54 protein-coding genes (2 of these 54 only partly in view) are annotated in these 55852 nt (G+C 66.4%); 26 read left to right on the top strand and 28 right to left on the bottom strand.

Going from position 1 to position 55852, the window contains the following annotated elements:
* From fliM to M2319_RS13310, 4 genes are all read left to right on the top strand, one after another.
* A protein-coding gene (gene fliM / locus M2319_RS13295) for a flagellar motor switch protein FliM (RefSeq protein ID WP_264601950.1) crosses the window boundary here: on the top strand, positions 1–1077 show its 3' portion. Its footprint begins 141 nt before the window's first position; the window shows 1077 of its 1218 coding nt (coding positions 142–1218); its start codon lies off the left edge, out of view; the stop codon is at positions 1075–1077.
* The gene (locus tag M2319_RS13300) at positions 1074–1520 is read left to right on the top strand and encodes a DUF6468 domain-containing protein (protein WP_264601951.1); all 447 of its coding nucleotides are present in this window, start codon (positions 1074–1076) and stop codon (positions 1518–1520) included. The genes fliM and M2319_RS13300 overlap by 4 nt, the downstream gene beginning before the upstream one ends.
* Positions 1517–2293 carry a MotE family protein gene (locus M2319_RS13305; protein WP_264601952.1) on the top strand — a complete coding sequence of 259 codons (777 nt, stop codon included), beginning with the start codon at positions 1517–1519 and terminating at the stop codon, positions 2291–2293. Before M2319_RS13300 ends, M2319_RS13305 begins: the two co-directional genes overlap by 4 nt.
* Before the next feature lie 176 nt (positions 2294–2469).
* Positions 2470–5907, top strand: a complete 3438-nt coding sequence (locus M2319_RS13310; RefSeq protein ID WP_264601953.1) for a tetratricopeptide repeat protein — start codon at positions 2470–2472, stop codon at positions 5905–5907.
* A 168-nt stretch (positions 5908–6075) separates the two neighbouring features.
* Here the strand turns inward: M2319_RS13310 and fliP are convergent, their stop codons facing one another.
* Entirely contained in the window at positions 6076–6768 is a 693-nt protein-coding gene (gene fliP / locus M2319_RS13315; protein ID WP_264602144.1) for a flagellar type III secretion system pore protein FliP, read from the bottom strand.
* A 65-nt stretch (positions 6769–6833) separates the two neighbouring features.
* On the bottom strand, positions 6834–8642 hold the full coding sequence (locus M2319_RS13320; RefSeq protein ID WP_264601954.1) for a flagellar biosynthetic protein FliO: 1809 nt from the start codon (positions 8640–8642) through the stop codon (positions 6834–6836).
* A gap of 248 nt (positions 8643–8890) precedes the next feature.
* On the opposite strand from M2319_RS13320, the gene flgB reads away from it, so the two are divergent.
* The 7 genes from flgB (at position 8891) to cckA (ending at position 15000) form a co-directional block, all read left to right on the top strand.
* Positions 8891–9286, top strand: a complete 396-nt coding sequence (flgB, locus tag M2319_RS13325; protein WP_264601955.1) for a flagellar basal body rod protein FlgB — start codon at positions 8891–8893, stop codon at positions 9284–9286.
* Positions 9287–9319: 33 nt separating this feature from the next.
* Positions 9320–9730, top strand: a complete 411-nt coding sequence (flgC, locus tag M2319_RS13330; RefSeq protein ID WP_264601956.1) for a flagellar basal body rod protein FlgC — start codon at positions 9320–9322, stop codon at positions 9728–9730.
* Positions 9731–9779: 49 nt separating this feature from the next.
* On the top strand, positions 9780–10100 hold the full coding sequence (locus tag M2319_RS13335; protein ID WP_264601957.1) for a flagellar hook-basal body complex protein FliE: 321 nt from the start codon (positions 9780–9782) through the stop codon (positions 10098–10100).
* 30 nt (positions 10101–10130) lie between these two features.
* Complete coding sequence (gene fliQ / locus M2319_RS13340) at positions 10131–10394, top strand: flagellar biosynthesis protein FliQ (RefSeq protein ID WP_264601958.1); 264 nt, start codon at positions 10131–10133, stop codon at positions 10392–10394.
* A gap of 7 nt (positions 10395–10401) precedes the next feature.
* Positions 10402–11166, top strand: a complete 765-nt coding sequence (gene fliR, locus M2319_RS13345; protein ID WP_264601959.1) for a flagellar biosynthetic protein FliR — start codon at positions 10402–10404, stop codon at positions 11164–11166.
* 9 nt (positions 11167–11175) lie between these two features.
* Complete coding sequence (gene flhB, locus M2319_RS13350; protein WP_264601960.1) at positions 11176–12255, top strand: flagellar biosynthesis protein FlhB; 1080 nt, start codon at positions 11176–11178, stop codon at positions 12253–12255.
* A 171-nt stretch (positions 12256–12426) separates the two neighbouring features.
* Positions 12427–15000 carry a cell cycle histidine kinase CckA gene (cckA, locus tag M2319_RS13355; protein ID WP_264601961.1) on the top strand — a complete coding sequence of 858 codons (2574 nt, stop codon included), beginning with the start codon at positions 12427–12429 and terminating at the stop codon, positions 14998–15000.
* 7 nt (positions 15001–15007) lie between these two features.
* Here cckA and M2319_RS13360 read toward each other — a convergent pair whose 3' ends face one another.
* Positions 15008–15409 carry a winged helix-turn-helix transcriptional regulator gene (locus tag M2319_RS13360; protein ID WP_264601962.1) on the bottom strand — a complete coding sequence of 134 codons (402 nt, stop codon included), beginning with the start codon at positions 15407–15409 and terminating at the stop codon, positions 15008–15010.
* A 109-nt stretch (positions 15410–15518) separates the two neighbouring features.
* Here M2319_RS13360 and M2319_RS13365 point away from each other — a divergent pair, with 109 nt between their 5' ends.
* From M2319_RS13365 to M2319_RS13375, 3 genes are all read left to right on the top strand, one after another.
* Positions 15519–16373, top strand: coding sequence for an SDR family oxidoreductase (locus tag M2319_RS13365; RefSeq protein WP_264601963.1), 855 nt, complete (start codon positions 15519–15521; stop codon positions 16371–16373).
* A gap of 129 nt (positions 16374–16502) precedes the next feature.
* A complete protein-coding gene (locus M2319_RS13370) occupies positions 16503–16871 on the top strand; it encodes a type II toxin-antitoxin system RelE/ParE family toxin (protein ID WP_319801784.1) in 369 nt (122 codons plus the stop codon).
* Positions 16871–17212, top strand: coding sequence for a helix-turn-helix domain-containing protein (locus M2319_RS13375; RefSeq protein WP_264601965.1), 342 nt, complete (start codon positions 16871–16873; stop codon positions 17210–17212). The genes M2319_RS13370 and M2319_RS13375 overlap by 1 nt, the downstream gene beginning before the upstream one ends.
* A 19-nt stretch (positions 17213–17231) precedes the next feature.
* Here the strand turns inward: M2319_RS13375 and M2319_RS13380 are convergent, their stop codons facing one another.
* The 3 genes from M2319_RS13380 to M2319_RS13390 are packed head-to-tail and all read right to left on the bottom strand — an operon-like array spanning position 17232 to position 20832.
* Entirely contained in the window at positions 17232–18644 is a 1413-nt protein-coding gene (locus tag M2319_RS13380) for a coiled-coil domain-containing protein (RefSeq protein ID WP_264601966.1), read from the bottom strand.
* A 13-nt stretch (positions 18645–18657) separates the two neighbouring features.
* On the bottom strand, positions 18658–19596 hold the full coding sequence (locus M2319_RS13385) for a DUF6384 family protein (protein WP_264601967.1): 939 nt from the start codon (positions 19594–19596) through the stop codon (positions 18658–18660).
* A gap of 54 nt (positions 19597–19650) precedes the next feature.
* Positions 19651–20832: a cell surface protein gene (locus tag M2319_RS13390; protein WP_264601968.1), complete on the bottom strand. Its 1182-nt coding sequence runs from the start codon at positions 20830–20832 to the stop codon at positions 19651–19653.
* Between the two features lie 443 nt (positions 20833–21275).
* Between M2319_RS13390 and recA the strand changes: the two genes are divergently transcribed.
* The 3 genes from recA to M2319_RS13405 all read left to right on the top strand — a co-directional run bounded on the left by recA (position 21276) and on the right by M2319_RS13405 (position 26680).
* Positions 21276–22355 carry a recombinase RecA gene (recA, locus tag M2319_RS13395; RefSeq protein WP_264601969.1) on the top strand — a complete coding sequence of 360 codons (1080 nt, stop codon included), beginning with the start codon at positions 21276–21278 and terminating at the stop codon, positions 22353–22355.
* Between the two features lie 259 nt (positions 22356–22614).
* The gene (alaS, locus tag M2319_RS13400; RefSeq protein ID WP_264601970.1) at positions 22615–25272 is read left to right on the top strand and encodes an alanine--tRNA ligase; all 2658 of its coding nucleotides are present in this window, start codon (positions 22615–22617) and stop codon (positions 25270–25272) included.
* Positions 25273–25453: 181 nt separating this feature from the next.
* The gene (locus tag M2319_RS13405; RefSeq protein ID WP_264601971.1) at positions 25454–26680 is read left to right on the top strand and encodes a cyclic nucleotide-gated ion channel; all 1227 of its coding nucleotides are present in this window, start codon (positions 25454–25456) and stop codon (positions 26678–26680) included.
* Between the two features lie 79 nt (positions 26681–26759).
* Here the strand turns inward: M2319_RS13405 and M2319_RS13410 are convergent, their stop codons facing one another.
* On the bottom strand, positions 26760–27971 hold the full coding sequence (locus M2319_RS13410; protein ID WP_264601972.1) for an NADP-dependent isocitrate dehydrogenase: 1212 nt from the start codon (positions 27969–27971) through the stop codon (positions 26760–26762).
* A 212-nt stretch (positions 27972–28183) separates the two neighbouring features.
* Positions 28184–28753, bottom strand: a complete 570-nt coding sequence (locus M2319_RS13415; RefSeq protein ID WP_264601973.1) for an HdeD family acid-resistance protein — start codon at positions 28751–28753, stop codon at positions 28184–28186.
* 268 nt (positions 28754–29021) lie between these two features.
* Here M2319_RS13415 and M2319_RS13420 point away from each other — a divergent pair, with 268 nt between their 5' ends.
* Together M2319_RS13420 and murI are read left to right on the top strand one after the other, a co-directional pair.
* Positions 29022–29852 carry an RNA methyltransferase gene (locus M2319_RS13420; protein WP_264601974.1) on the top strand — a complete coding sequence of 277 codons (831 nt, stop codon included), beginning with the start codon at positions 29022–29024 and terminating at the stop codon, positions 29850–29852.
* On the top strand, positions 29849–30649 hold the full coding sequence (gene murI / locus M2319_RS13425; RefSeq protein WP_264601975.1) for a glutamate racemase: 801 nt from the start codon (positions 29849–29851) through the stop codon (positions 30647–30649). Before M2319_RS13420 ends, murI begins: the two co-directional genes overlap by 4 nt.
* Here murI and M2319_RS13430 read toward each other — a convergent pair.
* Entirely contained in the window at positions 30589–32496 is a 1908-nt protein-coding gene (locus M2319_RS13430) for an EAL domain-containing protein (RefSeq protein ID WP_264601976.1), read from the bottom strand. The two genes, murI and M2319_RS13430, sit on opposite strands and share 61 nt — an antisense overlap.
* A 422-nt stretch (positions 32497–32918) precedes the next feature.
* Here M2319_RS13430 and rpsD point away from each other — a divergent pair, with 422 nt between their 5' ends.
* Positions 32919–33536 (top strand): 30S ribosomal protein S4, encoded by a 618-nt coding sequence (gene rpsD, locus M2319_RS13435; protein WP_264601977.1) that lies wholly within the window; start codon positions 32919–32921, stop codon positions 33534–33536.
* 157 nt (positions 33537–33693) lie between these two features.
* Here the strand turns inward: rpsD and grxD are convergent, their stop codons facing one another.
* The 4 genes from grxD to purL form a co-directional block, all read right to left on the bottom strand.
* Positions 33694–34035 (bottom strand): Grx4 family monothiol glutaredoxin, encoded by a 342-nt coding sequence (gene grxD / locus M2319_RS13440; RefSeq protein ID WP_264601978.1) that lies wholly within the window; start codon positions 34033–34035, stop codon positions 33694–33696.
* 115 nt (positions 34036–34150) lie between these two features.
* Complete coding sequence (locus M2319_RS13445) at positions 34151–34579, bottom strand: VOC family protein (RefSeq protein ID WP_264601979.1); 429 nt, start codon at positions 34577–34579, stop codon at positions 34151–34153.
* 32 nt (positions 34580–34611) lie between these two features.
* Positions 34612–34845 carry a BolA family protein gene (locus tag M2319_RS13450; RefSeq protein ID WP_264601980.1) on the bottom strand — a complete coding sequence of 78 codons (234 nt, stop codon included), beginning with the start codon at positions 34843–34845 and terminating at the stop codon, positions 34612–34614.
* A gap of 44 nt (positions 34846–34889) precedes the next feature.
* Complete coding sequence (gene purL, locus M2319_RS13455; protein ID WP_264601981.1) at positions 34890–37088, bottom strand: phosphoribosylformylglycinamidine synthase subunit PurL; 2199 nt, start codon at positions 37086–37088, stop codon at positions 34890–34892.
* A gap of 218 nt (positions 37089–37306) precedes the next feature.
* On the opposite strand from purL, the gene M2319_RS13460 reads away from it, so the two are divergent.
* Entirely contained in the window at positions 37307–39592 is a 2286-nt protein-coding gene (locus M2319_RS13460) for a mechanosensitive ion channel family protein (RefSeq protein ID WP_264601982.1), read from the top strand.
* A gap of 13 nt (positions 39593–39605) precedes the next feature.
* Here M2319_RS13460 and M2319_RS13465 read toward each other — a convergent pair whose 3' ends face one another.
* The 3 genes from M2319_RS13465 to M2319_RS13475 all read right to left on the bottom strand — a co-directional run bounded on the left by M2319_RS13465 (position 39606) and on the right by M2319_RS13475 (position 42688).
* The gene (locus M2319_RS13465) at positions 39606–41117 is read right to left on the bottom strand and encodes a diguanylate cyclase domain-containing protein (RefSeq protein ID WP_264601983.1); all 1512 of its coding nucleotides are present in this window, start codon (positions 41115–41117) and stop codon (positions 39606–39608) included.
* A gap of 106 nt (positions 41118–41223) precedes the next feature.
* Entirely contained in the window at positions 41224–41916 is a 693-nt protein-coding gene (gene purQ, locus M2319_RS13470) for a phosphoribosylformylglycinamidine synthase subunit PurQ (RefSeq protein WP_264601984.1), read from the bottom strand.
* A 31-nt stretch (positions 41917–41947) separates the two neighbouring features.
* Entirely contained in the window at positions 41948–42688 is a 741-nt protein-coding gene (locus tag M2319_RS13475; RefSeq protein WP_264601985.1) for a DUF4336 domain-containing protein, read from the bottom strand.
* A gap of 155 nt (positions 42689–42843) precedes the next feature.
* Between M2319_RS13475 and M2319_RS13480 the strand changes: the two genes are divergently transcribed.
* Complete coding sequence (locus tag M2319_RS13480) at positions 42844–44184, top strand: DUF3592 domain-containing protein (RefSeq protein WP_264601986.1); 1341 nt, start codon at positions 42844–42846, stop codon at positions 44182–44184.
* Entirely contained in the window at positions 44181–45230 is a 1050-nt protein-coding gene (locus M2319_RS13485; protein ID WP_264601987.1) for a DUF3592 domain-containing protein, read from the top strand. Before M2319_RS13480 ends, M2319_RS13485 begins: the two co-directional genes overlap by 4 nt.
* A gap of 16 nt (positions 45231–45246) precedes the next feature.
* On the opposite strand, the gene M2319_RS13490 is transcribed toward M2319_RS13485, so the two are convergent.
* From M2319_RS13490 to purC, 3 genes are read right to left on the bottom strand one after another with little or no spacing between them, the layout of a single operon-like run.
* A complete protein-coding gene (locus M2319_RS13490) occupies positions 45247–45384 on the bottom strand; it encodes a phosphoribosylformylglycinamidine synthase-associated small membrane protein (RefSeq protein ID WP_264601988.1) in 138 nt (45 codons plus the stop codon).
* Positions 45385–45405: 21 nt separating this feature from the next.
* Entirely contained in the window at positions 45406–45645 is a 240-nt protein-coding gene (gene purS, locus M2319_RS13495; protein ID WP_264601989.1) for a phosphoribosylformylglycinamidine synthase subunit PurS, read from the bottom strand.
* A 50-nt stretch (positions 45646–45695) separates the two neighbouring features.
* Positions 45696–46460, bottom strand: a complete 765-nt coding sequence (gene purC / locus M2319_RS13500; RefSeq protein ID WP_111433760.1) for a phosphoribosylaminoimidazolesuccinocarboxamide synthase — start codon at positions 46458–46460, stop codon at positions 45696–45698.
* Positions 46461–46784: 324 nt separating this feature from the next.
* Between purC and M2319_RS13505 the strand changes: the two genes are divergently transcribed.
* The 3 genes from M2319_RS13505 to M2319_RS13515 all read left to right on the top strand — a co-directional run bounded on the left by M2319_RS13505 (position 46785) and on the right by M2319_RS13515 (position 48374).
* The gene (locus M2319_RS13505; protein ID WP_264601990.1) at positions 46785–47108 is read left to right on the top strand and encodes a DUF1476 domain-containing protein; all 324 of its coding nucleotides are present in this window, start codon (positions 46785–46787) and stop codon (positions 47106–47108) included.
* Positions 47109–47245: 137 nt separating this feature from the next.
* Entirely contained in the window at positions 47246–48022 is a 777-nt protein-coding gene (locus M2319_RS13510; RefSeq protein WP_264601991.1) for an HpcH/HpaI aldolase family protein, read from the top strand.
* Between the two features lie 136 nt (positions 48023–48158).
* Positions 48159–48374: a hypothetical protein gene (locus M2319_RS13515; RefSeq protein ID WP_264601992.1), complete on the top strand. Its 216-nt coding sequence runs from the start codon at positions 48159–48161 to the stop codon at positions 48372–48374.
* 184 nt (positions 48375–48558) lie between these two features.
* Here the strand turns inward: M2319_RS13515 and M2319_RS13520 are convergent, their stop codons facing one another.
* The 9 genes from M2319_RS13520 to M2319_RS13560 all read right to left on the bottom strand — a co-directional run.
* Complete coding sequence (locus M2319_RS13520) at positions 48559–49119, bottom strand: RBBP9/YdeN family alpha/beta hydrolase (protein ID WP_264601993.1); 561 nt, start codon at positions 49117–49119, stop codon at positions 48559–48561.
* A 204-nt stretch (positions 49120–49323) separates the two neighbouring features.
* Positions 49324–49506, bottom strand: a complete 183-nt coding sequence (locus tag M2319_RS13525) for a hypothetical protein (protein WP_264601994.1) — start codon at positions 49504–49506, stop codon at positions 49324–49326.
* A 74-nt stretch (positions 49507–49580) separates the two neighbouring features.
* Positions 49581–50888, bottom strand: coding sequence for an adenylosuccinate lyase (purB, locus tag M2319_RS13530; protein ID WP_264601995.1), 1308 nt, complete (start codon positions 50886–50888; stop codon positions 49581–49583).
* A 179-nt stretch (positions 50889–51067) separates the two neighbouring features.
* Positions 51068–51634, bottom strand: a complete 567-nt coding sequence (locus M2319_RS13535) for a hypothetical protein (RefSeq protein WP_264601996.1) — start codon at positions 51632–51634, stop codon at positions 51068–51070.
* Between the two features lie 57 nt (positions 51635–51691).
* Positions 51692–52588, bottom strand: coding sequence for a DUF2259 domain-containing protein (locus M2319_RS13540; RefSeq protein ID WP_264601997.1), 897 nt, complete (start codon positions 52586–52588; stop codon positions 51692–51694).
* 102 nt (positions 52589–52690) lie between these two features.
* Positions 52691–53698, bottom strand: a complete 1008-nt coding sequence (locus M2319_RS13545) for a P1 family peptidase (RefSeq protein WP_264601998.1) — start codon at positions 53696–53698, stop codon at positions 52691–52693.
* 86 nt (positions 53699–53784) lie between these two features.
* Entirely contained in the window at positions 53785–55329 is a 1545-nt protein-coding gene (locus M2319_RS13550) for a hypothetical protein (RefSeq protein WP_264601999.1), read from the bottom strand.
* Positions 55330–55365: 36 nt separating this feature from the next.
* A complete protein-coding gene (locus M2319_RS13555) occupies positions 55366–55692 on the bottom strand; it encodes a hypothetical protein (RefSeq protein WP_264602000.1) in 327 nt (108 codons plus the stop codon).
* Positions 55634–55852, bottom strand: partial view of a radical SAM/SPASM domain-containing protein gene (locus M2319_RS13560; RefSeq protein ID WP_264602001.1) — the end only. 1149 nt of this gene lie beyond the right edge of the window; 219 of the gene's 1368 nt are visible here — the last part of the coding sequence; its start codon lies off the right edge, out of view — the gene reads right to left on this strand; the stop codon is at positions 55634–55636. The genes M2319_RS13555 and M2319_RS13560 overlap by 59 nt, the downstream gene beginning before the upstream one ends.

The raw sequence follows: 55852 nt of genomic DNA on the forward strand, positions 1-55852 counted from the left end.
GATATGGCCGCGCACTGGGCGGCGATCATCGACGAGAGCGATGCCGACGTCGAGAACTCCAAGCGCGGCGCCGACCGGGTCCTCAACCAGGAAGAGATCGACAACCTCCTCGGCTTCAACATCGAGGGCCAGATCGCCGGCGAGCAGAGCGGCATCCGGGCGCTGATCAACTCAGCAATGGTCAGCTACGAACGGCTGCCGATGCTGGAAATCGTCTTCGACCGGCTGGTCCGGCTGTCGACGACGAGCCTCAGGAACTTCACCTCCGACAACGTCGAGGTGTCGCTGGATTCGATCCGCTCCGTGCGCTTCGGCGAATACCTCAACTCGATCCCGCTGCCGGCGATCCTGGCCGTCTTCAAGGCCGAGGAATGGGACAATTTCGGCCTCGTCACCGTGGAGTCGAGCCTCATCTACTCGATGATCGACGTGCTGCTCGGCGGCGGGCGCGGCGTTCCGGCGATCCGCGTCGAGGGCCGGCCCTACACGACCATCGAGACCAACCTCGTCCGGAGGATGATCGAGATCGTGCTGGAGGACGCCGAGCAGGCGTTCCAGCCGCTGTCGGAGGTCACCCTCAATCTCGAACGGCTTGAGACCAATCCGCGCTTTGCCGCCATCGCCCGGCCGGCCAATGCCGCGATCCTGGTCGAATTCCGCATCGACATGGAAGACCGCGGCGGCCGGGTCGAAATCCTGCTGCCCTACGCCACGATCGAGCCGATCCGCGAACTGCTCCTGCAGATGTTCATGGGCGAGCGGTTCGGCCGCGACCCGATCTGGGAAGGGCACCTGGCGACCGAGATCAACGCCGCGGAGGTCTCTGTCGACGCGGTGCTGTTCGAGCGCGAACTGCCGATCTCGCAGATCATGGACCTCAATGTCGGCGAGACCCTGATCTTCGATGTCGGGCCCGACGACCCGGTGACCATCAAGTGCGGCGACATCAACCTGTCGGAAGGATGGATGGGACGGGTCGACGACTGGATTTCTGTACGCGTCGCACGCGGGTTGCGTAAACCGCGAACAACCATGGCGATCTTCGAGAACGCCATGCACGAGGAAACAGACAAATGAGCACGCTTTCCCTTGGATTCATCGTTGAAGGCTTCGTCACGCTGCTGCTCGTCCTGACCATCGGCTATTGCATCGTGCTCAACCGTCGCCTCAAGCGCCTGCACGCCGACGAGGAAGTGCTGAAGGCCACCATTTCGGAACTCTTGACCGCCACCGAGATCGCCGAACGGGCGATCCACGGGCTGAAGGAGACCGCCGGCGAATGCGACCGCACGCTGGTCCAGCGCCTTGCCGAGGCGGAGCGGGTGTCGGCCGAGATCGACAGCCGGCTGGTCGCCGGCGAAGCGGTGCTGAAGCGCATCTCGGAGATTGCCGAGGCCGCCGCCATGCCGGCCGACCGGACGGCGCCGAAGCCGCAGCGCCCGGATCTCCGGTCCCAGGCAAGCGCCGCTGCCGCGCGTCTTAAGCAGATGCGTGACGGGGCCGAGGAGCAGGCGGCGTGAACAACCTCCGCCTCTTGCCGATCGTCATCGTTGCTGGGGGAGCCCTGTGCTTCTTCAAGGTGATCGGCCTGGCGTTCGACGGCGGCTATCTTCTGGCGCCTATTCCCGAAGCCGTGGCACAGCAGCAGGATGCCGCCCCCGCTCCGATGGACGCAGGAACGGCCGAGGCCGCGCCGGCAGGCGAGGGCTCTGCGGAGACGGCGCCGGCCGAGGCCGCCGCCGAGCCCGCCCCGCCGCCGCCGCCGCTTCCGGCCGCGGCCAACCAGGCCCCGGTCCAGGGCCATGAGGTTAAGCTCGGCCAGGGCTCGCCCGCGGAGCGCGCGGTGCTGGAGCGCCTTGGCGAACGCCATGAGACGCTGAAGTCGCGCGAAGAGGATCTGAAGCTGCGCGAGCAGTTGCTGCGCGCCGCCGAAGAGCGCCTGGAGCAGCGCGTTACGGAGCTGAAAAAGCTGGAAAAGACGATCAGCACCGGTGTCCAGCAGAAGAAGGAAGAAAAGAACGCCAAGCTTGCCGATCTGGTCAAGATGTACGAGACCATGAAGCCGAAGGCAGCGGCGAAAATCTTCGACCGGCTCGATCTCCTCGTGCTGGTGCCGGTGGCCAAGCAGATGAAGCCGCAGAAGCTCGGCGACGTGATGGCGCGGATGACGCCGGAAGCGGCCGAAAAGCTGACGGTTGCGCTGGCGACCGACGAGATTACCAACTCCGTCCCGCAAAAGACGCGAACGCTGCCGAAAATCCAGGGCCGCAAGCCTGCGGCCTCCGGGTCTTGAGGCCGAAACCTTCCCTCGCGCCGGGCGCCGACAAGTAACGCGCTATTAAACGGGATTGTTTAGGCTCCGTTCGATCGGAGACCCAGGGAATGTTTTGGCGTTCGGCCTTGCGCCGTCAGGAACGAGACAACCCGGCCGCCCGGCGCGCTGTTGCTGTGCCCGGCGGACCGGTCGTTTTGCGCCTTTTTGCGGCCCTTTTCCTCGCCGTCCTGGCGCACTCCGTCGCCCTTGCCCAGGTGTTCGAAGAGGATGCGCGCGTCGACATCATCCGCGCCGATACCTATGGCCGGGTCATCGTCAGCTTCCCCGACCGCCAATTGCTGCCCAAGCTGAGGACCCGGATCACCAACGGCGTCTTCGTCGTTCTCTTTGCCGATCCGGCCAATGTGGACGTCAACCGGGTGCCGGTCGACCTGTCCGACTACGTCACGGTGGCCCGCACCGATCCGGACGGCAAGGGCCTGCGCTTTGCGCTCAACCAGGGCGTCAAGGTCAACACCATCGAGGCGGGCGAGAAGCTGTTCATCGATTTCCTGCCGCGCAACTGGCAGGGGATGCCGCCGAACCTGCCGCCGGAGGTCATCGCCGAGCTGGCGCGCCGGGCCGAGAGGGCCGCGCGCGAACTGAAGGCGGCCGAAGAGCTGCGCAAGGACCAGGCGAAGGGCGCGGAAATCACCGTCGAGGTCGGCGAGAACCCGACCTTCACCCGCTTCGTCTTCCGCTGGAACGTTCCGTTCACCAACTCCTTCGAGCACGAGGAGGATACGGTGACGCTGACCTTCGACCACGGAGCGGAGCCTGATCTTTCCGAGATCAGGGCGGTTCCGCCGGCCGAACTGAAGGACATCCGCGCAACGATCGAGGACGGCAAGCTGCAGATCAGCATGATGCTGGCGCCGAAGGTCGATGTGCGCGCCTTCCGCGACGAGGACGCCTATGTGGTCGATCTGACGCCGCTGGCGGCGGTCGTGGAAGACCCGGACGTCGCCAGGCTGAAGAAAGCCGCTTCCTCGGACCTCGTCCAGGAACGGCAGACCGACCTGCCGATCACCTCGGTCACCGGCCGCGACGTCGACGACGGCAAGGTGGTGGTCAATGACGACCAGCCCTCGCGCGGCAATCCGGAGGCGACCGGCGGCCAGGACCTCGGCAAGGCCGCCTTCGTCAGGGCCGAAGCCAACCGCATCGGCGATACGATCCGCCTGTCGTTCCCGTTCGACCGTCCAGTGGGCGCTGCCGTCTTTTCCCGCAACAAGAGCCTGTGGATGGTGTTCGATACCGCCGTGCCGGTCGATTCCCGGCCGATCCGCGCGGTGCTCGACAAGATGGCCGAAGCCATCGATATCCGCCGCGCCGGGTCGATGACGGTGATCCGCATCGACCTCGTCGACCAGAAGCTGACGACGATCGGCGCCGACGGCAGCACCTGGGTCGTCACCATCGGCGAGATGCTGCTGGAGCCCTCCAAGCCGCTGACGATCACAAGGGCGATCCAGACCAACGGCAATTCGGTGCTCAAGGTCGACCTGGAGAATTACGCCGAGATCCACCAGATCGACGATCCCGTTGTCGGCGATCGCATCCACGTGGTCACCGCCTACGGGCCGCCGCGCGGCCTCCTGAAGCCGCAGCGTTTTGCCGAGCTGGAGACGCTGCCCTCCGCCCAGGGCATCGCCGCGGTCGGCTATTCCGACGATTTCAGCGTCTTCGGCGAGACCCCCAACCGCATCGTCATGGGCCGGACCAGCAAGGGGCTGTCGCTGTCGAAGGCGGCGCGGATACGCGAGTTCGACCTCGGCCTTGCGGCGCCGGAGACCGGCGGGCGGCGGGTCGGCTTCATCGACCTGACCGACCAGGCGACGACGACGCCGGAATTCCACGATCACCTGGAACAGCTCCGCGAGGACCTGATCGAGGCCGACCCGAAGGAGCGCAGCCAGCTCCGGCGGCGCCTTGCCCGGTTCTACATCAACCAGGCAATGCCGTTCGAGGCGCTCGCCATGCTGAGGGCGATGGAGGCGGAAGACCTGGAACTGCAGACCGATTCCGCCCACCACATCATGCAGGCGGCGGCTGAGACGCTCGCCGGGCGGACCGACGAGGCGCTGGAAATCCTCGATCGCAAGGAATTCGAGACCAATCCCGACGCCGCGCTGTGGCGGACCATTGCGGCCGGCCAGAAGCGCGACTGGGCGGCGGCCCGGGCCGCGGCACCGATCGCGCGCGCGGCGATCGGCGACTACCCGCTCAATCTGCAGACCCGCTACAACCTCGCCGTCGCCGAAAGCGCCATCGAGTACAAGGACTATGGCGGCGCCGAAGCGGCGCTGGCCGAGATCGCCAGCGGCCCGGTGGGCCGGGACCTGATGGCCGAATACGACCTTTTGCGCGGGCGCATCGCCGATGCGGAGGGGCGCAGCGAGGAGGCCCTTGCGCGGTTCGACCGGGCGGCGGAGCTGAAATCCGGCCGGCCATCGATCGAGGCGGAATATATGGCGCTACGCCTCAGGCACCGCGACGGCCTGATGCCACCGGAAAAGATACTGGAAAGGCTGGACCAGCTTGCAACGCTCTGGCGGGGGGACGAAACGGAGCTGAAGGTGCTCCGTTTTTTGTCTCAGCTAAGGGTGGCGGAAGGGGACTACCGCAAGGCCTTCGAGGCGATGAAGAGCGCGGTCCATGCCGCGCCGAACGCCGATACGGCACGGCTGATCCACGAGGAAATGACGTCCGTCTTCGCCTCGCTGTTTCTTGAGGACAAGGCCGACGAGATGAAGCCGATCGATGCGCTCAGCCTCTACTACGATTTCCGCGAGATGACGCCGATCGGCCGGCAGGGCGACGAGATGGTGCGGCGGCTGGCGGCGCGGCTGGTCGATATCGACCTCCTGGACCAGGCGGCTTCGCTGCTGCAGCACCAGGTCGATCACCGCCTGAAGGGCGCGGCGCGGGCGCAGATCGCCGCCGACCTCGCCTCGGTCTACCTCAAGGCCGACAAGCCGGAGCGGGCGCTCGCCGTGCTCTCCAAGACCCGCCAGACCCATCTGCCGGTGCGCCTCGACCGCCAGCGCAAGCTGGTCGAGGCGCGCGCGATGTCGGAGACCGGCCGGGTCGACCGGGCGATCGACCTGATCCGCAACATGGATGGGGCCGATGTCGGGCGGCTGCGCGCCGATATCTACTGGAATGCGGAGCGCTGGCAGGATGCGGGCGAGTCGCTGGAACGGCTGCATGGCAGCCGCTGGTCCGACCCGCTGCCGCTGACCGACGAGGAGCGGGTCGACATCCTGAAGGCGGCGATCGCCTATTCGCGGGCCGACGACCAGATCGGCCTCGACCGGCTGAATTCCAAATATGTGAAGAAGATGTCGGACAGCTCGCACGCCCAGGCCTTCGCCATCGTCACCAAGCCGATCAATGCCCGCGGCGTCGACTTCCTCGACGTCGCCCGCCGCGTTGCCGCCACCGATTCCGCGGACGCCTTCCTGAAGGAATACCGCGAGCAGTATATGGAAGAGGCGATCGTCGGCGAGGATGGCCTGCCGCCGCCTGAGGCGCCGGCACCGGGTGCCGAAAACGCGCCTGCGGCCCCCGCCGAGACCGAAGCGGGTTAGTTTTCCAGATTTCCTTGCGTTCAGACGTCACGTAGGCTTTTCGGCGCATGGGCGCCGGCGCGCGTTCGCGCTTGCCAAACCCCTCCGCGCCGCGCGAATGGGTTTGGTAGGGAGGTCCGGTAGCGTCGCCGCACGTTTCGCCGGCTCTTGGGTCTTGGTCGCCCGGCGCTATGTGACGCCGAAGGACCGCACCAGGCTGCCCGTGACCAGATTCCAGCCGTCGACGAGCACGAAGAAGATCAGCTTGAACGGCAGCGAAATGACGATCGGCGGCAGCATCATCATGCCCATCGACATCAGCACCGAGGCGATGACGAGGTCGATGATCAGGAACGGCAGGTAGAGCAGGAAGCCGATCTCGAAGGCGCGGCGCAATTCCGAAATCATGAAGGCCGGCACCAGGACGCGCAGGCTGACGTCCTCGGGCGTTGCCGGCACCGGCTCGCCGGACAGCTCGATGAACAGGCCGAGGTCCTTTTCCCGCACATGCTGGCGCATGAAGGCGTGGAACGGCACGGAGGCGCGCTCGAAGGCCTGGTCGATCTCGATGGTGCCGTCGACCAGCGGCGCGATGCCGTCGTCATAGGCCTGCTGCAGCACCGGCATCATGACGAAGGCGGTGAGGAACAGCGCCAGGCTGATGACGACGGAGTTCGGCGGTGCCGTCTGCAGGCCGATGGCGGAGCGCAACAGCGACAGCACGACGACGATGCGGGTGAAGGACGTCACCATGACGAGGATCGACGGGGCCAGCGACAGCACCGTGATCAGGGCGATGAGCTGGACCGCGCGTCCGGTGACGCCGGTGCCGTCGCCGAAATTGATGGAGACGTTCTGGGCCCACGCCGCGTCGGCCATCATCGCGCCGCAGAAGACGCACGCCGCCAGACCTATGTGCCAAGCCGTCCTGAGGGCCGGCGTTCGGATCATTTATCGGAACTTCCGCTCAGCTCGCTGAGGAGTTTGGCCATCTCTTCTTCGATGCTGTCGTTCTCGCGCGACCGCTTGTCGTCCTTCCTGGCGTCTTCGCTGTCGATTTCGACCGTCGGCGCATCGTCGGGGCCGTCTTTCGCTTCCGGCTTGAAGTCGAACGCGACCTCCTTGTCCGGGCTCGTTCCGGTGTCCGCATCGTCGCCAGGGCGGACGGGGACCTCGACGGGGGCTACGTCGATCGGCTTGCCTTTCACGGTCTCGCCCGCTTCTTCGCCCGGGCCGCTCTCGGCAGCGGGCGCATCGGTGCTTTCAGCGGCCGGGCCGTCCGCCGGCTTGACCTCGTCGCCGGCAGCGCCGGAGACCGGCGTCTCATCCGTTGCTTCGGTTTCGGCGGCACCGACCTTTGCCGGCTCGGAGGCGGCGTCCGCCGGTGCTTCGTCCGGCCGCTCGTCGGCTTTTGCCTCCTCGTCGCCAGAGGTCTCGGCCGCGGCCGGTTCGGCGGAGGAGGGGGCCGGCGCGATGGCGTCCGGGGAAGCGGGTTCGATCCGGTCAGCCGCCTCCGGCACCGGCGCGTCGGCCTTTGCCTCGGGGGCTGGGGCCATGTCCGCTTCGGTCGCGGCGGTCTCCGGGGCGGGGGCCTCGGGTTCGTCGGCGGGCTTGCCGCCGCCCTTGCGCCCGGCAAGGCCGGCGGCCGCTGCGATCGCGGCGGAGATCGATCCGGCCGTCGAGGACGTTGCCTCGCGGCCGCGGGCAAAGATGTTTTCGCTGAGGCGCGAGGCGGGGCCGCGGCTCGGCCGCGTCAGGGGCGATGCGGGCTCAGACCGCTCTGCGCCCGAGGAGGCCGCCGCAGCAGGCCGCTCCGTGCCGGCAGGATTTCCCGCAATTTGGGGGGGCTTGCGCATGTCGCCGCGCTCGCGTGCGGCCGGCGATGGCGCGCGGGCGGGCTGGCCGGCAGCGGTTTCCGGCCTGGCGGGCCGGGCGGGCGTTTCGGCAGTCTGCTGGCGCTGTGCCTGACCTTGCGGCCCTTGCGGGCGCATCGGCCGGGGCTGGCCGGGCTGCTGCAGCGGCCGTCCGGCCTCGTCGACCGGCGGGCGCGGACGGGCGGCACCCGGGTGTTGCGGGCGCTGCCGGGGGCGCTGTCCGGCAGGGCCCGGGCGCTCGCGCATGCCGGCTGCCGCAGCAGTACGCGGCGGTTGCTGATGGGGCTGGGGAGCCCGCGGTTCGGCCTCGCTGGCCCGGGCTTCCGGTGACACCTCGGCTGCGGGCCGGCGCGGTGCCGCGGGCTCCGGCTCGTGGCTCTCCGCGTCGGGTACGGTCTCGGCCGGCGGCTCCGGCATCTCGTCGTCGGTGGCGGCGGCCGCGGCCACCGCGGCGGCGGCAACCGGTCCAACGGGGCCTTGCGCGGCCGCAGGCTGCGGCACGGCCGGGGCAACGGCCGGCTGGGGCATCGGCTGGGCAACGGCCGGGTAGGGCGCGCGCAGGCCCGGCGTCATCGATTGGCCGCGGACGATGTTCTGCTCCACCACCACGTCGCTCGGTCCGCCGACCAGCACCAGGTGCTCCACATTGTCCCGCCGCACCAGCACGAGCCGGCGCCGTGTGTCGATATGGGCCTGGTCCATGATCGCCAGCCGCGGCTGGCGCGTGCGCCCGCCCTGGCCGAAGCCGGTCCGGGTCAGGCGCCGCATGATCCACAGGAAGGCCGCAAGCAGGGCAAAGACGATCACGAAGGCGATCACGACCTGGATGCCGCGGGCCCATCCGGCGCTCATGCCGAAGGTCTCCATCAGCCAGTCACTCATGCGGTTCGGCCTCCCGAGGTAGCGAACGGTGCGCGCGCGAATCTCGCGCCGTTTCCGGCAAGGTTAACAGAAGCCGGCAAATGTTGCCGCATGGCCGTGTCCGTGCGGTTCAAACGCCGCAGGCAATGCCAGCAACCAAGCCGTTTCTTCCGGCAACATGGTTACCCGATCGTTAAGCGCGTTAACACCCCGTTAACCATGAAGCCGGCAAGATATGCCGGACCGTTCGATGCGCAAGGGGATTCACCGTGGCGTTCACCGATTTGCGGCTGTTCCAGGCGTTGCGGACGAAGATGCACTGGCACCAGGTGCGCCAGGGCGTCCTCGCCGAGAACATCGCCAATGCGGACACGCCCGACTTTGAGGGAAAGGACCTCAAGAAGGTCAGCTTCGACCGGGCGCTGGCCCAGACCCAGCCCGGCATCGGCGCGCGGCTGACCCATCCGATGCATATCCCCGTGTCGCCCGGCGATCCGCGGTTTTCGGAAAAGGACGACGAGTTCCAACTGACCCCGAACGGCAACGGCGTGACGCTGGAAGAGGAGATGATGAAGATCACCTCCAACCAGATGGACTACCAGACCGCAACGACGCTCTATTCGCGCGGCCTCGGCATCCTGAAGATGGCCGTGCGCAGCCGCTGACGGCGCCTTTGCGCCAGAAAGGACCGATCCGGCATGGATTTTCTGAAATCGATCATGGTCGCCGCCTCCGGCCTCAGGGCCCAGAACGGCCGCATGCGGGTGATCGCCGAAAACATCGCCAACGCCGATTCGACCGCGCGCACGCCGGAGGGCGACCCCTACCGGCGCAAGATCCCGACCTTCGTGACGAAGTTCGACCGCGAGCTCGATGCGGCGACGGTCAAGCTCGGCCGTGTCGCCGAGGACCGGTCGGATTTCAAGACCCGCTACGAGCCCGGCCATCCGGCGGCGGACGCCAACGGCTACGTCAAGATGCCGAACGTCAACACGCTGATCGAGACCGTCGACATGCGCCAGGCCCAGCGCAGCTACGAAGCCAATCTCAACGTGATCCGCTCGACGCGCACCATGCTGCAGCGGACCGTGGACATCCTCAGGGGCTGACGGCCGCTGACGGCCCGCCCTTTCGCCTTCGCCAGACGAGGACCGCACCATGACGACACCGTCGATTGCCGCCAACGCCTATAATGCCGCCCTCCGGCTGGCGAATCAGTCAAACTCGGGAAAGGTTGTCGATCCCAAGGAGGCGCTGGCGCGGCCGGATTTCGCCAACCTCGTCACCGACGCCGCAAAGGAGGTCGTCAGCGACGGCCGCGCCGCGGAAGGAAAGGCGGTCGACATGCTGCAGGGCAAGGCGAGCGTCGTCGACGTGGTCACTGCGGTGGCGGAGACCGAAGTGGCACTGGAGACCATGGTGTCGGTGCGCGACAAGGTGATCGCCGCCTATGAACAGATCATGCGGATGCCGATCTGACCGCGGCGCCGCCGCGAAGGGAGTAGGGCCATGACCGGCCTTGAAGTTCTCGACGTCGCCCGCGAGGGCATCTGGACGCTGATCAAGGTGGCCAGTCCGATGATGATCGTCGGGCTGGCCGTCGGCGTCGTCGTCGCCCTGTTCCAGGCGCTGACCCAAATCCAGGAAATGACGCTGGTCTTCGTGCCGAAGATCCTCGCCATCTTCTTTGCCATGATGGTCTCGCTGCCGTTCATCGGACAGGTGCTGTCGACCTATATGGCCCGGCTGACCGATCTCATCATCGCCGGGTAGGCCGGCCGTGACCGTCACCCTCCTGCCCTCCATCGCCGGCATCTTCATGCTGATGTTCGCCCGCTTCGGCACCATGCTGATGCTGATGCCGGCGCTCGGCGAGACGTCGATCTCCATGCAGGCCCGGCTCGGCTTTGCGGTGCTTTTGACGCTGGTGATGTATCCGGCCGCCGCGCCGCTCTATCCGGTCGGCCTCGACATCACCATCCCGCGCCTGATCGCGCTCGGCGGCGGGGAAATGCTGGTCGGCTTCACCATCGGCCTGTCGACGCGGCTGCTTCTGTCGGTGGCCACGGTCGCCGGCACGACGATCGCCAGCCAGAGCGGCCTTGCCTTCGCCCAGGCGGTGGATCCGGCGCAAGGGATCCAGGGCGCGCTGTTCGCCAACTTCATCGGCCTCCTCGGCACCACGCTGATCTTCGCCACCGACCTCCACCACGTGGCGATCGCCGGCATCCACGACAGCCTGACGCTGTTCCCGCCGGGCACCATCCCGCCGATCGGCGATGCCGCCCAGATGGTGCTGATGATCATCACCTCCTCGTTCCAGGTGGCGCTGCAGATCTCCGCGCCGTTCCTCGTCTTCGGCCTGGTCTTTTATTTCGGCCTAGGGCTGCTCAACCGCCTGATGCCGCAGATCCAGATCTTCTTCATCGCGATGCCGGCCAACATCCTCATCGGCCTCATCCTGATGTTCCTCCTGATCGGTGCGATCATGACCGCCTATGTCGGCCATATCGAAGCCGGCCTGACGCGCTTTCTCGTGAATTAGGAGCGCGCCGTGGCCGACGATACCGACCAGTCAGAAAAGACAGAAGAACCCACACAAAAACGGCTCGACGACGCCCTGAAGAAGGGCGACGTGGCCAAGAGCCAGGAGGTCTCGTCCTGGTTTGCCATGGCCGGCATCGCCATCGTCGTCGCCATGCTGTCGCCGCACATGGCCGGAGCCCTCGGCACGTCGCTGAAGGGCTATCTGGAACACGCCGGCACGATTCAGGTCGACGGCGGGTCGCTTGAGATCCTGTTCTGGCAATCGGGCGGGGCGTTCGCCGGTGCGCTGCTCCTGCCGATGGTTCTGCTTGCCGTGATCGCGGTCGCCGGCAGCCTGATCCAGCACCAGATGGTCTGGTCGCTGGAACCGATCAAGCCGAAGCTTTCCAAGATCTCGCCGGCGTCCGGCTTCAAGCGGCTGTTTTCGCGCGAGAGCCTCTTCAACTTCGCCAAGGGCGTGGTGAAGATCGGCATCGTCGCGACGCTGATGGTGATCGTCATCTATCCGGAGCGCGACCGGCTCGACACCATGATAACCGCCGACGTCAACGCGATCCTGGCGATCCTGCGCGAGTTGGTGCTGAAGCTGCTCGGCGCCATCATCGCCGCGATGACGGTGATCGCGGCCCTGGACTTCATGTGGCAGCGCCAGCGCTGGCACGAAAAGCAGAAGATGACGCTGCGCGAGATCAAGGACGAATACAAGCAGACCGAGGGCGATCCGGCCGTCAAGGCGAAGATCCGCCAGCTCCGCAACGAGCGCAGCCGGCGCCGGATGATGGCCAAGGTGCCCGAGGCGACCGTGGTCATCACCAACCCGACCCACTTTGCCGTGGCGCTGCAATACGAGCGCGGCATGAACGCGCCGCTCTGCGTGGCAAAGGGCACCGATGCCGTCGCCCTGAGGATCCGCGCGGTGGCCAAGGAACACGACGTGCCGACCATCGAGAATCCGCCGCTTGCCCGCACGCTCTATGCCGCCGTCGACATCGACGAGGAGATTCCGGAGGCGCAATACCGTGCAGTCGCGGAGGTCATCGGCTATATCATGCGTCAGAAGTCGTCCAAGGGGTGGCGGGCGACGTAACTGGAAACAAGGTTTGGGCGGGCCGGGGTCGGCCCGGGAATGCCCGACAAGGATCTTTCATCGATCCGGTAACGATCTGGGGACGGGGTTTTTGCGACGGCAATCTTCATTGCAATTGATGTTTGGCCGGGGAATGCTCTCCGGCACGCCTGAATCGCCTGCGGGAGACCCATGAGCCGTATCGACGCCGCGCCGTCCTCCAGGGAGCCGATCATCGACCGCAGCGAGCGGACGGGCAATATCGGCCTCCTGATCTTTCTTGCCGTGGCGCTGGTCACGGCGGCCGGGGCGTTCGCGTTCATGAGCCGCGAGCAGGCCGAGCCCTATGTGCTGGCGCTGCTTGGCGTGCTCGCCGTCATCGGCGTCTTCTCGCTCTTTGCCGGCGCCATCGGGCTCATCAAGTTCGCCGGCAAGAGCCAGAACCACGCGCTCGCCAAGGCGTTCCTCGATTCCATGAGCGAGGGCACCATCGTCGTCGATGCGGAGGGCCGGATCGTCTACGCCAACAAGTCCTATGCCGATCTCGTCGGTGCCGAGACCCCGCGTGACGTGCGCACCGTGGAGCGGGTGTTTTCCGGCGATCCAAGCGTTGCGGAGACGGTGTTCCGGCTGGCCCAGGCGGGCCGCGACGGGCGGCCGGCGAGCGAGGAGATCCGGCTCGGCCATTCGCTCGGCGACAGCGAGGGCGGGGCGCGCTGGTACCGCATCCGGGTGCGGCCGTTCCAGGTCGAGGGCGGCGGCAAGGCCGAGCGCAAGCTGACCGTCTGGCGGGTCGCCGACATCACCCGCGACCGCGACGAGCAGGAGAGTTCGTTCCAGGAACTGCAGCGGGCGATCGACTTCCTCGACCATGCTCCGGCCGGATTCTTTTCCGCCGATGCGGGCGGGCGGCTCCTCTACATCAACGCGACCCTTGCCGACTGGCTCGGCTACGACCTGGCCCAGTTCGACGTCGGCTCGATCATGCTCGCCGACATCGTCCAGGGCGACGGCACGGTGCTGTTCGATTCCATCTCCGGCGAGCCGGGCCAGACGGTGACGGAACTGATCGACCTCGACCTCGTCAAGCGCAACGGCCAGAGCCTGCCGGTCCGCCTGATGCACCGCGTCCCGTTCGGCGCGGAAGGAATGCGCGGCGAAAGCCGGACGCTGGTGCTCAACCGCTCGCCCGGCGAGGATATCTCCGAATCGCTCCGCGCCGCCGAGGTCCGCTTCACCCGGTTCTTCAACAACACGCCGATCGCCATCGCCTCGGTCGACCGTCAGGGCCGGATCGGGCGCACCAATGCGCCGTTCATGCGGCTCTTCGGCGAGGGCGCCAAGGCCGAGGCCGGCGCGCCGGCGCATCTCACCGACGTCGTCGCGGAGGAAAACCGCGAGCGGCTCGGCGCGGCGCTCGCCGCGGCCGGCGCCGGCAAGGGCGAGATCCCGCCCTTCGACGTCGCCCTTGAGGGCAACAAGAACCGCTTCGTCAGGTTCTATGTCTCCGCGGTGGAGGAGGGCGCCCACGATACGGAGGCTGACAGCGAGGCGGAGGCGGCGATCGTCTATGCTCTGGAGACGACCGAGCAGCGGGCGCTGGAGGCGCAATTCGCCCAGAGCCAGAAGATGCAGGCGATCGGCCAGCTCGCCGGCGGCGTCGCCCACGACTTCAACAACATGCTGACGGCGATCATCGGCTTTTCCGACCTCCTGCTCGCCAGCCACCGGCCGAGCGATCCGGCGTTCCAGGACATCATGAACATCAAGCAGAACGCCAACCGGGCCGCCGGCCTGGTGCGGCAACTGCTTGCCTTCTCGCGCCGCCAGACGCTCCGGCCCCAGGTGTTGGAGCTTGGCGAGGTGATGACCGACCTTTCCGTGCTGCTTGACCGGCTGCTCGGAGAAAAGGTCCAGCTCAAGGTCGTCCACGGCCGGGATCTGTGGCCGGTGATGGCAGACCTCAACCAGTTCGAACAGGTCATCATCAACCTTGCGGTCAACGCCCGCGACGCGATGGAGCAATCGGGCACGCTGACCATCCGCACGTCCAATGTCAGGCCGGAGGATACGGAGGCGTTCGATTTCCAGGGCCTGCCGGACGCCGAATTCGTGCGCATCGAGGTGATCGATACCGGCACCGGCATGCCGCCGGAGGTGATGGAGAAGATCTTCGAGCCGTTCTTCTCCACCAAGGAGGTCGGCAAAGGCACCGGCCTCGGGCTCTCCACCGTCTACGGCATCGTCAAGCAGACCGGCGGCTACGTCTATCCGGAATCGGAGGTCGGCAAGGGCACGACCTTCAACATCTTCCTGCCGCGCCATGTGGAGGCCGAGGTTCCGGCCGAGGTGAAGAAGGCGGCGGTGGCCGAGGCGCCGCAGCTCAACGACCTGACCGGCGATGCCACCATCCTCCTCGTCGAGGACGAGGAGGCGGTCCGCGCCTTTGCCGCAAGGGCGCTCGCCTCGCGCGGCTACACCGTCCACGAGGCGAGCTCCGGCAGCGAGGCGCTGGAGGTTCTGGACGGCGAGAATGGCGCGGTCGACCTCGTCGTCTCGGACGTGGTGATGCCGGAAATGGACGGCCCGTCGCTGCTCAAGGAACTGCGCAAGCGCCAGCCGGAGCTGAAGATCATCTTCGTGTCCGGCTATGCCGAGGACGCCTTTGCCAAGAACCTGCCGGAAAACGAGAAATTCGGCTTCCTTCCGAAGCCCTTCACACTGAAGCAGCTTGCGACGGCCGTGAAGGAAGCGCTCGGGCAATAGGCCCTTTTTACGACACCGCCGCTCGGGCCTGCGCGGCCTGCAGGTCGCTCAGATTGTCCTCGATCCAGTCGACCAGCGTCTCAACGCGGATCGCCGCCTCGCGGCCGAGCGGGGTGAGGCTGTACTCCACTCGGGGCGGTACCACCGGATAGGCGGTGCGGTCGACGAGGCCGTCGGTCTCAAGGGCGCGAAGCGTCTGCGCCAGCATCTTCTCGCTGACGCCCGACACCTTGCGGCGCAGTTCCGCAAAGCGATGGGTTCCCCCCGACAGCGCGACCAGCACCAGGACGCCCCAGCGGCTGGTGATGTGCTGCAGGATCTGGCGCGAGGGGCAGGCCTCGCTGAAGACGTCGCCCCGGGCCAGCCTTTCGGCGATGCCCGAGGCCGGCGGATGCGTGCGGTCGATCATGGCGCTTTCCAGAAATTCATACTAACCTTTTTGTATGTACTTTCAAAAAGTTTGCAAGGGCATATCTTCGGGGTCCTGACAGACAAACAGACAACAAGGATCGTCCACCATGATCGTCGTTACCGGAGCCTCGGGCCAGCTCGGCCGCCTCGTCATTGCCGAACTGCTGAAGAAAGTCCCGCCGCAGGAGATCGTCGCCGCGGTGCGCACGCCCGAAAAAGTATCCGACCTTGCCCAAAAGGGCGTTGCCGTGCGCGTCGCCGACTATGACCGGCCGGACACCCTCGCGACCGCTTTTGCGGGCGCCGACAAGGTCCTCCTGATCTCGGGAAGCGAGGTCGGCAAGCGGGCGCCGCAGCACCGGGCCGTCATCGCGGCCGCCAAGGCGGGCGGCGTCGGCCTTCTCGCCTATACCAGCCTGTTGCATGCCGATACCTCGCCGCTCGGCCTCGGTGTCGAACACCGGGAGACGGAGGCGGCGCTGGCGGCTTCCGGCGTGCCGCATGTCATCCTCCGGAACGGCTGGTACACGGAGAACTATGCCGCCTCGATCCCGCCTGCGCTCGCCCACGGCGTCTTCCTCGGCGCGGCCGGGGAGGGACGGATCGCGTCGGCCGCCCGCGCCGACTACGCCGCTGCTGCTGCGGCCGTTCTGACGAGCGACGGACACGCCGGAAAGGTCTATGAGCTGGCCGGCGACGATTCCTACACGCTGGCCGAGTTCACCGCCGCCATCGCGCGCCTCTCCGGCAAGGAGGTTGCCTACAACAATCTGCCGGAGGCCGATTTCAAGGCGGCGCTCCTTGGTGCCGGCCTGCCGGAGCCGGTCGCCGGCCTGCTGGCGGATTCCGACGCCGGCGCCGCCAAGGGCGCACTGTTCGACGACTCCGGAACGCTTTCCGGCCTCATCGGACGCCCGACGACGCCCTATCAAGAGGTGATCAAGACGGCGCTTGCCGGATAACCGGGCTTTCCGCGGCGGGCGGCGCCGGCCTTTCGGCCGGCACCGGCCCTGCCGTGACTTCGGCCTCATCGGGCACAATCGATTGACAAGTTATGAGTATTTACTCATATTCCTTGGATGAGCGACCGCGTGCGACCGCTGAAGGAGCTTCGCTGGGTCGGGTCCAGCTATGACGATTTCATGGCTTTTCCGGCGCCGGTGCACGACAGCATGGGTTACGGCCTGCACCGCGTTCAGGAAGGCAAGGTTCCGCGCCATTCCAAAAGGCTGAAGGGTCAATTGGGAGGCGCCGTAGAGATCATCGCCGACCATGATGGCGATACCTTTCGCGCCATCTACACGGTCAAGTTCGCGGACGTCGTTTACGTGCTCCACGCGTTCAAGAAGAAATCGAAGAGCGGCATCGCCACACCGAAGGCTGACATCGACCTTATCAGGCGGAGGTTGCGCGTGGCGCAGGAGCACTACCGGGAACACCCGGCCGAGGAGAGCGATTGATGACTGCCGAGAACGTGAAGACCGGAAGCCGAAACGTCTTTGCCGACATGCGGTATGCCGATGCCGGTGCCCACCAGATCAAGGCGCGGATCGTCAGCGAGCTTGAGGACATCGTGGCGTCCCGAAAGCTGACACAGAGTGCAGCCGGCAAGGTCCTCGGGATCAGCCAGCCGGAGGTGTCGCGGATGTTCAACGGCCATTTCCGGGAATATTCGATCGAGCGTCTGATGGGGTTCCTGACGCTGTTCAATCGCGATGTGGAAATCGTCGTGCGACGGCATCCGTCAGATGACGAGCTAGGAACCGTGACCTTTAAGACCATGCCGGAAGCGACCGCCTAAGCGCGTCTTTCCGCACCACTCAAAAACTGCCGCCGGTGGAAAATCCGTCGCCACCGCCGCCGCCGCCGCCGAAGTCGCCTCCGCCTCCGCCGCCCCAGGGGCCGCCGCCGCCGGGGATGCCGGGGAAGCCGCCGCCGATCGGGCCGCGGCGCGGCAGGTTCCGGTGGCCGCGCTCGATGCGGCTCCAGTAGTCGCGCCCGCTCATGCCGCCGCGCAGGAACTCGCCGAGCACCGAGCCGATGATGGCGTCGTCCGCGAAGTTGGAGCCGTAGTCGTCGTAGCGCCGGCGCCGGAAGTCCTGGGCGACCTCGGTGAGTTCGTCGCGGCGCCGGGAAATGCGGCGCAGATCCTTGCGCGCGGTCTCGATGACCATGTCGCAGTCGTGCATGTCGTCGTAGGTTTTCTCGATCCGCTCAAGAATGCGTTCGTCTTCCGGCGAGGGGGTCCGCTTGGCCTCCTTCCAGAGTCGGCGGGTATCGTCGTCCTTGAGCGACTCGCCGAGGGCCGCGACCGCCGAATTGAAGGTCTCGTCCTCGCCGGAGGCGACCTGCTGCTCCTCGGCGCGCAGGCGGTCGAGCTCACCGTTCAACTCGCCGAAGCGCTTGTCGAAGGCGTGGATCTCGGTGCGCAGCTTGGCCATCTGGACGTCGAGCCCGGCGCCGCCGACGCGCTCAAGGGCTTCCTTTTCCAGCGCCTTCAGCTTGGCCAGTTCGCCTTGCGCCTTTTCCTTCATCTTGTCGACGTGTTCGCGAAGGCGCTTGGGGATCTCCGTCAGCATGGCGTAGTTCGGCCGGGCATCCTGATAGCGGACGATCCCGGCGACCCAGGCATCGAGCATGCGGGCGATGTTGCCGGCCTTGTAGCGCGAGGTGCCGTAGCCGCGCTCCCACAGATACATGAACAGGGGGTCGGCCTCGTAGGGTGCGCCCTTTTCCTTGCGGTCGGCCTCCGCCGTCTCGGCCTTCCGCTCGGCCTCGGCGATCACCTTGGCGGCGGCCTCCACGATCGCGTGCTGCTTCTGCCAGGCCTCGTTGCCGGCAAGCGCGTTTTCGGCCTCGGCCGATGCCGCGTCGAGCTTTTCGCCGGCAGCTTCGAGTGCCTTGGTCCGGTCGGTGCGGAGTTGGGTCAACTTTTCCAGGTCCGCCTCGACCTTTTCGCGCCGCGCCGTGATCTCCGCGACGATCTCCTTGCGCTCTGCCAGCAATTGCCGGGCGCGCTTGGCCGAGGTGTCGAGCCGGCCGCGCAGGGCCTTCCCGGCGTGATCGTCGAGGCGGAAGCGGGCGAGATCCTGATAGGCGTCGGTCTGCTCGGCCTGGACGGCAGCGAGCCGTTCCGTCGCCGCCTGCAGGCGGCCCTTGACGTCGTTTTCCTCGCGCCGGAGGTCGGCAAGGGCCTGCTCGATCGATGACAAGGCGTTGCGGCCGCTGATCATATTTCTGGTCCCGCTACCACTTGGTTATCCGCCCGTCCTCGACCGCGACCGACCAGCGCGGCTCCAGAAAGCCCCGCTGCTTCACGCCGATGCGCGCCTCGTCGACGATGCCGTCGCGCTGCTTGTCGCGGGCGACCCGGTCGTAGACCGATTTCGGCACGCGCACGCCCCATTGCTCGACGGTTGTCGTCTTGCCGTCTTCCTCGCTCTTGACCGGTAGCGGCACCACAGCGCCGTTGCGGTCGATGGCTTCGACGATGAGGTAGTAGTTGCGGGCCTGCCGGTTGACGTCGGGGACGCGAAAGGCACCGGACGGCGTTCCCGGCCGCGAGACGATCATCACGTCATAGGCCTGGCGAAGCTGCGCCTGCAGGGCATTCAGGTCGGCGACGGCCTTGCGCGCGGCGGCTGCATTCTCCGCCTTGGCCGCGGCGAGGCCGTCATTGGCGATGACGGTGGCGCGCTCCACGGCCGCCGGGTCCTTGGCATCGCGGGAGATGGCGGCGAGGGTCGTCTCGATCTGACGCGGAATGCCCGTCGTCAGTTCGGCCGTCAACTCCGCGGCGGCCTGCTGCTGGGGCCGTTCCAGGAGGAAATACCAGCCGGCGACAGCCAGCACGAGGACGACGACGATGCCGCCGATCCATTTGGCGAAGGTTCCACGGCGGATGTAGAGGAGGGCGAGGGTGCGCGAGAAGCCGGCATCGGGCGGGGCATAGACGAAGCGCTCCTCGGCGAGCGCGGCAACGCCCTCGGCAAGGATCGCGTCCGGCACCTCGATGCCCTGGTTGCGATAGATTTCCCGCAGGCGCTCGACGAGCTGGTCTTCGCGGAGGTCCGCGGCAAGCTCGCGCGTCACCAGCCGGTTGCGATGGCGCAGCGTGTCGACCACGTCCATCGCCATCATCAGTTCGTCGAGCGGCTGGTCTTTCTTCTGCGCCGTATCGGACATCACCTCCCCCGGTCGGTCTTGGCGGGGCACCCGGCGGTGCCCCTGCCGTTCCTCTTAGCTGCGCTCGGCGAGGACCTGGTTGCCCTCGGCGGCAAGGCGCGCCAGCCGGCGCTTGCCGTCTTCCACCGCATCGCGGATTTCCGCGGAGTTCTTGGTGGAGAGGTCGCGCATCTCGTTGATGATCTCGCGCGAGCGGGTCTGGAAGTTGACGACGGAATCGACCAGCTTCTTGACCGCATCGGCGCGGATCGTCGGGCCGTAGCCGGCCTTGATCGCCTCTTCCTGGACGATGTCGCCGATCTCCGCCAGCGTCTCCAGGCTCTTGGAGACGCCCTCCTTCATCTCGTTCAGCGTCTCTGTCGCCTCGTGCAGGCCGAAGAGGCCGGTGAACGAGGCCTTCAGCGCCGTCAGCACCGTCTCGTTGGTGGAAAAGAACGATACGGACTGCTGGTAGACCCGCTCCTTGGCGCTGGTCGTCTGCATCAGCCGGGCCATCACCACTTCCGACGTGTTGTAGCCGATGGTCAGATTGTCGGAGAGGTCTTTGGCGATCTGGTAGCGGCCTTCCTCGGACTGCATTTCGCGCAGGCGCTCGTCGCGGGCCATTTCCAGGCGGGCCTTCTCCGCCGGCTTGTCGCCGGCATAGTCGGCAACGAGGGTGGAGGCGTCGCTGAGCCGCTGCTTGGCGGCTTCAAGCCGCTTTTCGGCCGTCTCCAGCACTTCGAGCGCCAGCACCTCGGCCTGCTTCAGGGCGCCGCGGAAGTCGCGGTAGGAATCGAGGATGACCTTCTCGCGCTTGATCTGGTCCTTGGTGTCGCGGGCGACGTCCAGATAGATCTCCTGGACCTTGTCGAAGCGGCTGGCGATGTCGCCGCGGGCGATCTTCATCCAGATGTTCTGGGCGCGCTCGAAGATGTCGATCTTGCCGTCGTCGAGCTGGTCGACCATCGACTTGGCATCATCGCGGATCGAGTTGAAGCCCTCGGTGATCTCCTCGTAGCGCTGGCCGATATTCATCGCCGAGATCTGCTCGCGGACAACCTCGTTGAAGACGGACTGCTGGTTGAGCGTGCGGTTGATGATGACGATGCGGTCGGGGTCGAGTTCGGAAATCTGTTCCAGGAGCGCGGTGACCGGCGTCTCCTCCGGCACGTTGTCGGGGAACACCCCCATGTCCCGGAGCGCGGTGGTCGCGCGGTCGAGATATTGCATCGGCTTCAAGGCCACGTCGCTCATCGTCTATTTCCCTCCTGAAACGCCGGCGTTCCGCCCGTCCCGGTCGCGGCAGAACGATAGCCGGTCGCCTTCCCTCATACCAGCGGAATGCTCTCCGGAACGGGGCATAAGTGGGGAGGAGGCCTGGGGAGCGCAAGGCGAAAATGGCGGCCGATCCGGCGAGGAGGGCGGGTATTTCTCAGTGGCCGCTGCGTTGGGCGGTGCCGCGCGCTTTCAGAATCGACACTGGCGAGGGATGACGCGCGAACGGAGCCGATTCCGGCCACCGCGCCGCCGCGCTGGCGCCCGACCGGCCCCAGAAATCCTCGGGACATTTTTAGAACATTCGGCATTTTCAATAAATATAACAGTGATTTAAAAGGCTCTTTCCACGACGGAACAAAACATGTACAATCGTTCCGATTTGAACCGGCGCGCGGGCCGTGAAATAAGGGATCAGAGTTATGGGTCAGGCAGCACTTCGCCTCGTAGAGGGTAAATCCATGGACAAGTCCAAGGCGCTGGACGCGGCGCTGACGCAGATCGAGCGGGCCTTCGGCAAGGGCTCGATCATGAAGCTCGGCCAGGGCCAGGTGGTCGAGACCGAGACCGTCTCGACCGGTTCGCTCGGGCTCGACATCGCGCTCGGCATTGGCGGCCTGCCGAAGGGCCGGGTGATCGAGATCTACGGGCCGGAATCCTCCGGCAAGACGACGCTGGCGCTGCAGACCATTGCCGAGGCCCAGAAGACGGCCGGCATCTGCGCCTTCGTCGACGCGGAGCACGCGCTCGACCCGATCTATGCCCGCAAGCTCGGCGTCAATCTCGACGAACTCCTGATCTCCCAGCCCGATACCGGCGAACAGGCGCTGGAAATCGCCGACACGCTGGTGCGCTCCGGCGCCGTCGACGTGCTGGTCATCGACTCGGTCGCCGCGCTGACGCCGCGCGCCGAACTGGAAGGCGAGATGGGCGAGTCCCTGCCGGGCCTGCAGGCGCGGCTGATGAGCCAGGCGCTGCGGAAACTCACCGGCTCGATCTCCAAGTCGAACTGCATGGTCATCTTCATCAACCAGATCCGCATGAAGATCGGCGTCATGTTCGGCAATCCGGAGACGACGACCGGTGGCAACGCCCTGAAGTTCTATTCGTCCGTGCGCCTCGACATCCGCCGCATCGGCGCCATCAAGGACCGCGACGAGGTGGTCGGCAACCAGACCCGGGTCAAGGTGGTCAAGAACAAGATGGCGCCGCCGTTCCGCCAGGTCGAGTTCGACATCATGTATGGCGAGGGCATCTCCAAGATGGGCGAACTCCTCGACCTCGGCGTCAAGGCCGGCATCGTGGAGAAGTCCGGCGCCTGGTTCTCCTATGACAGCCAACGGCTCGGCCAGGGCCGGGAGAACGCCAAGCAGTTCCTGCGCGAGAACCCGGACATCGCGGGCACCATCGAGATGGCGATCCGCCAGAATGCCGGACTGATCGCCGACCAGATCCTGCAGGATGGTCCGGACGACGAGGACGACGTCGCGGTAGGAAGCTGACGTCCGTCGGGTCCTGGTCACGAGCCCCGTGACGGGCTCTCAAAGAACCCTATATGAGAGCCGGCGCGGCCCGATGGCGGCGCCGGCTTTTTCCGTCCTCGTGGCCATCAAACGGGTGCACCGCTTGCGGCATCGGTTCGTGCCCCGGTGCCAGGGCGCGCGGCGCGCGAGCTTGGTGGACAGCATGATACCGGCGCGCTAAACCTGCCGCAGAAATCCACCGGCCGCGCCGGGCCGACAGCAAGGGCATTGGACATCCATGAGTGGCGTCAACGAGATCCGGTCTTCCTTCCTCGACTTCTTTGCCAGGAACGGTCACGAGATCGTCTCCTCCGGCCCGCTCGTGCCGCGCAACGACCCGACGCTGATGTTCACCAATGCCGGCATGGTGCAGTTCAAGAACGTCTTCACCGGCCTTGAGACCCGGCCCTACGACCGGGCGGTAACCTCGCAGAAATGCGTGCGCGCCGGCGGCAAGCACAACGATCTCGACAATGTCGGCTATACCGCCCGGCACCACACCTTCTTCGAGATGCTCGGCAACTTCTCTTTCGGCGACTACTTCAAGGAGCGCGCCATCGAGCTTGCCTGGACGCTGGTCACCAAGGAATTCGGCCTGCCGGCGCACCGGCTGCTGGTCACCGTCTTTGCCGAGGACGACGACGCTTTTAACCTCTGGAAGAAGATCGCCGGCCTTTCCGACGACCGCATCATCCGCATCGCCACCTCGGACAATTTCTGGGCGATGGGCGAGACCGGCCCGTGTGGGCCGTGTTCGGAAATCTTCTACGACCATGGCGAGGACATTCCGGGCGGGCCTCCGGGCTCGCCGGACGAGGACGGCGACCGGTTCATCGAGATCTGGAACCTCGTGTTCATGCAGTTCGAGCAGGTGACGAAGGACGAGCGGGTGTCGCTGCCGCGCCCGTCCATCGACACCGGCATGGGCCTTGAGCGCATCGCCGCCGTGCTGCAGGGCGTCCACAACAACTACGACATCGACCTGTTCAAGGCGCTGATCGGTGCTTCTGAGGATGCGACCGGCGTTCCCGCGGCAGGCGAGCACCTCGCCAGCCACCGGGTCATCGCGGATCACCTGCGCGCCACGAGCTTCCTCATCGCCGACGGCGTGCTGCCGTCCAACGAAGGCCGCGGCTACGTGCTGCGCCGGATCATGCGCCGGGCCATGCGCCATGCCCACCTTCTCGGCGCGCGCGATCCGCTGCTCTACAAGCTGGTACCGACCCTGGTGCGCGAGATGGGCCGGGCCTTCCCGGAACTGACCCGCGCCGAGGCGCTCGTGACGGAAACCCTGAAGCTTGAGGAAACCCGGTTCCGGCGCACCCTGTCGCGCGGCCTCGGTCTCCTGGAAGAGGCGACGGCGGATATGGGCGAGGGCGCGACCCTTGACGGCGGTACGGCCTTCAAGCTTTACGACACCTTTGGCTTTCCGCTCGACCTGACCGAGGATGCCCTGCGCCCGCGCGGCATTGCCGTCGACACGGACGCCTTCAAGGAAGCGATGGCGCGGCAGAAGGCGGAAGCCCGCGCGGCCTGGGCCGGCTCCGGCGAGGCGGCGACGGAAACCGTCTGGTTCTCCTTGCGCGAGGATCTCGGCGCGACGGAATTCCTCGGCTATGATTCCATGAAGGCCGAGGGCGTCGTTGCCGCCCTCATTGCCGACGGCGCGCCGGTCGATGCCCTGGAGAAGGGCGCTGAAGGCGCGATCATCCTCAACCAGACGCCGTTCTATGCGGAATCCGGCGGCCAGGTCGGCGATATCGGCGTCCTTGTCGGCCCCGCCGGGCGCTTCAAGGTGACGGATGTCGCAAAGAAGGCCGACGGCCTCCACGTCCATATGGGCGTCGTGGAAGAGGGCAAGATAGAGAAGGGCGCGGCGGTCGAGGCCGTCGTCGATGCGGAGCGGCGCGCCGCGATCCGCTCCAACCATTCCGCCACCCACCTTCTCCATGCGGCGCTGCGGACCATTCTCGGAGACCACGTCACCCAGAAGGGCTCGCTGGTGGCGCCCGACCGGCTGCGCTTCGATTTCGCCCACCCCAAGCCCGTCAACGACGACGAGGCCGAGGCGATCGAGGAGATGGTCAACACCGTCGTCCTGCAGAACGCGCCGGTTTCCACCCGGCTGATGGCCGTCGACGAGGCGATCGAGTCCGGCGCGATGGCCCTCTTCGGCGAGAAATACGGCGACGAGGTCCGGGTCGTCACCATGGGCGACGGCCTGACCGATCCGGCCAAGCCCTATTCGGTGGAGCTTTGCGGCGGCACCCATGTCAGCCGCACAGGCGACATCGGCCTCTTCACGCTCGTCTCGGAAGGCGCGGTTGCCGCCGGCGTGCGCCGCATCGAGGCTCTGACCGGCGCGGCAGCCCGACGCTACCTGGAAGGCCACGACGCCGCGCTGCAGGACATCGCGGCGCTCCTGAAGGTGACGCCCAACCAGGCGCTGGAGCGCACCAAGAACCTCGTGGAAGAACGGCGCAAGCTCGAGAAGGAACTGGCCGAGGCCCGCAAGAAGCTCGCGCTCGGCGGCGGTGCGGCCAACACCGACCAGCCGATCCGCGATCTCGGCAAGGTCAAGCTCCTCGCCCGTGCCGTCAGCGGCATCAGCCCGAAGGACCTCAAGGGTCTGGTCGACGACGGCAAGAAGTCCGTCGGCTCCGGCGTCGTCGTCGTCGTCGGCGTCACCGACGAGGGCAAGGCGGGCATCGTCGTCGGTGTCACCGAGGACCTTGCCGGCGCCTACAACGCCGTCGACCTGGTGCGCATCGGCTCCCAGGAGCTCGGCGGCAAGGGCGGCGGCGGCCGGCCGGACATGGCCCAGGCCGGCGGTCCCGACGGCTCGCGCGCCGAGGCGGCGATCGAGGCGATCGAGGCGGCGCTCAGCGCCGCCTGACGACCGCACATCCGACAGCTTTCGACTTTTCGACCGGCGGTCCCGCGATGCGGGGCCGCCGGTTTTCGTTCGTCCGTGTGTTAGCGTGTTCTTATCGGAAAGCTGGTAGGAAGGCTGCGGGACACGCGGGCGTCTTCCCCCGAAGGCGGCCCGAGGGACGGGCGAGGGAGTGGCCGCAGGCATGGCCGGGCGGACGAAACAGCGGGTCTTTGAGATCCTTGAGGAAGGCGCCGCCGGCGACAGCGCCAGCCATTTCGTCGACCGCATGCTGGCGCTCCTCGTCATCCTCAATGTGGGCTCGGTGGTGCTGGAGACCGTGCCGGCCTATGGCGAGCGCTACGGCCAGGTGTTCCTCGTCATCGAGCTGGTCTCGCTCTTCGTCTTCACCGTGGAATATGTGCTGCGGCTGTGGACGGCCGACCAGCACGGCGCGCTGCGCCACCTGCCGTCCTGGCTCGCGCGGCTGCGCTACATGGCCTATCCGGCGGCCATCGTCGACCTTCTGGCGATCCTGCCGCTCTATGCGCTGCTGTTCTTCGAGACGACCGACCTGCGCGCTCTGCTCCTCTTCCGCCTCGTCCGGTTTCTGAAGCTTGCGCGGTTTTCGCCGGGCCTTGCCTCGCTCGGCAATGCGGTGATCTCCGAGCGCCGCGCCCTCGTCGGCAGCCTCATCATCATCATGGGCGTGGTGCTGACGTCCGCAACGGTCCTCTACATCGCCGAACGGACGATCCAGCCGGAGGCCTTCGGCTCGATCCCGGCGGCGATGTGGTGGGCGATCGCGACGCTGACCACGGTCGGCTATGGCGACGTCGTCCCGGTCACCGCCTTCGGCAAGGTCGTCGCCGGCATCGTCATGCTGACCGGCTATGCCATGTTCGCCCTGCCGATCGGCATCGTCGCCACGGCCTTTGCCCGGGAGATCCACCAACGCGACTTCGTCGTCACCTGGGGCATGGTCGCCCGCGTGCCGCTGTTCGCCTCCATGTCGGCGGCCGAGATCGCCGAGGTGATGAAGCTCCTGCGGGCGCAGCGGGTGGAAAAGGGCGCGATCATCTCGCGCGCCGGCGAGGACGCCCACTCCATGTATTTCATCGCCTCCGGCCGGGTCGGCGTGGAGCTGCCGGGCCGCACGTTCGAGCTCTCCGACGGCGCCTTCTTCGGCGAGATCGCGGTGCTGAAGCGCACCGCGCGCTCGGCCCGCATCACGGCGCTCTCCATCTGCAATCTCCTTGCGCTCGACGCCGCCGACCTGCACGTCCTCATGGACCGCAACCCGACCATCGGCGCGCATATCCGCAAGGTGGTGCGCGAGCGGATCGGCGAGGAGATCGTCACGCCCGGCGGCGACCTGACGGAAGAGGAGATCCGCGCTGCGCGAACGACGGCTGGCGATCCGGACGATTGATCGAAGGGTGTGGGGCAAAAGAAAAGGCGCGCAGGGTCTCCGCGCGCCTTGTCCTTGATTGCCCTTGAGCCGCCTGGCGTCAGGCCATCGCCTTCTGCAGGTTCTCGTCGATCTTGTCGAGGAAGGCGGTGGTGGAGAGCCACTGCTGGTCCGGGCCGACGAGGAGGGCGAGGTCCTTGGTCATGGCGCCGGCTTCCACCGTCTCCACGCAGACCCTCTCCAGCGTTTCGGCGAAGTTTTTCAGCGCCGTGTTGTCGTCGAGCTTGGCCCGGTGGGCAAGGCCGCGGGTCCAGGCGAAGATCGAGGCGATGGAGTTGGTCGAGGTCGCCTTGCCCTGCTCGTGCAGGCGGAAATGGCGGGTGACGGTGCCGTGGGCGGCTTCGGCCTCGACCGTCTTGCCGTCCGGCGTCATCAGCACGGAGGTCATCAGGCCGAGCGAGCCGAAGCCCTGGGCCACCGTGTCGGACTGCACGTCGCCGTCGTAGTTCTTGCAGGCCCAGACATATCCGCCGGACCACTTCAGGGAGGCGGCGACCATGTCGTCGATCAGCCGGTGCTCGTACCAGATCTCCGCTTCCTTGTACTTGTCGGCGAACTCGGCCTCGTAGACCTCCTGGAAGAGGTCCTTGAAGCGGCCGTCATAGGCCTTGAGGATGGTGTTCTTGGTCGAGAGGTAACAGGGCACCTTGCGCATCAGGGCGTAGTTGAGCGACGCCCGGGCGAAGTCGCGGATCGACTCGTCGAGATTGTACATCGCCATGGCAACGCCGGCGCCGGGCGCGTCGAACACCTCGTGCTCGATGGTCTTGCCGTCCTCGCCGACGAACTTGATCGTCAGCTTGCCCTTGCCGGGGAAGCGGAAGTCGGTGGCGCGGTACTGGTCGCCATAGGCGTGACGGCCGACGATGATCGGCTGGGTCCAGCCCGGCACCAGCCGCGGCACGTTCTTGATGATGATCGGCTCGCGGAAGATGACGCCGCCGAGGATGTTGCGGATGGTGCCGTTCGGTGAGCGGTACATGCGCTTCAGGCCGAATTCGGCAACGCGCCCCTCGTCCGGGGTGATGGTCGCGCATTTGACGCCGACGCCGTATTCCTTGATGGCGTTGGCGGCATCGACGGTGATCTGGTCGTCGGTGGCGTCGCGCGCCTCGATGCCGAGGTCGTAGTATTTCAGGTCGATGTCCAGATAGGGGTGGATCAGCTTTTCCTTGATGAACTGCCAGATGATGCGGGTCATCTCGTCGCCGTCGAGTTCGACGACCGGATTATCGACCTTGATCTTCGCCATTTTCGCTTGGACCTCGTGGTTGCGGGTGGCTGCACGGCACGGTGCCGGCAAAGGGGGGACTGTGCGACTTTTCCGCGCCCCTATAGCAAAGCGGGGGCCAATGGCAAAGATGGGCGATGGGACTAGAGGCGATATTCAATACGCCGCATGTGACGGGCGGCCGGTGCGACGGAGAATTTTCTCCGCCGCGCCGGGGCATGGCGGGGCGCCCGTCAGATGGCGGGTTCGACGTTTTTCGCGGCCAAGGCGATGGCGACATAACTCCAGCCGTTGAAGGCAATGGCGACGCCCGCAAGGATGCCCAGCACATAGACGGCGGACGCCGGGAAGCCGGTGAAGATCATCAGCGCGACGAGGATGGAGACGGCGCCGGCGCCGACGATCCACAGCCAGCCCTTGTTGCGGCGCAGGTTGAGGCCGAGCAGCAACTGGAAGATCCCTTGCATCAGGAACACCGCGGCGACGACGAGGGTCAGCGCCAGGGTGCCGATGAGCGGGTGGATGTAGATGGCGATGCCGCCGAGGATGGCGGCGATGGCCACCAGCAAGTGCCAGATGAAGGCGCTTGAAGACTGTACCCGGAACGCCTGGATGGCCTGGGCCGCGCCGCCGACGATGAGGGCGATGGCGAGCACCAGGGTGACGGCGATGGAGGAGGCGAGCGGTGCGGCGACGGCAAAGACGCCGACGATGATGAGGACGATGCCGAGAATCAGGAACCAGACCCAGTTGTCGTGCAGGGTCTCGGTGATCTCGGTCGAACTGGGGACGTGATCGGTCATGACGTTTCCCTCTTCTTGCGGGGGGCGCCGTTCCCGTCCCGCGGGAGGCGCGCGCGAAATTCGTTACGGTGGTTACCATAACGGGATGGCGGCGCTGTTGTTCCCGCAATGGGGGAGGTGCGTCCATTGGCGTCGGCAATGGTTCAAAACCGCGGCGAATTCCTCTAAAGAGCCGCAAAAGGCCGGCAGCGTTCCGCCGACCGTTCTTATCCCCCGCGTCGCGCCGCCCCGCCGAGGACAGGCGCCGACCCTTGCCCGAGACCCTTTCATGTCGACATCAGATGTGCCTTCAGGCGGCCGTCCCCCCGCCGTCATCCTCGTGGAAACCCAACTCGGCGAGAACATCGGCGCCGCGGCCCGGGCGATGGCCAATTTCGGGCTTTCCGAAATGCGCCTCGTCAATCCGCGCGACGGCTGGCCGAACGAGCGGGCGCGGGCGGCGGCGAGCCGGGCCGACCACATCATCGACACCGTGAAGCTTTTCGACACGCCCGAAGAGGCCGTCGCCGACCTTGCCGTCGTCTATGCAACGACGGCGCGGTCGCGGGAGATGACCAAGCCGGTGGCCGGGCCGGACGAGGCGGCCGCACGGATGGCCGGGCTGATGGGGCAGGGCGTTGCCACGGGCCTGATGTTCGGGCGCGAGCGCTGGGGCCTCACCAACGACGAGGTGGCGCTGGCGGACGCCATCCTGACGCTGCCGGTCGATCCGACGTTCTCGTCGCTGAACGTCGCCCAGGCGGTGCTGGTGACGGCCTATGAATGGCGCAAGGCGGCGCTGGGCGGTGCACTTCCCTTCGACGACGGCGCCGATTTGCCCGCCTCCAAGGACGATCTCATGCGGCTGATGGACCATCTGGAAACGGCGCTCGATTCGGTCAACTACTTCCGGCCGGCCGACAAGCGGCCGGTGATGGTGCGCAACCTGCGCGGCATCCTGCAGAAGGCGAGCCTGACCGAACAGGAAGTGCGGACCCTTCGCGGCGTCATCGCGGCGCTGGAGGTCGGACCGCTGACGCCGGAGGAGATCGCCGCGCGCCGGCGCGCCCGCAAGGGCGTCGTCGCGCCGCCCGCCGATGACGCGGAGTCCGGGTCGTGACGCGGCGGGTTCTGGTCTTCGATTCCGGATTCGGCGGCTTTTCCGTCGTCCGCGAGATCGTCGCGCAGGTACTGGGCGTGGAGATTGTCTACATCGCCGACGATGCGGCGTTTCCCTTCGGCGACTGGGAGGAAGAGGCGCTCCGGACCCATATCGTCGACCTGCTGGGCGATTTCATCGCGCGCCACCGGCCGGATGCGGTGGTGATCGCCTGCAATACGGCCTCCACCCTGGTGCTCGCCGATCTTCGGGTGCGGCACGCGATTCCCTTCGTCGGTACGGTCCCGGCGATCAAGATGGCGGCGGAGCGCACGAAGACGGGCCTCTTCAGCGTGCTGGCGACGCCGGTGACCGTGCGCCGCGACTACACCTTCGACCTCATTGCCGAGTTCGCGCCGGCGGCAAAGGTGACGCTGGTCGGCGCTTCGCATCTGGCGGCTCTTGCCGAGGACCGGCTGTCAGGCCGGCCGGTCGACATGGCGCGGCTGAAGGCCGAGATCGCGCCGTGCTTTGCCGAGCGTGAGGGTGCACGAACCGACATCGTCGTCCTTGCCTGCACCCACTATCCGTTCCTTGCCGACCTGATGGCGGAGGTGGCGCCCTGGCCGGTGACGTTCCTCAATCCGGCCGGTGCGATAGCCCGGCAGGTCGGCGTGGTGCTCGGCGCGAGCGAGGACAAAGGCGCCGTTGAGCCCGCCGCCCGGCCGATTGCGGAGATCGTCTTTACCTCCGGGCGTCAGGCGCCGGCGGACATTACCGGCATCGTGGACAGGGCATTCGCCATGTCGACGCGGTGAACGAGGACGGCCCCGTCCTGCCGTTCGAGCCGGGAGACGGCAAGGCCGACCGAGGAGGCCTTCGCCTCGCGCTTTAAGAGCGTCGTCTCGTGGGCGACCCTTTCCGGGCCGTCGACGCCGGTGCCGGCTTCCAGATGCAGCACGGCAACGCTGCAGTCCAGCAGCGGAAAGCAGGCCTCGTTGCCCTGGCGGTCGCGGCCGCGGATGTGGCCGCGGCTGCGGTCCTCGGGGCAGTAGAGGCTTTCCACGTCGCGCCGGAACGTCGCCTTCAGTGTGGCGATCTCGGTGATCGTTTCGGCAAAGCCGGAGCCGATGTGGCCGACGAAGAAGTCGTCGCCGCCGATATGGCCGAGGAAGACGCCGCGGCGGCCGAGATGCTTTCGCATCAGGTCGGCGAACATCATGATCGCCCGGTCGCCGATGTGGAAGCCGTAGTGGTCGTTGAACGGCTTGAAGTTGTCGAAGTCGATGTAGCAGATGCTGCGCGGCTCGGCGACGTGGGTGCTGATATGGGCGATGAAGGTGTTGATGGAACCGTTGCCCGGCAGGCGCGACAGCGGGTTCTGGTCCTGGGCCTGGCGCAGGCGCTTTTCGTTGATCATCTTCAGGAGCGCGGTGTTGGTGAGGAACCCCACATAGCGGCTGCCGTCGACGATGGTGACGCCCATGGAGTTGAGGACACCGGCGAAGATGTCAAGGATCTGTTCCGGATCGGCGTTGATGTCGGCGATCGGGCTCTTGGAGACGAACTGGCGGAGATTGATGTCGAGGCCGGCATTGTTGAGCAGCGAAAAGCCGAAGCGGGAATAGGTGTAGTTCTTCAGGCTGTTCTCGTGGATGATGCCGAGCGGCTCGCCGTTCTTGTTGATGACCGGGAAATAGTCGAACTCCCGGTACATGCGGAACCGCGACAGCACGGTCTCCAAGGGCGTTTCGACCTCGATCGGCGGAATGCGCAGGATCTCGCCGCGCACGAGGAGATTGCGGTCCGTATCGCTTTCGGCGCGCTGGTCGGAGAGGAACGCATAGAACGGGCGGGCGCGCTGCGGGTCCGTGAACGGCCGTGCGACCAGGAAGCCTTGCAGGAAATCGCAGCTGATGTCGCGGCAGACGGCGAGTTCGCCCTTGGTCTCCACGCCCTCGGCGACGACGCGCGCGCCCATGACGTGGGCAAGATGGGTGATGGTGGAGACGAACAGGCGCTTGCGGTGGCTGATGTCGACGCCCTGGACGAAGAACCTGTCGATCTTCACGAAGTCCGGCTCGTATTCGTACATCAGGTGGTAGCCGGAGAAATCGCGGCCGAAATCGTCGACGGCGATGCGCACGCCGCGCGAGCGGACCCTCTGTATGAAGGCCTTGAAGGCCGGGCGCATGTAGCCCTTGTGGCTTTCGGCGATCTCGAAGCACAGGCACGAGGGTTCGATGCCGCGCGCGCGGGCCATGTCGAGGAGGGCGCCGCGCGGGTCCTCGGCGCCGGTGATGTCGCGACCGTCGAGATTGATGAAGAGGTTGTGATCGACGCCGGCCGGGAGCTGGATGAACTTGTCGAGCAGCTTTTCGAACAGCGCCGTCTCGAAGGCGGCGAGGAAGTCGTGCTCATAGGCGAAGTTGAAGAGTTCGGCGATGGTCTCGAAGGCGAGCCTGTCGTGGTTCCGAAGGAGGCCTTCATAGGCGTAGACGACACCGGAATTGATGTCGACGATCGGGTGGACGGCGTAGTCGACGATGGAAAGGATCGTCTCCAGCCTGAGGTTCTCCAGGCGGGCGAGCCGTTCGGCCTCGCTCGGTTCGACAAAGCTCTTTTCCGCAACGTCCGTGGTCCAGCCGAGGCGCAATTGTGCCATTTTCCCCCATCCCCGATCCCGGCCGCTCCGGGATCGCCGTCGGTCAATAAGCCCTTGTAAAAATTCCGGATATGCTTCTTGGTTTTATACAGTGTCTATCAGGGCGGCGGTTTCGAATTGGTTGCCCCAATATGAACATTCAATGACAGTTGGGCTTGGCGGAAGGGCCGGCGAGCACCGGGCGGGGGCACGGGCGGCGCGTTTCTCCCGCATGGTGCGGTTTGACAGGCGTTCGCCGTTCCTGTAATCAACGCCTCGCCGAGCGGGTCCGTCAGGGCCCGTTCAGCTTTTTCACGCACCCGTGGAACCTTTGCCGCTTCGGCGGCTTCGGGCGAGCGCATCGCCGGGTTCCTGTCGGCCCTGGGTCCCCAGGGCAGAGGAGGGCGCGTATCCTGACCCGAAACGTTATTCAAGGATCCGCGATGTCCAAGCGCCATTCCGCCAAGTACAAGATCGACCGCCGCCTTGGCGAGAACATCTGGGGCCGTCCGAAGAGCCCCGTCAACCGCCGCGAATACGGGCCCGGCCAGCACGGCCAGCGCCGCCGCGGCAAGCTCTCCGACTTCGGCGTGCAGCTGCGCGCCAAGCAGAAGCTGAAGGGCTATTACGGCAACATCTCCGAGAAGCAGTTCCGCCGCATCTACGACGAGGCGACCCGGCTGAAGGGCGACACCTCGGAGAACCTGATCGGCCTTCTGGAGAGCCGGCTCGACGCCATCGTCTACCGCGCCAAGTTCGTGCCGACGGTGTTCGCCGCCCGCCAGTTCATCAACCACGGCCACATCAAGGTCAACGGTCGCAAGGTCAACATTTCGAGCTACCGCTGCAAGCCGGGCGACACCATCGAGGTGCGCGAGCGCTCCAAGCAGATGATCCTGGTGCTGGAAGCCATGCAGCTCGCCGAGCGCGACGTGCCGGACTACATCGACGCCGACCACAACAAGGTCACGGCGACGTTCGTCAGCATCCCGCAGCTCGCCGACGTGCCCTACCAGGCGATGATGGAACCGAACCTCGTCATCGAGTTCTATTCGCGCTAAGCGCCGAATATATTTGCGAATTCAGAAACGGGCCGCGGCTATTGCCGCGGCCCGTTTTGTTTCGTGATCGGTCTGATATCAAAAAAGCCACGCGCGGCCGCACGTGGCTTTTTCGTTTGTTCGATCTTGCCTCGGCCGGGGTCCGGCCGCTTCGGCGTCAGGAGGCCTGGGTCTCGCGGACGTTGAGGCCCTTGTCCTTCATGTGGGCCTGCAGTTCGCCGGCCTGGAACATTTCGCGGACGATGTCGCAGCCGCCGACGAATTCGCCCTTCACGTAGAGTTGCGGGATCGTCGGCCAGTTGGAATATTCCTTGATGCCGTTGCGGAGCTCGTCGGAGTCCAGCACGTTGATGCCCTTGTACTCGGCGCCAAGATATTCGAGGATCTGCACGACCTGGCCGGAAAACCCGCATTGCGGGAAGGTCGGGGTGCCCTTCATGAACAGGACGACATCGTTGCTGTCGACCTCGTGCTTGATCCAGTCCGAAATGCCACTCATTCGATTTCTCCTCGTTGTCGCGGGTCAAGGCCGCGAAGCGTGGGTGTTGGAATTCTTTAGGGTGTAACTGACCCGATGCTAGACACATAGGGCGCGGCAGGCAAATTACAGCCGGTCACCCTGTGTGACTTTCGATTTTCGCCTTTTCGGCATCCCAGAACATGGCCTCGATCTTGTGGCCGTCTGGGTCGCGGACGAAGCAGGCGTAGTAGGCGGGCGAATATTGCGGGCGCCAGCCGGGCATTCCGTCGTCCGTGCCGCCGGCGGCGAGCGCGGCCGCATGGAAGGCGTCGACCTCGTCCGTGGAGCCGGTCAGGAACGCGATGTGGGTGCCGTTGCCAACGCCGGCCGGCTGGCCGTCGATCGGACGCTGGATCCAGAACTCCGGATAGGCCTTGCCATAGGCAACGCCGATCTCCGGCACGTCCATCTTCTTCACCGCGCCGATGGTCGGCATCACTTGGTCGTAAAAGGCGATGGAGCGGGCAAGGTCGGTGACGCCGAGGGAGACGTGCGAGAGGATGCTCGGAATGTCGCTCGCCATCGGCTACCCCATTTGCCCGGATAGATCACCGCTCAATCGGGCGCACTCGTCTGCAGGGCAAGGGCATGGAGCTGGCCGCCCATATTGCCCTTCAGCGCCTCGTAGACCATCTGGTGCTGCTGGACGCGGGTCTTGCCGCGGAACGCCTCGGATACGACGACGGCGGCGAAGTGATCGCCGTCTCCGGCGAGATCGCGAATCTCGATCCGGGCGTCGGGAAAGGCTTCCCGTATCATGTCTTCGATCGCCCCCGCATCCATTGCCATGACTGTCACTCTCCTTCTGGCGCCGTTTTATGTCGCGAGTCGTGCTACTCGCCGGCCATATATTCCGGAAACCAATTCTCGTGGCGTTCCTTCAGTTTTGCAATGGAAATGGCGGCACCGTCGCCAAGATCGATGTCGCTGCCGCCAACGGTGCCGAGTTCGGCGACGGGAATTCCGGCCGCTTCGGCATCGCGCGTAAGGGCCATGGCGTCGGCTGCCTTGCAGGTGACGACGTAGCGCGCCTGGTCCTCGGCAAAGAGGGCGACATGGGCCGGGCCCGGCACGCTGACCGAGCAGCCGAGGCCGCCGGCCATGGCCATTTCGATGAGTGCGATGGCAAGGCCGCCGTCGGAGATGTCGTGGCAGGCGGTCAGCCGGCCGGCGCGAATCGCGGTGCGCACGAAGTCGCCGTTACGCTTCTCCACGGCCAGATCGACCGGCGGCGGGGCGCCTTCCTCGCGGCCGTGGACGTCGCGCAGGAACACCGACTGGCCGAGATGGGTGCCGTGGCCGCCGACGAGGAGGATCGCGTCGTCCTCGTCCTTGAAGGCGAGCGTCGCCATCTTGTTGACGTCGGGAAGGAGGCCGACGCCACCGATCGCCGGGGTCGGCAGGATCGCCTTGCCCTGCGTCTCGTTGTAGAGCGAGACGTTGCCGGAGACGACGGGGAAGGCAAGAGCGTTGCAGGCTTCGCCGATGCCCTTGATGCAGCCGACGAGCTGGCCCATCGTCTCGGGCCGCTCCGGATTGCCGAAATTGAGGTTGTCGGTGACGGCGAGCGGCTCGCCGCCGACGGCGGTGATGTTGCGCCAGGCCTCCGCCACCGCCTGCTTGCCGCCCTCGAACGGGTCGGCCTCGCAGTAGCGCGGGGTGACGTCGACGGTCATGGCGAGGCCCTTGTCGGTGCCTGCGAGCTTGATCACGCCGGCATCGCCGCCGGGCTTCTGCACCGTGCCGCCGAGGATCAGATGGTCGTACTGCTCCCAGACCCAGCGGCGCGAGGACAGGTTCGGCGAGCCGATGAGGTCGAGAAGGGTGCCGGCAAGGTCGTCCGGTGCCGGCACGCTCGATGGGTCGAGCGGTGCGGGCTTTGCCGTTTCCACCCACGGCCGGTCATATTCCGGGGCCTCGTCGCCCAGTTCCTTGATCGGCAGGTCGGCCATGACGTCGCCCTGGTGCCGGACGACGAAGCGCAGGCTGTCGGTGGTCGATCCGACGACGGCGAAGTCGAGGCCCCATTTGACGAAGATCGCCTCGGCCTCCTCCCGCATGTCCGGGCGCAGCACCATCAGCATGCGCTCCTGGCTTTCCGAGAGCATCATCTCGTAGGCCGACATGCGCTCCTCGCGGCAGGGCACCGCGTCGAGGTCAAGGTCGATGCCGAGATCGCCCTTGGCGCCCATTTCCACCGCCGAGCAGGTGAGCCCGGCCGCGCCCATGTCCTGGATGGCGATGACGGCGCCGGATGCCATCAGCTCCAGGCAGGCTTCCAGGAGGAGCTTTTCGGCGAACGGGTCGCCGACCTGCACGGTCGGGCGCTTCTCGTCGGAGTTCTCGTCGAATTCGGCCGAGGCCATGGAAGCGCCGTGGATGCCGTCGCGGCCGGTCTTGGAGCCGAGATAGACGACCGGCATGCCGACGCCGGAGGCCTTGGAATAGAAGATTTTGTCGGCATCCGCGATGCCGACGGCCATGGCGTTGACGAGGTTGTTGCCGTTGTAGCGCGGGTGGAACTCGACCTCGCCGCCGACGTTGGGGACGCCAAAGGAGTTGCCGTAGCCGCCGATGCCGGCAACGACGCCGGAGATCAGGTGCCGCGTCTTGGCGTTCTCGGGCGAGCCGAAGCGGATGGCGTCGAGGGTTGCGACCGGGCGCGCGCCCATGGTGAAGACGTCGCGCAAAATGCCGCCGACGCCGGTGGTCGCGCCCTGGTAGGGCTCGATGTAGCTCGGGTGGTTGTGGCTCTCCATCTTGAAGACCACCGCCTGACCGTCGCCGATATCGACGATGCCGGCGTTCTCGCCCGGGCCGCAGATGACGCGCTCGCCCGTCGTCGGCAGGGTGCGCAGCCATTTCTTGGAGCTCTTGTAGGAGCAGTGCTCGTTCCACATCGCGGAAAAGATGCCGAGCTCGGTGATCGTTGGCTCGCGGCCGATGAGGTCGAGGATGCGCTGGTACTCGTCCGGCTTCAGGCCGTGCTCGGCGATCAGTTCGGGCGTAATGGCGGGTTCGTTGGGAATCATGGCCGTCGTCGATTGGAGGGAGAAGGACCCCTGTCGTTTACCACCGTTGCGACCTCAAGCGCCACAGGGCCGGCGGTCGCCCGGCGGCTTTTTTAAGGTGTCTGCGCGCCGCAGGGGGGTGGCCGGCCGGGCCGGGACAGCGCGGGGCGGTGTTCGATGCTATAAACTCTTCGGAATCACGACACCGGTTGCTGCGGGAAGCGGGGGGAGTCCGTCAGATGTCGTCATTTCAGCGTTCTGGACAGCGCCATAGGTCGCGGACTGCGCGCCTTACCGGCGCGTTTGGTGTCCTCATCATCTGCCTTTTCGCCGCCCTGCCGGCGCTTGCCGCGGACGGCTCTTCCGATCTCGCCAAGGCTCTGGCGCCGGTCTTGGAAAAGGCGCGTCAGAGCGGCGCCACCGTCATCGTCGTGGAACCGAGCACCGCGAGCGCGGCGGAGGCCGCCGCGCGGCCCGAGCGCGCGGGGCCGGCCGCCCAGTTCGAGGCGGCGCGGCGGGAAATGCAGCGCATCGTCACCGAGACGGGCGGCCTTTCCGCCAGCATTGCGCGGACCATCGAGCGGGCCGGCTCGACAGAGACGAGGCGCTGGCTCCCCCATGCCCTCATCGTCGCGGCGATCGCGATTGCCGTCGGCGAGCTGTTGCGACGGCTGCTCGACCACTGGGGCCGGCGGCAGTTCCTGCGCCATTTCGCGGAGGCGCCGCGCAGCCGGTCCGAACGGGTCGGCTATCTGCTCGCCCGTGCCGTCTGGATGGCGGTGGCCGTGGCGTTCTTTTTCGGCGTCGCCATCGTCGTCGCCTCCTTTGCCTCGGGCGCCGACGAGGCGACGCGGGTGACGGCAGAGACCGCGGTGCTCGGCGCGACCATCGTCCTGGTCGCCCATGTCGTCCTCTACAACCTCATCGTCCCCGACCGGCGGGCCTACCGGACGCCGCGGCTGCCGGAAGCGGCGGCGCGCCGGCTCTACCGCGACGCCATGATCGCCACGGTGCTTGTCGTCGCGGTCGTCGCGTTCGGGCGCTGGGTGGCGGTGCTCGGTATCGACGAGGAGGCGCTGAAGCTCGTCGTCATCGCAACGACACTCGCCTCGGCGATCGTCCTTTGCGTCCTTGCCGTCCTTCATCGGCGCACGGTCGCCGCGGCGCTCTATCCGCCGGCGGCAGAGGGCGGCCGTGCCACGCTCGTCTCCGTCGTCGCCCGGCACTGGTACCTGATCGCCATCGTCTATATCGCGGTCGCTTGGCTTGCCCGGTCGGTGCGGGTGCTGCTCGACCTTCCCTCGGCGGACGGCCTGGTGGCGGCGCCGATCTATGCCGCGGTCGGGGCCGTCGCGCTCTATGCGGTATTCCTCCTCGTCATCGACCGCTTCCTGCCGGAGCGGCCGGAGGCGGCGGCCGCGACCGGCGAGGGGGCTGACAGCGAGGACGCGGATGCCGAGGCGGCGGCCGTCCCCGACCTTCGCGCCGGCTTCAAGGGCCTGATCGAGCACGGCGCGATGATCCTCGTCGTCATCGGCGCATTCGCCTTCGTCGCCGAGGTCTGGGAGCTGGACTTCGTCGACGACAGCGGCTGGGGCAACCGGCTGGTGGAGCTCTCCATCGCCGTCTTCGTCGCCTATCTGGTCTACCGGGCCGCGGCGATCTGGATCGACCACGAGATTGCCAAGGAAGAGCCTGGCGCGGCGGCCGTAGCCGGAGAGATCGGCGGCCATGGCGGCTCGCGGCTGGCGACGTTGCTGCCGCTGTTTCGCAATTTCCTCCTGATCTCCATCGTCGTCATTGCGGCGATGATCGTCTTGTCGGAACTCGGCGTCGATATCGGCCCGCTCTTTGCCGGCGCCGGCGTCGTCGGCCTTGCCGTCGGCTTCGGGGCGCAGACGCTGGTCCGGGACATCTTCTCCGGCGCCTTCTTCCTGATCGACGATGCGTTCCGCAAGGGTGAGTACATCGATATCGGTTCGGTGAAGGGGATCGTGGAAAAGATCTCGATCCGCTCGTTCCAGCTCCGCCACCACAACGGCCCGCTCAACACCGTGCCGTTCGGCGAGATCAAGCAGCTCACCAACTATTCCAGGGACTGGGTGCTGATGAAGCTGCCGCTCCGGGTGACCTACGACACGGATGTGGAAAAGGTCCGCAAGCTGATCAAGCAGCTCGGCGAGGAGCTTCTGGAAGACCCGGACATCGGCCACTTCTTCCTGCAGCCGCTGAAGTCCCAGGGTGTCAACGTCATGGAGGACTCGGCGATGATCATCCGGGTCAAGTTCATGACCAAGCCGGGCGACCAGTTCCTCGTCAAGCGCAAGGTCTATGCGCGCATTCGCGAGGTCTTCGAGGAAAACGGCATCAAGTTCGCCCACCGGGAGGTGACGGTGCGGCTGGCCGACGACCGCGACGAGGACGCCCACCCGCTCAGCCTTGCCGAGAAGGAAGCCGTCGCAGGCGCCGTCCTGCCGGCGATCGAGGAGGCCGGCAAGCAGAAAAAGCCTGCCGACGACCGCTGAGCGCAGAGATGAGTCACGCGGGACGGGTGGCGGGCGCCAGGACCTTGCGCGGTTGCCGCTCTTGGCTGTCCTGGCGCAGGTCGTCGGCGCAGACGGTGCGGCCGCGGCCGCGTTCCTTGGCCCGGTAGAGTGCCTCGTCGGCGTTGCGCATGACGGTCTTGGCGGCGCGGCCGTCCTCCGGCCACCAGGCAACGCCGATGCTGGCGCCGACGCTCGCCGTGCCGCCGTCCAGGGCGATCGGCTCGCAGACGCTTTCGATGAGCGCGTCGCAGAGCCACAGTACGGCGTCGCGGTCGAGCTTTTGGCGCAAAAGGATGATGAACTCGTCGCCGCCGACGCGCGCCGCCATGCCGTTCGGCCCGACGGCGGCGGCGATGCGCCTTGCGATGGCGACGATCACCGCGTCGCCGGCGTGGTGGCCGTAGGTGTCGTTGACGGCCTTGAAGCGGTCGAGGTCGAGGCAGAGGATGGCGCAGCGCTCCGCCGCGCCCGCATTGATGATCTGCTCCAGCGCCTCGTCGAACTGCAGCCGGTTGGGCAGGCCCGTCAGCGCGTCGTGGAAGGCGAGGCGCCGGTTTTCCTCCTCGCTCGCCTGCAGGGCGCGCAAGGTGCGGGCATAGCGCCAGACGATGACCAGCAGGATCAGCACCACCACGGCCATCAGGATCGTTGCGTGGGGCAGGGCGCGGTGCCAGATCGTCTTTGCCGGCGCGGCCGGCTGCCACACCGCCTCGAAGAGCTGACCGCCCTCCACGATCGGGATCGCAAGCCGGGTTCTTTCGCCGTCGACCGATCCGAGGTCGGTGCCGGCCTCGACGATGCGGAAACCGGTCAGCCCGAGCTTCTGCTCGATGGCCGAAAACACCTCCGCGTTGAACGGTTTGAAGGTCAGCAGGATGTGCGGATAGCCTTCCGGCAGGACGGCGTCATCGTCCGGCACGATGGTCTGGGCGACGAGGACACCGATCATGCCGTGGGCCTTGCGCAGGTCGGCGACATAGAGCGGCCGATCCGAGCGCACCGGATGGTCGGGAATGTAATAGCCGTTGCCGCGCCGCTTCCGGGCTGCCATGTAGCGGGCGCGGGTGGTCTCGATGAGGTCGCGGTTGGCCTCGACGAGTTCCGCGCCGGCGTCGGGGTGCACGCGCTGCTGGCGGATGACGGTGACCCGCGGCGTCCCGTCGACGGCGACGATGACCGTCGTGTGGATGCCGAAATCGTCCCAAAGCCAATCGGTGATCTCGTCCTCGACGAAATCGTCCATCTCGTCTCTGTCGAGCGCTTCGACGGTCTTGTCCCAGTGGGAGATCTGCGACTGGTCGTGGGCGAGGAGTTCCAGCTGCCGGTGGATCTCGTTCTTGACGAGGTTTTCCTCCACCGTCTTGCGAAGGTCCTCGGCGATCGTTCCGGCCTGGTGCAGCACGAAGATGTTGGAGGCCGCGAACAACAGCACGATCAGCGCGCTGGCCGCATAGATCAGCCTCACGATGTTTCGGTGTGGCGTCGCCGCCCCGGAAATCGCCATTCCAGTCTCCCTGTCCGGTGCGATCCTGACAGAGAGGGCTGAACGTTCCGATAAATACTATGGTTTTCGGTCTGTTAACGCTGTTTCGCGATGGCTGCAGCGGGCCTCAGGCCGCAACCGCCTCGAGAAGGCTGGCGAACAGGGCGCGTCCGTCCGTGCCGCCCTGGTGCGGGGCGACGAGGTTTTCCGGATGCGGCATCATGCCGAGCACGTTGCCGGCCTCGTTGAGGATGCCGGCGATGTTGCGCTGGGAGCCGTTGGGGTTGGCCGCATCGGTGACGGCGCCCTCGGCGTCCGCGTAGCGGAAGACGATGCGGTTCTCGCCCTCCAGCCGGTCGAGGGTCTCGGCATCGGCGAAATAGTTGCCGTCATGGTGGGCGACGGGGCAGCGGATCACCTGGCCCGGCTCGTAGCCGCGGGTGAACAGCGTCTCGGCGTTGTCGATCTTCAGGTGCACCTCGCGGCAGACGAAGGTGAGGCCGCGGTTGCGCATCAGGGCGCCGGGCAGGAGGCCGGCTTCGGTCAGGATCTGGAAGCCGTTGCAGACGCCGAGGACGGGGACGCCGGCGTCGGCCTTGGCGATGATGTCCGGCATCACCGGCGCGCGGGCGGCGATCGCGCCGGAGCGCAGGTAGTCGCCATAGGAAAAGCCGCCGGGAAGCACCACCAGGTCGACGTCGGGGACCTTGTCCTCGGCGTACCAGACCGAGACCGGCGGCGTGCCGGTGATCCAGGTCAGCGCGTCCATCATGTCGCGGTCGCGGTTGGAGCCGGGAAAGACGATGACGGCGGATTTCATGGGGCTGTCTCCGGGTTGGTCTCCGGCGCGCTCACAGCGCCCATCGGAAGGCACGGGCAAGTTCGGCGGCGCCATTCTCGCGATACCATTTGCCGTGCGCAAGGACCACCTTTTCCGCCGGCCAGGCGAGAATCTTTTCCACCGCTTTCCTGACCTCGTCGCCCTGCAACCGGAATGTCTGGCGCAGGTCCGGCGGCACCTTGCCGTTGGGGTGGTGGATGCCGGCAAGGCGAACGAGCCAGCGCAGCCAGAAGCAGGTGATTCGGTCGAGTTCGAAATTCTCGATGAGGTCGGTGACGATCACCGTGCGCGAGGCGCGGTGGAAGAACACCGCCTCGGCCATGAAGGAGCCGGGCACCAGCACCTGGTCGACGTCGTCGCGCCAGGCCTGCGGCGCCTCCGGCCCGAGTTCTCCATCGACGTCTTCGAGCCGGTCGCCGGCCTGCTCGGCGACCTTCGGCGCGAGGTGCACCTTGGCCGCCGGCCAGGCCGTCTTCCAGTCGGCGACCCACCAATAGTGGATGCGGTTCGGGGCGATCAGGTAGGCGACTTCGCCGATGGCCTCGATTTCCGCCTTCAGGCCCGGCGTCAGCTCGGTCGGCGAATGGACCCAGAGCCGGCCGCCCGTCAGGCGGATGACGGTCATCCGGGTCGGGAAGGGGAGCTTCAGGCCGTAGAGCTTGAAGTCGATCTTCGGGCCGTCGACGATCCAGATGTCGTCGCCGATGGCCTTCAGGGTGTTGATGGGCTCATAGAGCTTCAGGCAGGACATGGGTCGGTGTCGATCCTTATCTACATGCCGCCTTTCCGGAAAGGACTTGGCAACCACGTATACAATCGGCGGCGGCGGGTTAATCCGCTGTTGCAGGGGCCGCGATAGGGTGGCGGCAAGGTCGTTTCGTCCAGCCTCCCCGCGGAATTCCGAAGATGCGCCGAAGACTGTTCCGGTCCCTGCGATCGCTTTCCAACTCGCTGAACGTCGTCGGCGCCATCGTCGTGCTCGCGAGCCTTTTCATCGGCACCATGGAGACCTCCGACTGGCTGCGGCTGCCGACCGCCACCGCAACGGTTCAGGCTGTCACAGTCAAGTGCGCCATGTCCTACAAGGTCGGCAAATACGACCGCAAGAAGAGCGTGGTCGACTGCGGCGAGGTCGGCGCGATCAAGGCAAAGGCCCCGGACCTCAACTGGACGGTCCGCCAAGTGTCTTTTGCGACGCTCGTCTACCGGCCCGGCGGCGGCAAGCTCGTCATCGACGATTTCGCGCTGACGGCGCTGCACCGCGACAGCGTCGCCGTCGGCGAGAAGCTGACGGTCTACTACCGGCCGGCGCGGCCGGAGATCGCCGTTGGCGGGCCGAGCTGGAGCTGGTTCCGCGGTTTTGCCGTGGTGGCCGGCCTCGGCCCCCTCATCCTTGCCGGCGCCTGGCTGTTGCGCAAGGCGGCCTTCTGGTTGCTGACCGAGGAGGAAAAGCTGGCGGTCGAGGCGGTGACGAAGGCGCGTTCGGCAGACAGCCTCGGCGCCCGGCTCGGCAAGGCGCTGGTGGCGATTCCGCTCGCCTTCTTCGGCACGTTCGGGCTTTATGCGGGCGGTGCGCTGACGCTTGCGGCCGGCATCGGCTACGGCATCATCTCCTACGGCGAGAGCGCCTCCGTCTCGACCATGGCGACGGTGACGGGGATCCGCGAGGTCTGCGAAATTTCATACAAGAAGGGCACGTTTTCCTCGGTCGCCAGAACGGTCGATTGCGCCGATGCGGCGGCGGAAATGGCGAAGCTGCCGCAGGTGCGCTGGAAGACGAAGCGGCGCACGGAGGTGCGCTTCGCCTATACGGCCACGGATGGAAAAACGCGGACCGCCAAGGAGACGACGGTGCGCGATATTGCAAAATTCCCCGGCGTCGGCGGCAAGCTCAAGGTGCAGTACCGGGAAAGCCGGCCCGGTTCGGCCAGACTTGCGCCGGACGCGGGGCTCATGCGCTCGCTCTTGTGGTTCCTGGCGATCGCGGCCGCCTTCTTCGTCGTCGGCCTCGTCTGCCGGCCGATCCTGAAGCGCTTCGAAAAGCGGCAGGCGGACGACTTCCAGGACAAGGCGACAAAGGAGTTCATGACGCTCGCGATTGCCAAGATGGCAAAGGATGCCGGCTTCGCCGATGTGCCCGAGGCGCCGCGGCATGGCCATGAGCGGCGGCTGCCGACCCATGGAGCGCCACCGCGCCCACCACAGCCGGGTCCGGGCGGCGGATTCGGACGGAGGGTGACCACATGATTCTGAACGTCCTGAAGCCGCTGATCGACACCAAGGCGATCGCGGGCGCCGAGAGCGCCGACAAGCCGCCTCTGGTGCGCATGCTCTCCTTTTTGATGCCGGTCCTCATCCTCGCCGACCTGGTGCTCTTCTGGCATGGCATGGTGAGCGGCGGCGTCGGCCTTGCGATCGTCCTCTTCATCCTGCGCTTCGTCCTCAATGCGGCCTTGAGGGACGTTGCCGAAGCGGAGCGGGATGCGGCCTCGGACCCCGAAGTGCGCACGCCGCCGGCGCCGCAATACGCGCATCCCTTCGACCGGCTGATGCACCGCTTCGGCCTTGTCGGCAAGTTCGGGCTGTCCTCGGTGCTGGGTGTCGTCAGCGCTGTCTTCTTCATTGCCGGCGTCATGATCACGGTGGCGATCGTCACCAAGGGCGTGGAGGCGACGGGGCTTGCCTCCGACTGGCGCTGGGCCGAGGCCGAAGTGCTCGCCAAGACCCGGCAGTGCCTGGTGCGGGGACGGAACGGCGCGGCGGACCGGCTGCTCGACGAGGCTGTCTGCCAGTTGCGGCGCGATCGCGTGGGCTCGCGCGAAGTGGTTCCGATTCTGACGATCCGCTTTCCGCTGGACGACGGCTCGTTCCAGGGCCTGGAGGTCCGGCAGTACAAGGTGGCGCAGGGCAAGGTCGCCGTCGGCGACAAGCTGCCGATCGCTTACGATCCGGACAATCCGGAACAGTTCGTCAAGCGCCAGACCAACTACTGGCGCATCGCTTCCGGTTCGGTGATGGTGCCGCTGCTGCTCTTTGCCATTGCCTATGGCGCCGGACGCTGGCGCCGGCGGCTCGTCGGCGCGCCGTCTCCGGCCCGCGGCGTCGTCAGGCGCGACCGAGACATCCGGCAGGCGCCGCCGCAGGAGGCGCCAAGGACGCGGCTTGCCGGCGATGCGGGGGCCTTGAAAGGGCGGACCGGCCGGGATGCCGTGGCGGCGTACCGCGATCAGGCGCGCAGCACGCCGCCGCTCAGCAGCGGTCCGGTGCAGCGGCGCAGAGGCTGGTTCGGATAAGATCCGCGCAAAAACGCTAGAGCATCACCACGACGGCGATGACCGAGGCGACGATCGGGATGCCGATGAAGATCGCCGCCTTGATCGCGAGGAACCGAATGGCAGCGCCGGCGTCGTCCGATGCGGTGCAGGTTTCCGGAGTGTCTTCGGCCATGGTGCTGCGTCCCCGGACGGGTTAGCCGATCTCGACGGCGTAGTTCTCGATCACCGTATTGGCGAGCAGCTTCTCGCACATCTCCGACAGCGCGGCCTCGGCCTTTTTCGGGTCGGTCTCGGCAAGCTCGATGTCGATGACCTTGCCCTGGCGGACTTGCTCCACGCCGGAAAAATCGAGGGCGGCGAGGGCCTTTTCGATGGCCTTGCCCTGGGGATCGAGGACGCCGTTTTTCAGGGTGACGGTGATGCGCGCTTTCATGTCCGTTTCGCCGGCCTGCTTAATTACTTGGAGGAGCTACTGAACGGGCCTTACTGAACGAGGCGGGGTCCGCCGTTCAGCGGCCGTTCGTTGTCGTTGAGGATGCCGAGGCGGCGGGCGACGTCCTGGTATGCCTCCAGCATGCCGCCGAGATCGCGCCTGAACCTGTCCTTGTCGAGCTTTTCCTCGGTCTCGATGTCCCACAGGCGGCAGGAATCGGGGGAAATCTCGTCGGCGACCACGATCCGCATCATGTCGCCTTCCCACAGCCGGCCGCACTCGATCTTGAAGTCGACGAGGCGGATGCCGACGCCGAGGAACAGGCCGGACAGGAAGTCGTTGACGCGGATGGCCAGCGCCATGATGTCGTCGATCTCCTGCGGGTTGGCCCAGCCGAAGGCGGTGATGTGCTCCTCGGTGACCATCGGGTCGTCGAGTTCGTCGTTCTTGTAATAGAACTCGATGATGGAGCGCGGAAGCTGGGTGCCTTCCTCGATGCCGAGGCGCTTGGACAGCGAGCCTGCGGCGACGTTGCGCACCACGACTTCCAGCGGAATGATCTCCACCTCGCGGATCAACTGCTCGCGCATGTTGAGGCGGCGCAGGAAATGGGTCGGGATGCCCATCTCGTTCAGGTGGTTGAAGACGAACTCCGAGATCCGGTTATTGAGCACGCCCTTGCCGTCGATGATGTCATGCTTCTTCTTGTTGAAGGCGGTGGCGTCATCCTTGAAATGCTGGATCAGCGTGCCGGGCTCCGGGCCCTCATAAAGGATCTTGGCCTTGCCTTCGTAAATGCGGCGGCGACGGTTCATGGGTTCTTACCAGAGTTTTCTTGGCCAGAGTTGTGGTGCCAGAGTTGTGGTGGATGTCCGTTCAGGCGGGCGACAGACCTTTTGCCCGGTGCGCCCTCCATTCGAGCGATACCGGCTGCGTTGGAATCGGTCGGCGCTTGCGAAACGAGGGCGGAACCTAACCGATCCTGAGGAAATGCACAATCACTGCGAATCGCCAATGGCAAAAAGCCCGGCGCTTCGGTGGACAACCGTTGATTTATGCCGGTGTGATGGATATGCAAGGGGCATCGGCGACCGCAGTAGAACAACACGTAATAAGGCCGTTGAAGGGAGACGCCTCGGATGACGACTTTCGACAAACGCGAAGAAGCGTTCGAGAAGAAATTCGCCCATGACGAGGAATTACGCTTCCGGGCGACGGCCCGGCGAAACAAGCTGCTCGGCCTGTGGGCGGCCGAAAAACTCGGCAAGACCGGCGAGGAGGCCGACGACTACGCCAAGGAAGTCGTCAGGGCCGATTTCGAGGAGCCCGGCGAGGAAGACGTCTTTCGCAAGGTTCACGGCGATTTCGAGGCCGCCGGCGTGGAGCAGTCCGAGCACCAGATCCGCCGGACCATGAACGAACTCATGATTGTGGCCATGCAGCAGATTAACTCGGAATCCTGATTGCCGCTTTTGAGGCGCCTTTCGGTGCGTCGGGTCGGCGCCGATGTCGCGCCGCGGCCTTCCCCTTTCCCCCGCCTCCGGGTCTATACTCCTGTCCATAAAGGGCTGATTGCGCGCAATTTCCGGAGGGCAGCACCATGACCGATATCGTCTCCTCACTCGCTGAAACCATCCGGGCCGGCGAAACGGTCATTACCGGATGGTCGTCGCTGCCGGAGCCGCTGGTGGCCGAGACCATGGCGCGGGCCGGCTACGACGCCGTCACCCTCGACATGCAGCACGGCTTCCACACCATCGAGTCGGTGCACCGGGGCATCGCCGCGGTTCGGCTCGCGGGCAAGCCGGCGATCGTCCGGGTGCCGGTCGGTGATTTCGCCGCGACCAGCCGGGCGCTCGATTTCGGCGCCGCGGCGGTCATCGCGCCGATGATCAACTCCTATGAGGACGCCAGGCAATTCGCCGACTTCATGAAGATGGCGCCGGTCGGCAGCCGGAGCTGGGGTCCGCACCGGGCGATGGCGATCGCCGGCGAGGCCGATCCTGACGCCTATCTCGCCAATGCCAACCGGCAGACGCTGGCGCTTGCCATGATCGAGAGCCGGGAAGGGGTCGCCGAGCTTGAGGCAATCCTCGGCGTTGCCGGCATCGACGGCATCTTCGTCGGGCCCTCGGACCTGTCCATCGCGCTCTCCGACGGCGGCGCCCTCGATCCGACCGGCGAGCGGGTCATGATGGTGACGGGCGAGATCGCCGAACGGGTCCGCGACAGCGGCAAGATCGCCGGCATCTTCTGCTCCAATGTGGGCCATGCGGGCATTGCCATGGACCTCGGCTACCGGCTGATCGCGCTCGGCAGCGACGCCTCGATCCTGCGCGCCGGCAGCGAGGCGCTCCTGGAAAAAATCGGCCGATAGAACTCCGCCATGTCCGGGGAAATGCTGCGACGGATCGTCCCGATCGCCGCCTCGTCTTGAGTTAGATCAAATCCAAAATCGTTTTTTCATTCAAAAGTCGTGATGATGGGGTTTTCCGGAGCGAACGGAGAGGGAAATGTTCAAGATTGCATTGATGTTGTGGATTGTGATTGCGCCGACCCTGGCGGGCATCCTGTTCACCGCCGGCCTGGCGATGGGCAACGCCAACGAGCCGACGGACAACAGGATGATGCTCATCGGCCTGGCGGTCGCCGGCTTCGTGATCGCCATTCCGGTGGCGTGGATCGTCGCCAAGAAGGTGACCACGGCGTTCGGCCGTCGTTCGGCCTGATTATCGGCTATTCCTGGGGGGTTGAGACGGCAGGAAACGGCCGGCGGCGACGCCGGCCGTTTTCGGTTTCCGGGTATTTTGCGTTCGGACCCCACGCAGCTTTTCGGCGCATCGGCGCCCGTTCGGGCTTGCGACGCCTGGCGGCGTCGGGCGGCCGGAACGCCCGACATGCATTTGGTGACAATTACGCCCGGCGGATGCTGGAGAGGAACCGGGCGAAGGTCAGCGAGCCCTCCGGCCAGGGGCCGTGGCCGCTGTCGCTGTCGAGGTGGCCGACATCGCCGGCATCGATGACGAAGGAGCCCCAGGCGTGGCCGAGGTCGTCGGCGGTCTCGAAGCTGCAGGCCGGATCGGAGCGGCTGGCGACCAGCATGGAGGGAAAGGGCAGGGGATCGCGCGACAGCGGCGCCAGCGCCGGATCGACGGTCTCCGGAATCCGGCCGTCCTCCACGTCGACAGGGGCGACGAGGAAGCCTGCAGCGAGCTTTGCCGGATCGAGGTTCGGCGCGGCATGGACCATGGCGGCGATGCCGAGCCCATGGGCAAGGAACACCACCGGCCGCTCGGCCTCGCCGACCGCTTCGACGATCCGTTCTACCCAGGCGGACATGTCCGGGCAGGCCCAGTCGTCCTGCACCACCCGGCGCGCGGTCGACAGCTTGCGCTCCCAGCGCGTCTGCCAGTGGTCGTCATCGGCATTGCCGCAATCGGGCAAAATCAGGAGGTCGGCCTCGGCGGCTTTCATCGGGATGCTCGTCGTGATCTGCGAAGAATGAGGGGTGATATCGGAGCGCATCGGCTTGGCCAAGGCTCGCGACCCTGTTTTAGAGCGTTTTGCTGAAAAGTGGACCCGGTGGAACACGCATTGTCCACGGGCCACGGCGGGGCCGAACACGAAAAAGCCGGCGTAAAGCCGGCTTCCTCGCGGGGACGCGTCCTAGATGGAACCCTAGTTTCCCGACTGCCCGATGTCCGGGACCTCGACGGACAGGTTGATGTCTGCCTCCTGCTTGTCGAAGAACCCGCCATAGTAGAGCGCGCCGGCGCCGACTATGAGGACGACGAGCATTCCGGCGATGAACCAGCCGGGTCCGTTGCTGCGTTCGGTCCGAATGACTTCACGATCGGCCATTGTGTCGTTCTCCCATCTTGCAATGGGCAAACAACGCGGCGCGGCGCGAAAGGGTTCCCAGCCGCGACGGCCGGTCAGATGTCGCCGAACACCCGCCGGAAGATCGTGTCGACATGCTTGGTGTGGTAGCCCATGTCGAATTTCTCTTCGATCTGGGCGTCGGTGAGCGCGGCGGTGACGTCGGGGTCCGCCTTCAGCTCGGTCAGAAAATCCTTGCCCTCTTCCCAGACCTTCATGGCGTTGCGCTGGACAAGGCGGTAGGCGTCCTCGCGGGAGACGCCGGCCTGGGTCAGCGCCAGGAGGACGCGCTGGGAGTGGACGAGGCCGCCGAGGCGGTCGAGATTGCCTTGCATATTCTGCGGATAGACCACCAGCTTGTCGACGACGCCGGTGAGGCGGGACAGCGCGAAGTCGAGGGTGACAGCGGCGTCCGGGCCGATCATGCGCTCCACGGAAGAGTGGGAAATGTCACGCTCGTGCCACAGGGCGACGTTCTCCATTGCCGGCATCGCATAGGCGCGGACCATGCGGGCAAGGCCAGTGAGGTTTTCCGTCAGCACCGGGTTGCGCTTGTGCGGCATGGCGCTGGAGCCCTTCTGGCCCGGCGAGAAATATTCTTCTGCCTCCAGCACCTCGGTGCGCTGCAGGTGGCGGATTTCCGTCGCCAGCCGCTCGATGGAGGAGGCGACGACGCCGAGGACGGCAAAGAACATGGCGTGGCGGTCGCGCGGGATGACCTGGGTGGAAACCGGCTCGGCGATCAATCCCATCTTTGCCGCCACGTGCTCCTCGACGCTCGGGTCGATGTTGGCGAAGGTGCCGACGGCGCCGGAGATGGCGCAGGTGGCAACCTCGGTGCGGGCGGCTTCCAGCCGGGCGCGGCAGCGGTCGAACTCGGCATAGGCCTGGGCCAGCTTCAGGCCGAAGGTGGTCGGCTCGGCGTGGATGCCGTGGGAGCGGCCGATGGTGAGCGTGTCCTTGTGCTCCAGCGCCCGGCGCTTCAGGGCCTCAAGCAGGCCGTCCATGTCCTTGAGCAGCAAATCGGCGGCGCGCACGAGCTGGACGTTGAAGCAGGTGTCGAGGACGTCCGAGGAGGTCATGCCCTGGTGGACGAAGCGGGCCTCGGGGCCAACGATCTCCGCAAGGTGGGTCAGGAAGGCGATGACGTCGTGCTTGACCTCGCGCTCGATGGCATCGATGCGGTCCACGTCGAAGGTGGCCGGGCCGCCCTTTTCCCAGATGATCTTTGCTGCGTCCTTCGGGATGACGCCGAGCTCGGCCTGCGCATCGGCGGCGTGGGCCTCGATCTCGAACCAGATACGGAACTTGGTCTCGGGCGACCAGATCGACGCCATCTCGGGGCGCGAATAGCGCGGGATCATCGCGTGTCCTCAAACTCATTGGAAAAAGAGAAGGCTGCGGTCTAGCAGATGATCCGGACGGCGACAATGCGCCCGGCTAAAGCGCTTTCCCAAAAAGTTGTTAGACTTTTTGGACACGAAATCGCGTGAAAAAATCAAGCTAAAGCATGTTGCGTGTTTCAGGAAAAACGCAACATGCTTTAGCGCCCGGATCGCCGCGCGAAGACCCAGGAGGCGGCAAAGAGCACCGGAAGGCCGAAGGGCAGGATCAGCTTCAGCCCGCTGGACATGAAGATGTAGACCGCCGTCGCCCCGGTGTAGGCCATCTGCATCAGCCAGAGGCGGCCGATGTGGTCGGTGTGCCACTGGGCGTAATAAATGCGGAACTGCAGGAAGAAGAGGAAGGCGGTGATGCCCGCCGTGATGGCCATGAGCGCCACGGCGATGGCCGCGAGGCGGGCGGAGAACGGCCGGGCGCCGGCGACGCTTGCCGCCAGCACATAGGCGAGGAAGCCGCCGAGGAGCGCGCCGAGGGCAAAGAGGATGAGAATCGCGCCGGTGCGCGGGTTGAAGGCCATCTCGCGCCAGTAGAGATGGAGGGCGACGGCGACAACGACCCCACTGGCATAGGCGGGCGCAAAGACGAGGCCGGGAAGGAGCGCGGCGCGGGCGCGCGTGAACGCCGCGCGAAGCAGGCCGGCGGGTGCGCCGCCGGGCTTCACCGCGGGCGCAGCATCTGCTTCGCGGCGGTCGATCGTGATCTCCATCGTCCTTGGTCTTAATCTAAAGAAGTTGCCGTTCCGTATCCTGCGGAGACGGGAAGGTCAGCGCTGTTCCGCGCCGCGGCGAAGGCGCAGGGCCGGGGCCGTCGGCACGTCGGTGACCGTATCGGCGGGCTCGGCGGCGGGCGCCATCTCTTCGGGCGCCACCTCTTCGGGTATCGCCTCGACCGGTTCGGACTTGGGGCCGGCGGTCGGGTTGAGGTCGAAGGTGGTGCCGATGGCGATGAAGCGCCGGTCGAGGCCCTCAAAGCCGTAGCGGTAGATCGAGACGATGACGATGAGGGCCGGGCCCTCGCCGCTGCGCGGCAGCACGACGATGTCGGAAATGCCGTAATGGATCGGGCATTTGCGCGAGCGCGGGATCTCCTTGTCCTCTTCCAGGATGCGGATCGGCTGGCCGGCGGCGTCCTCCAGCACCAGCACGAAGCCCTTCGTCGGCTCGTCGATGGTAGCGCAGCCCTCCGCGGGAAGCGCGAATTCCGTCAATCTGAGTCGCACGCTGCCGAGCCCGGCGCCGTCGTCCGTGTCCGGCACGGTGAGCGGCACGAAGCGGGCGGCAGCATCGGCCTTTTCCGCCGGGTCAGCGAGCACATGGTTGCCCTTGGTGCCGACGTTGAGCCGCCAGAGGAACGGTTCGGCGCGCATGCGGGCGGCCTCGCGGACCTTTTCCAGGTCGGTGCCGGCGCGGCGCACGAGCTGCTGGATGGGCGTTCCCTTCACCCAGACGTCCTTTTCCACGTCGATGAGGAAGATGTCGGAATAGGGAAAGCCGGTGCCGTCCTCGACGCCGTACTGCTCGAAGCCGAAATACTTGCCGTCGGGGGAAAAGCCGAAAATGTGCCGCTTTGCGGCATCCGCCGCCCAGGCTGCGGGCGCCATTGCGCCGAGCGCGACGAGGCATATCGCGCAAAGAACGATCGCGTAGCGGGAACGGCTCATGCGGTTTCCATCACCTGTCATCGGCGGCGGGTCAAGTTCCGGGGCGGCGGGTCAAGCCCCGTCCCGATGCGCCATCAAACATCCCGGCGTGGCGAAACTGGGTCAAGCCCCGGCGAAGCGGGCCTGCCAGGTCTGCAGCGTGTCGCCAGCCTCGGCCGTGGCAGCAAAGACGCCGCGGGCGATCGCCCGGGAAAGCGTCGCTGCGGCGGCGGCTCCGAGGATGAGGGAATCGCCGACGGGGTCGGCGAGCGGCTTCTTGCCGGTTGCGGCGGCAAAGACGAGGTCGCCGTCGAGCGGCGTGTGGGCCGGCCAGAGCGCGCGCGCGATGCCGTCATGGGCAGCGGTGGCGAGACGCTTGGCCCCGGCCTTGGTCAGGATCGCGTCGGTGGCGACGATGGCGATGGTGGTGCTGGTGCCCGGCCTTGCTCCGAATTTGGTGCGGATCGCGCGGGCGTTTTCCGGGATCGGCTGCGGCCAGCCGCGGCCGCCGAATTCTGCGTTTTCTTCAAATGGCGCGGCCCAGAAATGGCCGGTGTCGCCGATGGTCGCCGATCCGAGGGCGTTGACGGCGACGAGGGCGCCGACCGTGTGGCCGGAAGGGAGCACCGTGGAGGCCGAGCCGAGGCCGCCCTTCAGAGTTGCCGTCGTTGCACCGAAGCCGGCGCCTGCCGTGCCGAGGGGGAACTCGTCCGAGGCCGAGTCGAGCGCCGTGATTCCGAGGTCGCGATAGGGCGGGGTCATGCCCCAGCCCTTGTCGCCGCCATTCATGAGATCGAAGAGAATCGCTGTCGGCACGATCGGCACGCGGACGCTGCCGACGGCAAAGCCGCGCCCCTTTTCGGCGAGTCGCGCCATGGCCCCGCCGGCCGCATCAAGGCCGAAGGCCGAGCCGCCGGAGAGCACCAGCGCGTCGATAGCGTCGACCGTCTGTTCCGGCTCCAGGAGCGCCGCCTCGCGCGTCCCCGGCGCACCGCCCAGCACCTTGACCGAGGCGACCGCCGGCTCGTCGAAGACGACGACCGTGGTGCCGGTCTTGGCGGCCGGGTCCTCCGCATTGCCGACGGCAAGGCCGGGAACATCGGTGATCAGGTTGCGCGGGCCGGGGGACATGGCGGGCCTTTGTGTCGGGTTGTCGCCCGGCACAATAGAGCGGTCTTGGTGTCCGGGGAAAGGCGCGTTACGTGGACGGCGGCGGTTCAGCGCGACACCGGGCAGTCCGGTTCGGGCGCATGCAGGACTTTGGCCGCAACTTCGTCGCACCATTCCCTTTGAAATTCGACGGAGCGGACCGTCGGGGTATCGCCGATTTCGATCCGCATCGCCGGGACCACAGCCATCGCGTTTTCGATCGCGGAACGTGGCAGGTCGGCATCCCCCCAGGCATCGAGCAGCCTGACGAAATCGAAATCGGCACTTGCGGCGGCTTCCAGGAAGCCATCCGCATCGCGGAACCGGCCCTGGCGGAAATGACCGGCTATCCGGGCATATCCGGCCACATGGGGATCGTCCGGGTCGGACCGCAGCAGGCCGAGGCGAATGTTGCGGTAGTCGCTGGCGAGCGGAAACGGCCGCCCGATCCCGGCCAGCGCCCGTTCGGAAAAGAACTCCGCCACGCCTTCCTCCAGCGTGCGGTCGAGAACGCGCACCAGCAGCGGCGTGCCGCGGCCGTCATCCACCAGGCGAACGACCGGTCGCACGGCAGCATAGGCGAGGTGAGTCATCTCGTGGAGGGCCAGTTCCGGGATGCTGGCGATCGGATTGCCGATATCGAACCGGATGTGCTCCTCCTCGCGAACGAGGCCCGACCGGTAGGCTTCGCGCCAGTCGTGGAGCCGGAATTCGGCGGTATCGTTCCCGGCGACCGCCCGCAGCTGCAGGTCCGTTCCGGTCAGGAGGTCCTTTTTCTGCGTCGCCGTCATTGCGTTCAGCAGCCGGCGGGCGGGCGCGCTGCCGTCGTCGAAGACTGCGGCAAGCACCCGGTCGGACGTCCGTTCGCAGGCATAGGCATCGGGGGCGCCGCAGGCGTTGACGACGAGGGGCACGGCGCCCGACCGCGCTGCGCCCGGAAAGACCTCCTGCAGGCATTCGGCAAGGGTCTTTGCCCGCCCGCCCGGAGAGGGAACCCAGGGCTCGCGACAGAAAAACGCCAGAACGTCGGCATACCAGGCTTCCGCCGCGACCAGCCCGTCGCGGATTTCGCCGGCGCATTCCAGAACCTTGCGATCGATCGCCCGCGCCTCGTCCTCATATCGGGCCGCGAGGTCGGGCCGGTCGCGGCACTGGTAGAGCAGGTAGCCGAGGTGCACCGGGGCGAGGAGGTCGCCCTTTCGCCCGTCATCGCCGATCGGCAGGCGAATGACGTGCTGCGCATTGTCGCTCAGCTCCCGCCGCAGGGCGTCGCTCCGTGCAAGCACCCATTCGATACTGTCGAACAGCCAATGTCCGTTGCGGCGGAACAGGGTGTCGATCCGGTCGCGAAGACCGGCGGAGGCTGCGCCGTCGCGAAGTGTCCGGAGCATCTCGATGGCCGGTTCGGAGCGCCGGCGCCGCTCGAAGGCGCCGACGAGGCCCTCACGGACACGCGTCGGCAGGGGCTTCACATCGCCGAACAGCGATGCCGTGCCACCGTCCAGCGCCCCGTCCGCGATATCGCCGGCACCGCTGAAGGTGTGCGTCACCGAAAAGGCCAGGAGCGCGCGGGTCTCAACGACCGGAAAGCGTTGCGCGTGCGACCCGTCCATGACCGTCTGGGGCCCTTTTGCCGGTGCCGGTCCGGATCAGTGCGGCTGGCTGTAGCAGATGCGCTGGCCGCACTGGTCCTGCACGATCCGGCAACGATAGCCGCAGATATGGTCGGCCTCGCAGATCAGGTCCGTTGCGCACAGGACGACGTTCGGCTTGCACCGGGCAATGCAGTCTCCCTGGCTGGCGCAGGGACCCGCCTGGATCACGCCGCGCGCGCCGTCTTCCCAGTTCAGCACTTCGAAGCCGCGGTCCACGTCGACGCCCTTTTCGGACAGAACCTCCCGGACGCTGTTGTCGATGTCAGCCTGCAGCTTCTGCAACATCTCGACCATTTTCTGGTCCTGATCGTCGCTCGCCATGGGTCTCTCCCGTCTCGTTTGCTTGTCGTGCCTGACGGAACCGCCTGTTCAGCAGCTCCATTTTCAGGGTGTCTTCCAATCCGTAGCTGATGGAGGGGCATTCCGGCTGTCCGGTCTCGACCGCCTGCAACGGGCAGGAGCCGAGGCAAAGGGGCAGGTT

Origin of the sequence: Rhodobium gokarnense, from assembly GCF_025961475.1 — a bacterium.
GTDB classification, from domain to species: domain Bacteria; phylum Pseudomonadota; class Alphaproteobacteria; order Rhizobiales; family Rhodobiaceae; genus Rhodobium; species Rhodobium gokarnense.

What these genes read in the sequence shown, in the direction of transcription:
- M2319_RS13300 (WP_264601951.1), top strand. Translation starts at nt 1,074, where the DNA reads ATGAGCACGCTTTCCCTTGGATTCATCGTTGAAGGCTTCGTCACGCTG.
- fliP (WP_264602144.1), bottom strand. Translation starts at nt 6,768, where the DNA reads ATGATGGCCGACGCGGCGTGGGCCCAGAACGTCTCCATCAATTTCGGC.
- M2319_RS13320 (WP_264601954.1), bottom strand. Translation starts at nt 8,642, where the DNA reads ATGAGTGACTGGCTGATGGAGACCTTCGGCATGAGCGCCGGATGGGCC.
- flgC (WP_264601956.1), top strand. Translation starts at nt 9,320, where the DNA reads ATGGATTTTCTGAAATCGATCATGGTCGCCGCCTCCGGCCTCAGGGCC.
- M2319_RS13335 (WP_264601957.1), top strand. Translation starts at nt 9,780, where the DNA reads ATGACGACACCGTCGATTGCCGCCAACGCCTATAATGCCGCCCTCCGG.
- fliQ (WP_264601958.1), top strand. Translation starts at nt 10,131, where the DNA reads ATGACCGGCCTTGAAGTTCTCGACGTCGCCCGCGAGGGCATCTGGACG.
- cckA (WP_264601961.1), top strand. Translation starts at nt 12,427, where the DNA reads ATGAGCCGTATCGACGCCGCGCCGTCCTCCAGGGAGCCGATCATCGAC.
- M2319_RS13360 (WP_264601962.1), bottom strand. Translation starts at nt 15,409, where the DNA reads ATGATCGACCGCACGCATCCGCCGGCCTCGGGCATCGCCGAAAGGCTG.
- M2319_RS13365 (WP_264601963.1), top strand. Translation starts at nt 15,519, where the DNA reads ATGATCGTCGTTACCGGAGCCTCGGGCCAGCTCGGCCGCCTCGTCATT.
- M2319_RS13375 (WP_264601965.1), top strand. Translation starts at nt 16,871, where the DNA reads ATGACTGCCGAGAACGTGAAGACCGGAAGCCGAAACGTCTTTGCCGAC.
- M2319_RS13380 (WP_264601966.1), bottom strand. Translation starts at nt 18,644, where the DNA reads ATGATCAGCGGCCGCAACGCCTTGTCATCGATCGAGCAGGCCCTTGCC.
- M2319_RS13385 (WP_264601967.1), bottom strand. Translation starts at nt 19,596, where the DNA reads ATGTCCGATACGGCGCAGAAGAAAGACCAGCCGCTCGACGAACTGATG.
- M2319_RS13390 (WP_264601968.1), bottom strand. Translation starts at nt 20,832, where the DNA reads ATGAGCGACGTGGCCTTGAAGCCGATGCAATATCTCGACCGCGCGACC.
- recA (WP_264601969.1), top strand. Translation starts at nt 21,276, where the DNA reads ATGGGTCAGGCAGCACTTCGCCTCGTAGAGGGTAAATCCATGGACAAG.
- alaS (WP_264601970.1), top strand. Translation starts at nt 22,615, where the DNA reads ATGAGTGGCGTCAACGAGATCCGGTCTTCCTTCCTCGACTTCTTTGCC.
- M2319_RS13405 (WP_264601971.1), top strand. Translation starts at nt 25,454, where the DNA reads ATGGCCGGGCGGACGAAACAGCGGGTCTTTGAGATCCTTGAGGAAGGC.
- M2319_RS13410 (WP_264601972.1), bottom strand. Translation starts at nt 27,971, where the DNA reads ATGGCGAAGATCAAGGTCGATAATCCGGTCGTCGAACTCGACGGCGAC.
- M2319_RS13415 (WP_264601973.1), bottom strand. Translation starts at nt 28,753, where the DNA reads ATGACCGATCACGTCCCCAGTTCGACCGAGATCACCGAGACCCTGCAC.
- M2319_RS13420 (WP_264601974.1), top strand. Translation starts at nt 29,022, where the DNA reads ATGTCGACATCAGATGTGCCTTCAGGCGGCCGTCCCCCCGCCGTCATC.
- M2319_RS13430 (WP_264601976.1), bottom strand. Translation starts at nt 32,496, where the DNA reads ATGGCACAATTGCGCCTCGGCTGGACCACGGACGTTGCGGAAAAGAGC.
- rpsD (WP_264601977.1), top strand. Translation starts at nt 32,919, where the DNA reads ATGTCCAAGCGCCATTCCGCCAAGTACAAGATCGACCGCCGCCTTGGC.
- grxD (WP_264601978.1), bottom strand. Translation starts at nt 34,035, where the DNA reads ATGAGTGGCATTTCGGACTGGATCAAGCACGAGGTCGACAGCAACGAT.
- M2319_RS13445 (WP_264601979.1), bottom strand. Translation starts at nt 34,579, where the DNA reads ATGGCGAGCGACATTCCGAGCATCCTCTCGCACGTCTCCCTCGGCGTC.
- M2319_RS13450 (WP_264601980.1), bottom strand. Translation starts at nt 34,845, where the DNA reads ATGGCAATGGATGCGGGGGCGATCGAAGACATGATACGGGAAGCCTTT.
- purL (WP_264601981.1), bottom strand. Translation starts at nt 37,088, where the DNA reads ATGATTCCCAACGAACCCGCCATTACGCCCGAACTGATCGCCGAGCAC.
- M2319_RS13460 (WP_264601982.1), top strand. Translation starts at nt 37,307, where the DNA reads ATGTCGTCATTTCAGCGTTCTGGACAGCGCCATAGGTCGCGGACTGCG.
- M2319_RS13465 (WP_264601983.1), bottom strand. Translation starts at nt 41,117, where the DNA reads ATGGCGATTTCCGGGGCGGCGACGCCACACCGAAACATCGTGAGGCTG.
- purQ (WP_264601984.1), bottom strand. Translation starts at nt 41,916, where the DNA reads ATGAAATCCGCCGTCATCGTCTTTCCCGGCTCCAACCGCGACCGCGAC.
- M2319_RS13475 (WP_264601985.1), bottom strand. Translation starts at nt 42,688, where the DNA reads ATGTCCTGCCTGAAGCTCTATGAGCCCATCAACACCCTGAAGGCCATC.
- M2319_RS13480 (WP_264601986.1), top strand. Translation starts at nt 42,844, where the DNA reads ATGCGCCGAAGACTGTTCCGGTCCCTGCGATCGCTTTCCAACTCGCTG.
- M2319_RS13485 (WP_264601987.1), top strand. Translation starts at nt 44,181, where the DNA reads ATGATTCTGAACGTCCTGAAGCCGCTGATCGACACCAAGGCGATCGCG.
- M2319_RS13490 (WP_264601988.1), bottom strand. Translation starts at nt 45,384, where the DNA reads ATGGCCGAAGACACTCCGGAAACCTGCACCGCATCGGACGACGCCGGC.
- purS (WP_264601989.1), bottom strand. Translation starts at nt 45,645, where the DNA reads ATGAAAGCGCGCATCACCGTCACCCTGAAAAACGGCGTCCTCGATCCC.
- purC (WP_111433760.1), bottom strand. Translation starts at nt 46,460, where the DNA reads ATGAACCGTCGCCGCCGCATTTACGAAGGCAAGGCCAAGATCCTTTAT.
- M2319_RS13505 (WP_264601990.1), top strand. Translation starts at nt 46,785, where the DNA reads ATGACGACTTTCGACAAACGCGAAGAAGCGTTCGAGAAGAAATTCGCC.
- M2319_RS13510 (WP_264601991.1), top strand. Translation starts at nt 47,246, where the DNA reads ATGACCGATATCGTCTCCTCACTCGCTGAAACCATCCGGGCCGGCGAA.
- M2319_RS13515 (WP_264601992.1), top strand. Translation starts at nt 48,159, where the DNA reads ATGTTCAAGATTGCATTGATGTTGTGGATTGTGATTGCGCCGACCCTG.
- M2319_RS13520 (WP_264601993.1), bottom strand. Translation starts at nt 49,119, where the DNA reads ATGAAAGCCGCCGAGGCCGACCTCCTGATTTTGCCCGATTGCGGCAAT.
- M2319_RS13525 (WP_264601994.1), bottom strand. Translation starts at nt 49,506, where the DNA reads ATGGCCGATCGTGAAGTCATTCGGACCGAACGCAGCAACGGACCCGGC.
- purB (WP_264601995.1), bottom strand. Translation starts at nt 50,888, where the DNA reads ATGATCCCGCGCTATTCGCGCCCCGAGATGGCGTCGATCTGGTCGCCC.
- M2319_RS13535 (WP_264601996.1), bottom strand. Translation starts at nt 51,634, where the DNA reads ATGGAGATCACGATCGACCGCCGCGAAGCAGATGCTGCGCCCGCGGTG.
- M2319_RS13540 (WP_264601997.1), bottom strand. Translation starts at nt 52,588, where the DNA reads ATGAGCCGTTCCCGCTACGCGATCGTTCTTTGCGCGATATGCCTCGTC.
- M2319_RS13545 (WP_264601998.1), bottom strand. Translation starts at nt 53,698, where the DNA reads ATGTCCCCCGGCCCGCGCAACCTGATCACCGATGTTCCCGGCCTTGCC.
- M2319_RS13550 (WP_264601999.1), bottom strand. Translation starts at nt 55,329, where the DNA reads ATGGACGGGTCGCACGCGCAACGCTTTCCGGTCGTTGAGACCCGCGCG.
- M2319_RS13555 (WP_264602000.1), bottom strand. Translation starts at nt 55,692, where the DNA reads ATGGCGAGCGACGATCAGGACCAGAAAATGGTCGAGATGTTGCAGAAG.